Origin of the sequence: Roseobacter sp. N2S (genome assembly GCF_031454055.1) — a bacterium.
Classification (GTDB): domain Bacteria; phylum Pseudomonadota; class Alphaproteobacteria; order Rhodobacterales; family Rhodobacteraceae; genus Amylibacter.
Genome location: NZ_JAVDQB010000015.1, coordinates 1 through 56,157, shown reverse-complemented (window position 1 = coordinate 56,157; position 56,157 = coordinate 1). Strand labels below are relative to the sequence as shown.

Genomic DNA, 56,157 nt, shown 5'->3' with positions numbered 1-56,157 from the left:
AAAACGTCAGAATGGTAAGCATCTGCCCTGCCTGAAACACTGGCTGGGACAGCATATCCCCCATCAACCCGCCCATAGGCTCCGCCTCGGAGGTGACCATAGACACCAGTTCCCCCTGACTGGTCTGACGGAAATAGGGGCGGGGAAAGCGCATCATCCGCGTTAACAATTGAAAGCGGAACCGCCGCAACATCCGCTCGGCCAAAACGCCCTTCATGGTGTTGATCCGCATCTTCAGCAAACCATTGGCCAGCACAGCCAGCAGGAACCCCAAACACAGGGTCATCAAAAACTGCGTCTGTGTCAGCGTCACACCAAAATAGGTAATATCCGCGCCACTGCCCCCGATGGCGTCATTGATGATCCGTTTTGGCAGTTCCAAACTGACGTAGAGTATCGGAAATGTTAGCAACGTCACCGCCAACAAGATCAACTGGCTGCGTTTTGAATATTTCCAGATATATTGGAAGAGGGTTTTTTCCATACATGGGGTCCTTGTGCAGCACCAGCTGGCAGCACGGCGGGAATTGGTCCCACGCGCAAATTATGGTCTCAATCTAAGTCATCAAAGCCGTGGGACAAGCAAACAGTTGAAATCAGTTTGCGTCTTGTCCCCAATCCGCGCTCATCATCTCGCGCAGGCGGCTGGCGGTGCGTTCGAACTCAAACGCGCCTTCCCCTTCTTCATACAGCTTTTCCGGCTCGGCCGCGGCGCTGACAATCAGCTTTGTGCCTGCCTCGTACAGTGCATCCACCAGTGTCACAAACCGCTTCGCCTCATTGTTATTTGCGCGGCTGAGGCGGGGAATATCCTTTAGGATCAGCACACGGATCGCCCCGACAATGGCCAGATAATCGCCCGGTCCAAGCGGTTGACCACACAGATCCCGAAACGTGGCCATCGCGACGCCATTGTGAAACGCAGGCAGGCGGATTTCGCGGGATTTATGGTGCAAAATCAACGGCTGGGCCTTGCCCCCTGCCACATCGGTCCAGACCCGCTGAATCGCCATTTCCGCCGCATTGTCGATGGGGGTGAAATAGGTTTTATGGCCCTGCAAACGGTTCTGGCGGTGGTCGGTTTCACTGTCCAGATTATAGACATTCATGCGCTGTTTGATCAGCTCGATAAACGGCAGGAACAGATTGCGGTTCAACCCGTTTTTATACAGATCATCAGGGTGACGGTTGGACGTTGTGACAATAACAACTCCGGCTTCAAACAGCTTTTCAAACAGGCGCCCCACAATCATCGCATCGGTGATATCGGTTATCTGCATTTCATCAAAACACAGCACTTTTGCCGCAGAGATAACCTCCGCCGCCACAGGATCTATAGCATCTTCAACGCCCCGTTTACGGGCCTCATGCATCAGCCCGTGGATTTCCTGCATAAAGGCATGAAAATGCACGCGACGTTTTTTGGGCTCGGGGAGGGTTTCAAAGAACAGGTCCATCATCATGGATTTGCCCCGTCCGACACCGCCATACAGATACAACCCTTTCACAGGCGCGGGCGCTTTACCAAACAACCCCCGCAACCCCTTTTTAGGCGCAGCTTGCAAGCTGTCAGACACGGCTTCAAACAACTTGAGCACTGCCAACTGGGCTGGATCACGGTGTAAAACACCACTGGCGACACGCTGTTCATAAATATCTGTGATGCTGCTCATAACAATTCTGCCCTTGCGCAGGTGGCTCAATTTTGGTCTTCCCTCCCCTAACAAGCCATTGCAAGCTGCGCAACGCAGTACGGAATCCCATGAAACAACAGTCTCAGCCGCTTTTCACACCCATCCTGATCGCAGGATGCCTGATCCTGATGACCGGATTTTCCCTGCGCGCCAGCTTTGGCGTGTTTCAAATCCCTATTGCGTCAGAATTTGGCTGGCTGCGGTCTGAATTTTCCATGGCCATCGCCATCCAGAACCTTGCATGGGGCATCGGCCAACCGATCTTCGGCGCCATTGCGGAAAAATTCGGCGATCGGAGGGCGATTTTCCTTGGCGTTTTATGTTATGCGGCGGGGTTATTGCTTAGCAGTACCGCCACCACACCCGGCGCCCATCAACTTTATGAAATCATCGTCGGATTTGGCATTGCAGGCACCGGCTTTGGCGTGATCCTTGCCGTGATCGGACGCGCTGCCAGCGATGAGAACCGCTCGCTGACCCTTGGGATCGGCACCGCGGCTGGCTCCATGGGCCAAGTCATCGGCCCCCCCCTCGCCGCGATTTTGCTGGCCTATATGAACTGGTCGCAGGTGTTTATCGTCTTTGCGGGCATCATCATGCTGGTGCTGTTCCTGCTGCCTATGCTGCGCGCCCCCGTGGTCGCCAGTACCGACGAGCTGGAAGAAACCATGTCGCAAATCCTGCGCAAGGCCTTTAAAGATCCGTCTTACACGCTGATTTTCCTCGGGTTCTTTTCCTGCGGCTTTCAACTTGCCTTTATCACCGCCCATTTCCCCGCCTTCGTAACCGAAATGTGTGGCCCCATTGCCCAAGACAGCCTGCTGGCAGGAATGGGCATTTCATCCGCCTCGGCGCTTGGGGCGATTTCGATCGGCGTGATCGGTCTGGCCAATATCATCGGCACAATTACGGCGGGCCTGTTGGGTAAGAAGATGACCAAGAAATACCTTCTGACCTATATTTACATCGGCCGCACAGCCCTTGCCGCGTGGTTTATCCTGACCCCGATGACACCGCTGACAGTTCTTTTGTTCAGCTTTCTAATGGGGTTGATGTGGCTGGCCACTGTGCCCCTTACCTCTGGTCTGGTGGGGCATATTTACGGCATGCGCTATATGGGCACGCTTTATGGCATCATCTTCCTAAGCCACCAATTGGGCGGCTTTCTGGGGGTGTGGCTCGGTGGCGCATTGTATGACCTTTATGGCAATTACAATGTTGTATGGTGGGTCGGCGTCGGCGTCGGCGCGTTTTCTGCGATCGTCCACCTGCCAGTGAAAGAAATCCCGCTGGGCCAACGCACAGCGGCTTAAGGCAGAAATGAGTATTTAGGGAACATTGAAGCCTGACGGGACCGCGTGTCTTGTCGGGCTTTTTTTGTTTTTCAAATATCCAGTCTGTGCGCGCAGCACGCATAGGCGTTTCTGGGGGAATTACGACCCGATATGCTGCTTGCCGCGTTTTTCGGCCAGCGCCACTTGTTTCTGGCGTTCGCGGAAGCGGACTTTGCGGTCTTCGGAATGGCTGTCGATGCACTGATGACAGGACACGCCTTTTTCAAATTCCGGGCGGTCAAAATCTGCGGGGGCAAGGGGCATGCGGCAAGCGTAGCACAGTTCGTATTTGCCTTCTTCCAGTCCGTGTTTCACCGAGACACGGCTGTCAAAGACGAAACATTCGCCGTTCCATGTGCTCTCAGCCTCGGGCACATTTTCAAGGTATTTCAGGATGCCGCCCTTCAGGTGATAGACGTCCTCTACCCCTTCGCCCAGCAGGAAGTTGGTGGATTTTTCACAGCGGATGCCACCTGTGCAGAACATGGCGACTTTCTTATTGTGAAAACGGTCTTTGTTTTCATCCCACCACGCAGGAAATTCGCCGAAAGATTTGGTTTGCGGGTCAATTGCGCCGTCAAAGGTGCCGATGGCCACCTCATAATCATTGCGGGTGTCGATCACCACAACATCGTCGCGGGTGATCAGGTCGTTCCAATCTGCCGCTTCGACATAGTTGCCTACGTTGGCTGTCGGGTCCACATGGGGCTGGCCCATGGTGACAATCTCTTTCTTCAGCTTCACCTTCATGCGCAGGAACGGCATTTCAGCCGCGAAGCTTTCTTTGTGTTCAAAGTCGCTGCATCCCGGCATTGCGCGGATATGGGCCAAGGCTGCATCAATCCCAGCGCGCGGGCCGGCGATGGTGCCGTTGATGCCTTCAAAGGCCAGCAGAAGGGAGCCTTTGACCCCGCCTGCATCGCAGACAGCCTGAAGCGGCGCTTGCAAGGCGGTGTGATCCTCAAAGCGGGTGAAATGGTACAAGGCTGCGACAACAAAGTTTGACATGGCGCGCATATAAACCCGCGCAGGATAAAATTCCAGTGGCAAAGCAGCGCGGTTGACGCGGGCGGCGCGGCCCCACATAAATTCACCAACCAAGGAGTGCCCATGACCCACGCCACCAACACTGCGCTTATCATCATCGACGTCCAGAATGATTTCTGCCCGGGCGGAAATCTGGCCGTGGAAAACGGCGACCAGATCGTTGAACGTATAAACACGCTGCAAGACGACTATGCTATTACGGTTCTCACACAAGACTGGCATCCGTCGAACCACACGTCTTTTGCCGACAATCACGATGACGCAGAGCCGTTTTCGCAGGTGGATATGGCTTATGGCCCGCAGGTGCTGTGGCCGCGCCATTGTGTTATCGGCACGGCGGGGGCGGCGTTCAAAAGCGGCTTGAACACGGATCATGCGGATCTGATCATCCGCAAGGGGTACAACCCTGATATCGACAGCTATTCCGCGTTTTTTGAAAACGACCACAAGACCCAAACCGGGCTAGAGGGGTATCTGCGCGAACGGGGTGTCACCAAACTGGTGATGGTCGGTCTGGCCACTGATTTCTGTGTACGGTTTTCAGCGGTGGATGCGATCAAACTGGGCTTTCAGGTTACCGTGATCCAAGACGCCTGCCGTGCCATTGATCTGGACGGTTCACTGGCTGCCGCCTTGGAAGAGATGTCCAGCCTTGGGGTTCTGTTGAAGTAACGCCATTGACCGCTGTGCCCTACTGGACAAGCTGGCAAACCCCTGTTCTAACAGCATTTGCACAACCGGAGCCCTGATCATGGTCGATATCGCCACCCGAGTTTATAACCACAAATGGAAGATCGACCCGATTGTGCGGTCTTTGATCGACACGGATTTTTACAAACTGCTGATGTGCCAGTCGGTGTTTCGGAACAAACCCGATGCACAAGTGACGTTTAGCCTGATCAATCGCACCAAATCCTTTCGGCTGGCCGATATTGTGGACGAAGGCGTGCTGCGCGAGCAATTGGACCATGTGCGCTCGTTAAGTTTGTCACGGGGCGAAAGCACCTGGCTGCGGGGCAATATGTTTTACGGCAAACGCCAGATGTTCCGCTCTGATTTTATGGAGTGGTTCGAAAAGCTGCGCCTGCCCGCCTATCATCTGGAAAAAATAGACGGCCAGTATGAACTGACCTTTGAAGGCTCTTGGCCCGAGGTGATGTTGTGGGAGATTTCCGCCCTGTCGATCCTGATGGAACTGCGCTCTCGGGCGGTGCTAAAGGGCATGGGCAAGTTCGAATTGCAGGTACTTTATGCCCGCGCCATGACGAAACTTTGGGAAAAAATCGGTCGCTTGCGCGAAGTGGAAAACCTGAACGTGGCGGATTTCGGCACGCGGCGGCGGCACTCCTTCATGTGGCAGGACTGGTGTGTGCAGGCCATGCACGAAGGGCTGGGCGACCGGTTCAACGGCACATCAAACTGCCTGATCGCCATGCGCCGCGAGGTCGAGGCCATCGGCACCAACGCCCATGAACTGCCCATGGTCTATTCCGCGCTGGCCGACAGCGACGCGGAACTGGCCAAAGCCCCCTATCAAGTGCTGGAGGACTGGCAGGAAGAACACGACAGCAACCTGTTGATCATGCTGCCTGACACTTATGGCACCAAAGGCTTCCTTGAGCGTGCCCCTGAATGGCTGGACAAATGGACCGGCATCCGCATCGACAGCGGTGATCCGGCGGCGGGTGCGGAAATTGCCATCAACTGGTGGAAATCCCGTGGCCAAGACCCGCGCAAAAAGCTGGTGATCTTTTCGGACGGGCTGGATGATCGCAAAATTATCGAACTGGCCAACCAGTTCAATGGCCGGGTGCGGATCGGTTTTGGCTGGGGCACCATGCTGACCAATGATTTCCGCGGGCTGGTTCCAAATGACGCTTTAGCCCCGTTTTCATTGGTGTGCAAAGCCGTATCAGCCAACGGGCGCCCGACGGTTAAACTGTCAGACAACCCGCGCAAGGCGATGGGGCCAGCGGATGAAATCGAACGCTACAAGCGGGTGTTTGAAGTGGGTGAACAGAAACCGATCGAAGTGGTTGTTTAGGGGTTTTGACCTGAAGCAGCGTTGTTTTTCAGGTATTTTACCGACAAAGAAAACTGGGGTGCTGCGTTAAACCACCTTGGGTGGGACGGACTAGTCTTCGACCTTGCCGCGTAGTTTCTTGACTTCTCCCCGTTGTTTCTTACCTTCTAGCCTACGGCGTTTGCTGCCCAATGTGGGGCGGGTTTTGATACGGCGCTTAGGAACCTCCAGCGCTTTTTTGATCAGCTCCACGAGTTTTTCGCGGGCGTTTTCGCGGTTCATCAACTGGCTGCGGTGGGATTCTGCGGTGATGATAACCGCGCCGTCTTTGGTCCAGCGCCGCCCTGCAAGGCGTTTCAGGCGGGATTTTACGGCGGGAGGCAGGTTCGGGGATCGCTCTGCTTCAAAGCGCAACTCAACGGCGGAAGACACTTTGTTGACGTGCTGACCACCCGGACCAGAAGAGCGATGAAAGCTCTCGGTCAGCTCCCAATCTTCTATTTCGATGGTGTCACTGATGCGCATCTGATGTCTGACCTCTTATAAGTGCTACGCATGAGCGCCGCTTTGGTTCCATGAACTCCTATCACCTTATTGATAATAAGCGTGTTTTGTCACAACCGCAAACAGACCCTAAGTGTAAGGCATCGCAATACGGAAACGAAAGGAACGAGATATGAAACTGTTAATCTCAACAACAGCAGCAACCGCACTTATGGCATCTATGGCAATGGCGCAGGTCGCTGATAACCAACGCTATGACGCAGTTACCCCTGAGACCACGTTGAACGATAACGGTATGAAACTGGACGACAACGCCCGTTACGATTCAGTTACGCCAGATGAAAAACTGAATGACAATGCAATGACTGCGGATTCAAACGCACGCTACGAAGCCTTGACCGAAGACAAGACGGACAGGCAGAATGTGTCGCGCAATTCGGGCACAGAATATGAAAACCTGAAAAGCCGCACCGGCGAAAACATGACGCGGTCTGAATATCTAAGAGACACTTTGCGCTAAAGCAAAGACACTAAAAACTTAAGGGCCGGTCTTTCCAGACCGGCCCTTTTTTATTCGCTATTGGTTTTTCACCCAAACTTAATCAGCTGCAAGCACACCGCCATCTTCAGTAGCAGTTGCGTATTCAGCTGGATCGATCAGGCCGTCTTCGTTGGCGTCGATTTCTGTGAATACGGCTGGATCAACTTCAGCATGGCCCGCTGTGAACTCTTCTACGCTTAGAACGCCATCGGCATTTGTGTCCATTTCGGACATTTCAGAGGCGTGCGCAAAAGATGCAGTTGCAAGGATTGCGGCGAAAGTCAGTGTCAGGTTACGCATTGTAAACTCCTGTTCGAGTGTATCGAGGGACGCAGATTGCGCCCTCTGTCTACAAAGACGAAATCGGGGGTGATTTTATTCCAAGGCCGGTTTTCCAGCGGCAGTTTCCCGCCATAAGAAAGAGGCGGAAATTGGCCATACGCAACTTCCCACCTAACGCTCGTTCAGAAAATAAGCATAGGTTCCGTGCTGTAACCAATCAATCGGAGCCTTCGCATGAACCGCGATAAACTATTCGACCATCTGGAAGATCTTTTGATCTATGCCCACCATCTGACCCGCAATCGGGATCAGGCAGAGGATTTGGTGCAAGACGTTGTTATTCATGTCCTAAGCCGTGACACCTGCCTGTCCGAAGTGGAACATCCGCGCCGCTATATGGCGGTGATCCTGCGCAATCTGTTTCTGGATCAAACCCGCAAGAAAGGCCGCGCACCTGCTGTTGTCCCGTTGGATGACCATGATCCAGAGGATGAAAATGCCGATGCATTTTCATCTTTGGCCTGCGCGCAAACCCTGGCGGCCATCGGACGATTGCCCGAGGAATACCGCACCGTAATGCGGCTGCGGGTGGACGCAGGCCTGTCCTATTCGGATATGGCGGATCAGCTGAATTTGCCCATCGGCACCGTCATGTCCCGCATGAGCCGCGCACGGTCCAGACTGCGGGAATACTTGTAAGCAAAACCACAGGATTTGGGGGTCAGACTTTGAAGCTGGCGAAAAAAATCCGCCTTTAAAAATGGAAAGAGCCCTGCCGAAGCACGGGCAGGGCTCTCCTCGAGAGTTGGAGGTGGCAAGCAAGATTGGAAAATCTTGAAACCAGATGTGTGGATAGAAGGGCTGCCCTCTAAACGCTCACCTCGCTTTTAACCTTAACCAGTTGCTCCTGTTTCCCAATAATCATTGGCACCTCCTTTCTGATTGTTTCACGTCAGGGTAGATTTACCCCACACCAGAAAGGTGGCACGACTTTTCTAAAACACAAAGCGTTTTTTTGCCGTTTACCCCAGATTTTGTGGTTAACAGGTTAGAGCCTGCCTAAATCTTGGCCTGACTGCGCCCTAACATGGCAACAATGTAACGGAATGGTATCAATGCAATCAACGCAAGTGCCAGTTTGACCATCCAATCCGCAAAACCCAGACTCACCCAAAGCGGAAAGATCGGCCCGACACCAAGCATCGGCAGCAAATCACCGGCCCAAGACACATCATTGGACGGCTCGATAAAGCTTAGACGCGCGGAAAAGGCGATGCTGAAGAACAGGATCGTATCCAGAGATGAGCCGATCAGGGTAGAAGCCAGCGGCGCACGCCACCAGGCGCCGTCGCGCAGTTTGTTAAATACAAACACATCCACCAGTTGGGCCACCAGAAAGGCGATGCCCGATCCGATTGCGATGCGCAGCGTCACCAAAGGGCCGAACTCCCCGATGATCTGGGTGCCAATAAAGGAACACAGCAGACCAACCGCAAACCCTGCCAGAACCACTTTGCGGGCCGCTTTGACCCCATAGATGCGGTTTGTCAGGTCGGTGACCAGAAACGCCAATGGATAGGTGAATGCCCCCCAGGTCAGCCAGTTGCCAAACAGGAATTGCACAAGAATATTAGAAGCGACAACAACTGCCGCCATGGCGATTACGCCAAGGATAAGACCACGAGACACATTTTTCTCCGTTTTGAAAAGGTAGCGGACACTTTTGCCCCTTTATTGGGGCTGGCGGGGGATACCGCTTTGAAGGCGACTTGGCAAGCAGACTATTGGGAAAGGAATTAAGGCAATTTTGGGGCAGCCCGCCCTTGGCAGAGTCGCTGTATCCGTTATGATGGGGCCAGTAACACAAGGTTAAGGACATAAGGTGGGCAATTGGACCTTACATTGGCTGGATGCCACGGGCGATCTCAGCGCGTGGAAAGACCGGATCACCGGACAGATCAATGACGCCTATCACGCCATGTCCCCTTTTGTGCGCCCTTCGGAAATGGATGTCCTGATTGAGCGGGGCAATGAAACCGTGGTGCCGGAAACGGGCATGTCTGCAAATGTGACGCGCGCCAACCTCGCCACGTTGATTTTCGACCCTTATAACGAAAATTTCACACGGACCCTGACCTCAGGTCTGGTGCAGCGCCAGATGGTCAACACCGCCCACCGCGCCATGCGCGCTGCGGGGCCGGGCTATGGGTTTACTCTTGGCGGCGCCATGGTCAGCGAGGGTCTGGCTGGGCAATTTGTGCGGCTGGTGTTTGACAGCCCGCTTGAACCCTGGGACTGCGCCTTTGACGATGACCAATTGTCCGCACAATGGCCCGACCAGCGTTCGATGATGTCCCCGAAATTCGACCACGGCGAATGGTTTTCCGGCTCGGGCACCCGCCCGCGTTGGCTCGGGTATACAATGGGCACGCGCATTGTGGAAAACTGGCTGCTAAGCGGTGCCGACCTTAGCCCCGAACGGTTGATCAGCGTGCCCGCTCCGAAAGTGTTGAACGCGGTCGCGGTTCAATCCTTGGTATCATAAAGCGCCAACGTGATCGGGATCATAGCCAGTAAACACACCAGCATCCGCACTGTGTTCAGCGGCGTCCAGTCGCGGGAATAGGTCTGCCAGACCTGATCGGCCCCCTGCCCCAACGCACGGGCATCCACCAGCGCCAGGGCCTCGTTCATCGGAATATGATAGCCGACCGTCAGGGCAAAACCGCCCACTAGATAGATCAGCGCCGCCGCCCCAAGATAAATCGCGGATCGTTTGGCCCCCACCCAAAACCCAAGCGCTGCAAAACCCACGGCAAAGACCGGCGTCAGGAAGAACGGCACAAAGAACACCGCATTGCGCACCGCGCGGTTGATACCCTGCATGGACTCAATCGCGGCAATTGCGTTGGTCTGATCCAAGCCCGGCATGGTGACAAAAGAAAACGAGAAAAAGAACCCCGCCAATGTGCCCATCAACAGCAGCACAAACAGAATGCCTGCGCGTAACAACATGATCATCCCAAATCCTTTCTGTACAAAACTTTACGGATTGCCTAATTTCGTACATTTCTTTACGATACCTGTCAAGCGCAGGAGCATTTTATGGAAACCGACAAGCAAAAACACCGCCGCGAACGGATCGAAGACGCGGCCTATGCCGTATTGCAAGAAAAGGGATATAAAGGGGCGTCCATGCTTGATATTGCCAAGCGGGCGGGATGCTCCAATGAAACTTTGTATCGCTGGTATGGCAATAAACAAACCCTGTTCGCCAGCCTTGTGACCGCAAATGCGGCCGCCGTTAAAGCACAAATAGAACAATCAATTCAAACAGATGGCGACACGATCGAAGAACTTCGCCTGCTGGGGCCGCAACTGCTGGATCTGGTCACCAGTCGCAGGGCCATTGCCCTGAACCGCGCAGCGGCGGGGGATGTCTATCACACAGGCACCCTTGGTCCTGCAATCGCGCAAGGGGGCAAAGACACCATCGCACCCTTGGTCGGAAAGCTGATTGCCAGCGGGATGGAACGGCAAATGCTGCAACGCAGCGATCCTGCGGAAATCGCAGCAATTTTCATTGCGCTGCTTATCGGAGACACCCAAATCCAGCGCGTCATCGGTGTGATTCCCGAATTAACCGACGCCCAAAAAGAAGACCGCGCAGACAGGGCCTGCGCGGTCATTCAAAAACTTTATGGCGTCTAGGTTCAGCCGCCCACAGCAACAATCGCCTTGGCAAGGATCGGGATCACTTTATCCGACAGTCCCGCCACGTTGAACCGGCTGTCCCCAATCATATAGATCGCGTGATCCTCGCGCAGTTTGGCAACCTGTTCTTCGGACAGCCCCAAACGGGAAAACATGCCGCGGTGTTCCGCGATAAACCCGTAACGATCCGATCCGGTTTCCGTCCGCAACGCATCAGCCAGCTTTTGACGCAGGCCCAACATGCTGTTGCGCACCTCTTCCAGTTCCGCTTCCCAATCGGCCCGCAATTCAGGATCGTTCAGAACCATCGTCACCAGCCGCGCCCCGTGATCGGGTGGAAAGCTAAAATTCAGACGGTTCAGGCTCGACAACATGCCTTGGGTCAGCGCACTGCCTGCGGCATCTTTGGACACTGCAATCACCAGACCGCAGCGTTCACGGTAGATACCAAAATTCTTGGAGCAACTGGCCGAAATCAACAGTTCGGGGAATTTTTGCGCCAGCAGACGCACGCCGTAGGCATCCGCAACCAGACCATCACCAAAGCCCTGATAGGCGATATCCACAAACGGGATCGCACCCCGTTCCAGCAACAGATCCGCAACCTGCTGCCATTGGGTCTGGTTCAGGTTAGCGCCCGTCGGGTTGTGACAGCAACCATGCAGAATAACCACATCGCCCGCATTCACCTGACCCAAATCCGCCATCATACCCGCGAAATCCACAGTACGGGTTTCGTCATCCAGATAAGCATAGGTTTTCATCGGAATCCCCACACCTTTGACCATCGCAGGGTGGTTTGGCCAAGTCGGATCAGACATCCAGATCGTCGCGTGGGGCGAAGCCACTTTGATCAGCTCCAGAATCTGACGAATAGCCCCTGTTCCCCCCGGCGCATGGGCAAAAGACAGACGTTCGGCCGCAACAGTATCACCCAGAACCAGATCGGCCATCACCTTGTGAAAGCCCCCATCACCGATCAGCGCGGTGTAGCTTTTGGTGGTCTCGGCGTCCCACAACAGTTGTTCAGCCTTTTTCACCGCCCGCATGATCGGCGTGTTGCCGTTTGCGTCTTTATAAACGCCAACGCCAAGGTCGATCTTTTCAGGCCGCTCATCCGCGCGGAACATGCCGCTAAGCATGATGATTTTGTCAGGCGGTTGTTGTGTCAGGTTCTCTAGCATCTGCTGTCCTTAAGTGGGCCTTAGCCCTGTTCTACTTTCAAATCGTCGTAACTGCCCCATTCGGCCCATGATCCGTCATAAAGCGAATGGTCACGGTGGCCGATGATCTCTAGCGCCAGCGACAAAACCGCCGCTGTCACGCCAGACCCGCAAGTGGTGATCACAGGCCGTTTCAGGTCAACGCCCGCGTCTTCAAAGGTCGCGCGCAGGGCATCAGGGGTTTTCAGGGTATGATCCGCGTTCAACAGGGTTTTGAACGGAACGTTTTTGGAATTCGGGATATGGCCAGCCCGCAGGCCCTTGCGCGGCTCGGCAACCTCACCCCGAAAACGCTCGGCGGCGCGGGCGTCAACGATTTCTGCTTGATCCAATTTAGAGGCCAAAGCCACTTGTGTCACATCGCGCACCAATGTGGCGTTGCGCCGTGCAGTCATGTGGCGATCACGGATAAACGGCGGCAGGTCCTCGATCGGACGCCCCTCGGCCAGCCATTTCGGCAAGCCCCCATCCAGCACAGCCACATCCATCTGACCCATGTGGCGGAACAACCACCAGACGCGGGCCGCCGAAAACAGGCCTTCGCTGTCATACACAACCACGCGGTGCCCATCGCCAACCCCCAAAGCCCGCATACGAGACATGAATTTTTCAGTGGGCGGTGCCATATGGGGCAGGTCAGAATTGCTGTCGGACACATCGTCGATATCAAAGAACCGCGCACCTGGAATATGCGCCGCTTCATAGTTCGCCTTGGCGTCCCGAGGATCACCCGGCAAATAGGTCGTTGCATCCAGAATCCGCAAATCAGGCGCATCCAGATGCTGCGCCAGCCAATCGGTTGATACGATGGTTGATTGATCACTATGGGCCATAAAGTTACCTTTGCGCTGTTATCTTGGGATTATCGTTGCCTGCGGCAGGTTTCAAGTGTTGGCTTTGCATAAGAAAACAGTCCCCCGCATTTGCCAAGCGCTGTTTTGCGGCACAAGTGCATAAAATGACCACAGCGCAGTAAGCCGGATTGTGAACGCACGCCGTATTTATCGCAAGGTTTGAGCTGCTTGGATGATGTTTGTGTGGAAAATTTCAAACAATAATAGAATTATGCGGGAAATTTTTCCCACAAAACCCAAAAACTCATAAAACTTGGGACAACAGCCCGCACCCCAGCCGCTATCCTGATAAAAAAGGAGCCGACCCCATGATCGCAAAAATCTTCACCGACCATCCTGCCGCCGTAGACGAAACCTACACAGAGCATTTTGCCTTTGCCCTGCGGTTTTCCGCAACTTTGTTCGTCGCAGCAGGCGCGGCACTGGTGCATGCGATCATCCCGTGCCTGTGCGAAAAAACCGCCAGCACAAAGGTCGCCAAATTATACGCAAAAACCCACAATCGGGGCAGCTAGGGTCGCGCCCTAGCCATTGTCCCGCAACAGGCGGGACTTCTGCTTTTGCCAATCGCGTTTCTTTTCAGTCTCGCGCTTGTCAGCCTGACGTTTGCCCTTGGCGATGCCAATCAACAGCTTTGCCATGCCCTTATCGTTGAAATACAGCTTCAACGGCACAAGGGTCATACCCTGACGCCCGATGTTCTGCCACATCTTCGCCAGTTCGCGCTTTGACGCCAGCAATTTGCGGCGGCGGCGTTCTTCGTGGTTAAAGGTCTTGGCCTGCGCATAGGGCTGGATAGCGCTGTTCACCAGCCACAATTCCCCGTCTTCCACCGTGGCATAGCTTTCGGCGATATTGGCCGCGCCCAGCCGCAGGGATTTCACCTCTGATCCAAGCAGGATCATACCGCATTCGACAGTATCTTCGACGGCATAATCATAGCGCGCGCGGCGGTTTTCCGCGACGACTTTGTTATTTGGATCGGCTTTCTTCTTGGCGGCCATTACTCTGTTATCCTGACACCGTGAAGCCGGTGCATTTCTTCTGCGCTGGGGGGCTCCCACATGGCGTTTATGCCATCGAACATTTCACGGGTGACTTCGAATTGAAAGGTTTCAGCCTGTTCGGCGTTGCGCCGTAGCACCCGCTGCCAGCGTATTTCGGTTGGAACATCAACATAGTGTAATTGCGTGGAAAAACCATGCTCTTGCGCCCAGTTTTCAAAAATTCCCCGCTCATAACTGTTGGTCAGGCCACAGTCAAAGATCACAGGCACCCCAAGGGGCACCAGCTGTTCCGCCATCTTGCGCATTTGCAAACAATTGCGTTGGACCCGCTCATAGAACCATTCAAACCGCAACTCGGCCGGTTTGTCGGCATTGTGCAAACGCTGCATCCATTCATCAATGGCAAAACGCACCGCACGCAGGTCTTCGGCCAGACGGAAAGAATAAGTGGATTTGCCCGCGCCAGTGCACCCACATACAAGGTGTATGTCATATGTGGGTGTCTGCATGGTTTAGCTGATCAGCCCGGCGAACCGCATGGCTGCATCCATCTTTGCCTTGGTTTCATCCAGCAAAGGCGTCAGCGGCAGGCGCACATCCGGCGTGCAATGCCCCAGCCGGGACGTGCCGTATTTCGCGCCCACAAGGCCCGGCTCGGTAAAGACCGCATTGTGCAGCGGCATCAGTTTGTCCTGAATCTGCAAAGCAGTGGCGTAATCACCAGCCAGTGTCGCTTCTTGCAGTTGCGCACATAGTTTCGGGGCCACATTGGCTGTGACCGAAATACAGCCAACCCCGCCTTGGGCGTTGAACCCGTGGGCGGTGCCGTCTTCGCCTGACATCTGGATGAAATCCGTGCCGCAATGAATCCGCTGCGCACAAACCCGAGACAGATCGGCAGTGGCGTCTTTGACACCCACGATGAATTCCAGCTTAGCCAGTTGGCCCATGGTTTCAGGCACCATGTCAATCACACTGCGCGGCGGGATGTTATAGATGATGATCGGCAGGCCGACTTCATTCACCGCTTCGAAATGGGCGATCAACCCGCGTTGCGTGGGCTTGTTGTAATAGGGCGTCACCACCAGCGCACCATCCGCGCCGATGTCTTTGGCGTATTGGGTAAAACGCAGGGCCTCGGCGGTGTTGTTCGATCCCGCACCTGCAATCACAGGCACACGACCCGCCGCGGTTTCCACCACAACTTTGATCACATGTTCATGCTCTATATGGGTCAGGGTCGGGCTTTCGCCTGTTGTGCCCACAGGAACCAGCCCGTGCGTGCCCTCGGCAATGTGCCATTCGACCAGGTTTTTCAGCGCCTTATCGTCCACCTTACCGTCAATAAACGGGGTGATAAGCGCGACATAGGAACCTTTAAACATGGCTTGGCCTCCGGTAGGGGTTGGTTTGAGTCGGGTCCAATTAGCAGGGAAACCAGCGAAACGGAACGACGAAAAATTGAATTGCAACGCCGAGTGATTGAAATACTGTATCTGTGCGCTAAGTTTGTCGCAAAATTGGGGTTGTTTGATGCGGGTTTTGTTTGTTTTGGCGGTAACGTCTTGGGTTTGGGCGGCGTCACAGCCTGCTGTGGCACAAGACCAGACTGACAGCGACCGGATTGCGGCGGCTTTTGTGGCCATCACCGCCCGTGACTGGGAGGCAACAGACCAATACATCCGTGACATTACCGATCCCGCAGGCCGCGATCTGGTGACATGGCAGCGGCTGCGGCGCGGCAATGGCGACTGGACGGATTACGTCAGCTTCATCAACAGCCATCTGGACTGGCCCGGCCTGCAAAGCCTGCGTGAACAGGGCGAGGATACTATCCCCACAGACGCAAAACCATCCGACGTATTCGCCTATTTCGCACCACAGCCCCCCCAAACCGGAACCGGTTCCCTGCGGCTTGCAGCGGCCCTGTCCCAACTTGGCCAACCCAAAAATGCCCAGGCTGAAGCCGCCCGCGCATGGACAACAATGACCCTGTCCGAAGCCGAAGAAACCGCTCTGCTGAACCAGTACAAAGACAGCCTATCCGCCCATCACCCAGCCCGACTGGACATGCTGTTGTGGAACGGCAGCACAACAGCAGCCGCGCGGATGATTCCGCTGGTGTCCGGCGATTTGCAGAAACTGGCCAAGGCCCGTATCGCCCTGCAAAACTCTGAAAACGGCGTGGATGCGGCGATCAATGGAGTGCCTGCCAAACTGCGTATGGATGGCGGGCTGGCCTATGACCGCTTTATCTGGCGGGTCAAAAAATCCCGCTGGGACGACGCCCAAGCCCTGTTGGCCGAACAATCTGCTGATGTGAAAAATCTGGGTCGCCCCGAAAAATGGGCCAACCGCCGCCGCACCTATGCGCGGCGCGCCATGCGAATGGGCGACTTTGATCAGGCTTACTGGCTGGCCAGCCAGCACGGATTAACCGAGGGCGCAGATTACGCCGATCTGGAATGGGTCGCGGGGTATATCGCACTGGCAAAGCTGGATGCGCCCGAACAGGCCGCGATCCATTTCAAGAACCACTTTGATGCGGTGCAAACCCCCGTCAGTCTGGGGCGTGCGGGCTATTGGCAGGGCCGCGCAGCCGAGGCGATGAAAGACTTCGACGCCGCTGCGGATTTCTTTCGTCAGGGTGCCCAGAACCAGACCAGCTTTTACGGCCAATTGTCGGCAGAACGGATCGGCGCGGAACCTGACATGCAATTGGTTGGCCTGACCCCCGCCCCCGATTGGCGCGGCAGCGCATTGGCACAAACTGGCCCCGTGCGGGCAGGCATTTTGCTACACCAAGCGGATTCCCAATATCTGATGCGCTGGTTCCTGTCCCATGTGGCGGAAACCACCACTGAAACGGAAAGCGCCCAACTGGCGCAGCTGGCGCTGGATCTGGACCGCCCCTATGTGGCAATTGCCATCGCAAAAGAGGCCGCCGCCCGTGGCATCATCCTGCCTAGCGCCTATTTCCCCGTCACCGATCTGGCCGCGTTTTCAGGCCCCGTCGCCCCCGAGGTCGCCATGGCCATCGCGCGACGCGAAAGCGAGCTGAACCCCGAGGCTGTGTCCCCGGTAGGCGCTCGTGGTTTGATGCAGGTCATGCCCGCAACCGCACAACAAGTGGCCAAAGAAATCGACGTAGACTATTCCAAAAACCGCCTGACATCCGACTGGCAGTATAACGCCCAGCTTGGCACTGCTTATCTGGCTGGCTTGCTGGATCGGTATGACGGGTCGTTCATTCTGGCCTTTGCGGCCTATAACGCTGGCCCGAACCGCGCGGATCGTTGGATCAAAGACTACGGCGATCCCCGTGACGGCAGCATCGACCAGATCGACTGGATCGAACAAATCCCCTATCGCGAAACCCGCGATTACGTGATGCGGGTCAGTGAATCCCTGTTCGTCTATCGCATGCGCCTTAGTGGCACGGTCAAACCCCTGCGCCTGAGCAAAGACCTTATTGGCGGCTAGCTTTCAGCGCCGCACGGCGGGCTTTTTGTTCCCGCCACAAGGTGAATATCCCCGCAGACACAATCACAACCGCGCCAATGGCGGTGGATGCAGGCAGGCTTTCGTGAAAAATCAAAACCCCGATGAATGAAATAAACACCAGTTGCAAAAATGCGAACGGCTGCACCACACTGGCCTGCGCCATTTCATAGGCTTTGATCAGCAAATAATGCCCCAAAGCCCCCGTCACACACAGCACCGCCATCCAGATTTGATCGGTGGGGATCATCGGCTCCCAAAAGAACGGACCAATGGCCGTCATCACCACAAAACCGCCGATGGCCGTCCAGAAAAAGCTGGTCTCGGCACTGTCTTTGGCCGCGGCCATGCGGGTCATCAGGTGATAGATCGCAAATAGAAACGCCCCGAACAATGACACCAGCGACTGGATCGAGAACACTTTGAAGCCGGGTTGCAGAATGATCAGCATACCGACAAATCCAATGCCAATCGCCGCCCAACGCCGCCAGCCCACTTGCTCTTTCAGGAAGGGGCCTGACATGGCGGCGATCAACAGCGGATAGACCGCGAAAATGGCATGTGCCTCGATCAGACCCAGCAGGGTGAAGGACAGGATCGTCACCAGAATTTCAAACGCCAGCAACACACCGCGCATAAACTGGAATACAGGCTGTTCGGTGCGGGCGACCTCTAGCAGGCTGCCTGTGCGCATGCGCGACAGGGCCAGAACAAACAGCAAAAAGAACCAATAGCGGATCATGACGATCAGGAAAATATTATAGCTTTCGGCCAGATGGCGCGAAATGCCGTCCTGTGCGGCAAACACAAAAGTTGCCGCCACCATCAGCCAAATACCCGCGCGCGGATTGTCTTTTGTCATGGTCTTATCCGATTTCAAGGAACCCGCGGGACATATGCCGCTTGCGGCCGAACCCCGCGCCCCTTGTGACCTGAAATCCTGCCGATGCCAAGGCCCGACGCACATGGCCCGCGGCGGTATAAGTGGCAAAGCTGCCGCCATTTGCAGTATGGCTTGCCACTTGCGCCATTAAATCCGCCCCCCACATCTCGGGGTTTTTGGCAGGGGAAAACCCGTCCAGAAACCACGCATCCGCCTGCCCTGCCCAATTTGGCAAAGTCTGCCGTGCATCACCATAGATCACCCGCACTGACAGGGTCGGCGCATCCAGAATCCCCGCTGCCCCGTGCCAAAGCTGTGCAAACCGCGCGGCGTAGTCCTGTAATTCTGGCCATGCGGATTGGGCTTTGGTGATGTCTTCGGGGGCCATGGGAAACGCTTCAAAGCTGGTGAACTGCAAGGGGGTTGTCTGTCCTGCCTCCTCCCATGCCTTCCAAGCGCACAGCAGGTTCAATCCCGTCCCGAACCCCAGTTCCGCAATCCGAAAACCCGCCGCAAACCGCGTCGGCAGATCGTTGCCCGCCAGAAACACATGCCCCGTTTCGGCAATCCCGTCATCAAGTGAAAAATACGGGTCGTCAAACCGCCGCGCCACGGGGATTTTACCGTCCCGCCAGTCCAGCTGTGCATATTCATTCTGGTCGCTCATAACGGATTGCTTTAGGTCAGGCGCGTAACGAAAGGAAGCCGCAATGCAGGTAATCGTGGTCGGGGCTGGAATATGGGGATTGGCCAGCGCCTATGCTTGCGCTGCGCGCGGCGACAGTGTCACGGTCTATGACGCGGGCCTTGTGGGGTGCGGGGCCAGCGGCGGCATCGTCGGCGCACTTGCCCCTTTGGTGCCAGACCTTTGGACCCCGAAAAAGCAGTTCCAACTGGACTCACTGGACAGTGCAGCAGGCTTTTGGGGCGATGTGGATCGCCTGTCTGGGCAGACTTCGGGTTATGGCCGCATCGGGCGGCTGCAACCCATACAAACCGAACGGGCACTGGAACTAGCCCAAGCCCGCGCAGCGGAATCCAAAGACCTTTGGGGTAGAAAATACCACTGGACCTTGCAACCCCGCCCTGATGTGATTGCAGCAGATGCAGCCCCGTTTGGCGTGGTACACGATACTTTATCCGCGCGGATCTTCCCCGCCCAGGCCGCCGCGTCGCTGGCCAAAGCCTGCACAGCGCTTGGCGTAACAATCCACGAAAACCACCCCGTTGACGCGGTGCAATCCCGCCGGATCAGCGGCCCGTGGGGGCAAGCCAGCGCCGATGCCGTTATTATGTCCGCAGGTGCCGCAGGCTTTGCCCTGATCGACCCTTATGTGCCGCTGCACCCCGTCACTGGCGTAAAGGGTCAGGCTGCGCTGTTGGATGCCGATCTGACAGGACAGCCGCAAATCTATGCGGGCGGGGTCTATGTGATCCCTCATGCCAACGGCACTGTGGCAGTGGGGTCAACATCGGAAACCACATGGGCTGATCTGCAAACCGACGGGCAACTGGACACAGTAATCAGCCAAGCCCGCCACTTGGTGCCAGCCCTGCAAGACGCCCCCGTTTTACAACGCTGGGCGGGCTTGCGCCCCAAGGCCCGACGGCGCGATCCGATGGTGGGGGCCATCCCCGAACTGGATGGGGTTTATGCGGTGATGGGCGCGTTCAAGATCGGCTTTAGCCTTGCCCATAGTCTGGGGGATGTGATGGCGCGGATGATCCGTGACGAACCCTTCGACATTCCCGAAAGCTTCACCGTGGGGTGGCATATGGATGGGGGTTAGCGCCCCGTCTAACTGGCCTCTGCCGACATGCACATGCGCCCGTCCGGTCCACGTGCCCAAAGTTTCAACCCCTCCCCGTCAGGGCGGGCGCAGAAAGTAGCCTCTTCAAAGTCAAACAGCGGGGATGTGGCGCGAAACGAAAACGTTTTCAGCTCTCCCAACAGGCTTTGGCCCAGATTAACCAACATTTGCGCAAGGATCGGGCCGTGGACGATCAAACCCGCGTAGCCTTCGACCTGCATGGCATAATCGCGGTCATAATGAATGCGGTGGCCGTTGAAGGTCAGCGCCGAATAGCGGAACAAATCGGTGGCGGAAAAGCTGCGGCTTTGCCTGACCGTTTCATCCGTGGGCGCGGTGGGTGGCACGGGTTTTGGCGCATCGGCAGTGGCTTCTTCGCGGTAAAGCAACGACTGATCCTCGCTTAAACACACCTGACCGCTTTGCAGGACTTGATGCTGCAAGGTCACAACCGCCAGCCGCCCGCTGCGCGCCTGTTTTTCCGAAACATCAATGATTTTAGTAACTTTGGTCGCGGATGTACCCAGCAGGATCGGCGCATGAAATTGCAACGCACCGCCCGCCCACATGCGGCGTGGCAGACCCAGATTGGGAATGAAATCCCCCGTACGCGGATGCCCGTCACGGCCCAATCCCGCAGGGCGCAGCGCATCCCAGAAATAGATGTAATGCCAGAACGGGGGCAACGGATCGCCCGCGCCAAGGGCTGGCCCTGACAAATCAAGCGTGGCCTGCATTGCCACCGCACGTGCGGGGTCAAGCAGATCGGAAATTTCAGCGGTTCTACCAAGTGCGTTCATGGCCTATTCTTCGCCCGTTTCAATAGGTATAGGCAAGAGGGGGATTAACGAAAACGCGGGGGATCATGCCAAAACCAAGCCTGACAGGACTGGACCATCTGGTTCTGACTGTTCAAAATATCGACGCAAGTGTTGGTTTTTATACCCGCGCCCTTGGCATGACGGATGACCCGTTTATTGTGGCCGACGGATCAACCCGCCGCGCGCTGAAATTCGGCCCCCATAAGATCAACCTGCACCCTGCGGATGGTCCTTACCGCCCCCATGCAATGACACCGCTGCCCGGCACTGCCGACCTGTGTCTGCTGACCCAATCTCCGTTGACAGAGTGGGTGGCGCATCTGGATCGTGAAGGGATTGAAATTGAACAAGGCCCTGTACCCCGCACAGGCGCGCGCGGAAAAATCACCTCGCTGTATCTGCGCGATCCTGACCAAAACCTGATTGAGATTTCCACCTATGACTGACCTGTTTGCCTCGCTTGATATCAGCCTTGCCACCTGGTTCGCCTGTTTTTGCGCCGTCACTTTATCGTCTGGCGTGCAACGCCTGTCGGGACAAGCCTTTGGCATTGTCGCGGCCCCGTTGATCGCGCTGGTGGCCCCGCAATTCCTGCCCGCTGGCCTGCTACTGCTGGGGATTTCCGTGGGCTTGACCTCTACCGCGGTGGATATTTCGGCCATCGACAAAGCCGAGATTATCCCCGGTTTCTTTGGCCGCGCCCTTGGGGCCGTTTTGGCGGCTATGGTTGCGGCGCGAATTACGGATGTTTCCCTGATTGCGGGGCTGACGGGGTTGGTGGTGCTGGCAGGAATCGCGTTAAGCCTGTCTGGCCTTCGGGTTAAAATCCGCCCCCTGTCCCTGCTGCTGGCAGGCATCACGGCAGGGTTGATGGGCACAATCACCGCAGTTGGTGCGCCGCCTATGGCGCTGCTGTATCAACACGAACCCGCCAAACGCGCCCGTGCCATGCAGAACGCGTTTTTCTTTTGGGGGATGTGTGTGTCTGTGCTGGCGCTGGCGTGGCAAGGGCTGGTGACAGGGCGGCATCTGATCTTTGCCCTTTCGCTTATTCCTGCCATTGTACTGGGACTGTCCATATCCATGCCGCTGGCCAAACATATGGAACGGCGAACCTTGCGGCCTTATGCGTTGGGCCTGTCTGCCATTGCTGCCACCACGTTGATATTGCGGCTGGTTTTAACCGAATAGATGTCAGAAGCGCTCCGCGCGGGAGGTATTTAAGCTCTAAAGAAGCCGCGCGTAGGTGTTATCTTTTGCGCTTCCGGCTTTTGACAAATTTGCGTTTCTTGGTCGAGGTACGCCGCCCGCTATCGCCTTTGGGCATGGGTTTTCCGCCCACTTCGATCAGTTCCAGCAACAGCCCACCCGTGATCGGCGTGGCTTCGGCCAGACGCACGGTTGCCGGCATCCCAAGGGTGATGACGCGGCCTGAACGATCCCCGGTCAGGGATTTAGACTCGTCATTATAAACCCAATATTCCCGCCCGAGTGACGACAGCGGGATCATCCCGTCCGCCCCGCTTTCGTCCAGTTTCACAAACAGGCCAAAGCGGGCGATGCCAGACACACGGCCTGAAAATTCATTGCCCACCCGTTCGGACAGGAAAGCCGCCAGATAGCGATCTGTTGTGTCCCGTTCGGCCAGCATCGAACGCCGTTCGGTCTGGGAAATCCACTCGCCCGTGTCTTTCAGCGCGTCCATATCCTCAACCCGCAGCCCATCATCACCCCAGCCATGGGCCGAGATCAACGCGCGGTGTACGATCAGGTCGGCGTAGCGGCGAATGGGCGAGGTGAAATGGGCGTAGCGTTTCAGGTTTAGCCCGAAATGCCCGAAATTAACCGTGCCGTAATAGGCCTGCGTCATGGACCGCAGCACGGTCAGGTTGATGACCTCGGCGTCCTCGGTGCCAGCTGCGGCATTCAGCAATTTGTTCAGATGGGCGGTTTTCAACACCTGCCCTTTGGCCAGTTGCAAGCCGACACTATCTGCGGTTTCGCGCAGGGCTTCCAGCTTTTCGGGCGAGGGTTCTTCGTGGACGCGGTACAGAAACGGGCGCTGTTTCTGTTCCAGCGTTTCGGCCGCGCAAACATTGGCTGTGACCATGAATTCTTCGACCAGTTTATGGGCGTCGAAACGATCACGGAACGCCACGCTGGTGACGACACCTTCATCCGACAACACGATCTGGCGTTCTGGCAGGTCGAGGTTCAGGGGTTGGCGTTCATTACGTGCCTTGCTGGCGCTGGCATAGGCCGCAAACAGGTCTTTGATCGGACCTGCAAGCGGTTCGGTCGCGCTGTCATAGCGCCCCTCATGGGCGGCTTGCGCCTGTTCATACGACAAAGACGCAGGCGAGCGCATCAGCCCACGATGGAATTCATGGTGCAGCCGTTTACCTGCGGAGTTCAGCACGATGCGCACCGCCAGACAGGCGCGATCCACGCCTTCGTGCAGGGAACACAGATCGCCGGACAAAGCATCGGGCAGCATCGGCACAACACGGTCAGGGAAATAGCTGGAGTTGCCCCGCTTGCGTGCCTCGCGGTCCAGTTCAGAGCCGGAGCGCACGTAATGGGCCACATCTGCGATGGCGACCCAGACAATGTGGCCGCCTTCATTTTTGGGGTCTTCATCGGGAATCGCACAGATAGCGTCATCGTGGTCGCGGGCATCTGACGGGTCGATGGTGAACAGCGGCAGATCGCGCAGATCGGTGCGTGTGCCCAACGCCACAGGCTTGGCAGATTCAGCCTCCAGCACCACATCGTCAGGGAAATGATCGGGAATTCCGTGTTGATGAATTGCGATCAGGGAAATCGACTTTGGCGCCATCGGATCGCCCAGCCGTTCCACAATCCGCGCCTTGGCCAGCCCCGCGTGACGCTGTTTGCCGATCTGTTCGGCCTCGACCAATTCGCCGTCTTTGGCACCGCCAGCTTCCCCGCTAGGGACGATAAATTCGCGATCGGCTTTCTTGTCCACAGGCACCAAGCGGCCCCCTTCAGAGCCGATACGGTAAATCCCCAGCACCCGTTGCGGGCCAGACCCGATACGGCGGATCAGCCGTGCTTCGTATTTGAAATCAGGGTCACTTGACGGGGACAGCCGCAGCAAAACCTGATCGTTTGCACCAAGGGCCGGATCGCCTTTTTTGGGCAGGATCAGGGCACGCGGGCCTTCGCCCTCGCCGCTCCATTCCAGCGGTTTGGCCATCAGATCGCCGTTGGCGTCGGGGGGCAGAACCATCATCACCGACACAGGGGGCAATTCGCCCGCACCTGTGTAGCTGCGTTTCTTCTTTTCCAGATGACCCTCGGCGGTCAATTCTTTCAGAATCCGCTTCAGCTCGATCCGGTCGCTGCCTTTGATGCCAAAAGCCCGCGCCACGTCCCGCTTGGCCGATTTGCCGGGGTTGTCTTTGATCCAGTCAAGGACCTGTTCTTTGGTTGGTAATTGTTTCATGCCCCCCGATACCACGGGCCGCGGGAAAGGTCATTGGCAAAAAATCAAGGCAGATAAGCTATGTTTTAAAGGTCTGCGGCGGTGTCTACATCACGCAGATTTTGCAACAAGGCGCAGGACAGGCCACCCAATGTGTTTAACGTATCAGCGCGGGCAAATTCACTGCTCCACCGCACGTTATCAAACAACTGGCGCGGCACGGCGCAGGTGTTTTTCAGCCCGATCAGCCAATAGCCCCCGTCCGGTGCAGGGCCAATCACCGCGTCATGATTGCCCAGCGCCTTAAAGGCCTGCGCGATATGTTGGGGGCGAATGTCTGGAATATCCGCACCGATAATCAGCACCGGACCTTTGGGCGCATTGCGCAAGATCCGCGCCATGCGATCCCCCAGATCACCCCGCCCCTGCGCCTGTCGCGGCACATTTTCTGGCCAGATACGGCTGTTCAAACCTTCATGATCTGGCGCCACCGCCAACACCGTATGCCAGCGCGGATCAGCCGACAGCCGACGGATCAGGCGGCGGGTTTGATGGCGAAACCACCATGCGGCGCGGGTGTGGCCGATGTCTGCGCCAAGGCGGGTTTTCACACGCCCCGGATGGGGTTCTTTTACCATGATGTACAGTTGCGGCGTCACAGGCCCCGCTCCATCATGCGGTGGGGAATGCCTGCATCGTCAAACACATCGCCGTATGCCGCATAGCCCAAACGTTCGTAAAACGACACAGCCTGCGTCTGCGCCCCAAGGATCACCCGCGTGGCCCCTGTGGCGCGCGCCGCGTCATGACAGGCGTCGAGTATGGCGACGCCCACCGCCTTGCCGCGAAATTCAGGCAGCACACAGACGCGGCCGATTTTGGCCGTGGTGCCAAAGCCGATCACCCGTGCGCAGCCCACAGGGGTTTTGCCTTGGCGGGCAAGGATATGGACCGCTTCGGCGTCTTTGCCGTCTATTTCCTCGGCCTCGGGGACGTTTTGTTCCTCGATAAACACGGTGCGGCGCAGGGACAGGCAGGTGGCGAGGTCTTGGCTGGTTTCAACGATCAGCATCAGGCGAAATAATCCGTCAGGATGCGGGTGTAGATGGATTTCAACTGGCCGATTTGCGCCACGTCTACCCGTTCATCCACTTGGTGCATGGTTTTGCCCACAAGGCCGAATTCCACCACAGGGCAGTGGCTTTTGACAAACCGCGCGTCTGATGTGCCCCCCGATGTGGACAGTTCAGGTTCCACCCCTGTTTCCGCCTTTACCGATTTGGCGATCAAGGCCGACAACTCGCCCGGCGGGGTGAAAAAGCTTTCGCCCGAGACTTGGGTTTTCATATCAAATTCGATGTCGAACAGGCTGGAAACGCCTTCCATCTCGCGCGTTAACCAGTTGGTCAGGGCGGTTGACGTCCACGTATCATTAAAGCGGATATTCACCGTGGCGCGGCATTGGGCGGGGATCACGTTATTGGCGGGATTGCCCGTATCAATCGTAGTCACCGCAAGAGTCGTGGGGTCGAAATGTTCGGTGCCTTCATCCAACGAATGGGCCGCCAAAGTCGCCATCAGTTGCGCCATCGCGGGCAGCGGATTTTTGGCGCGGTGCGGATAGGCGGAATGGCCCTGCACGCCCGTTGCGGTGAAAAACGCAGACATGGACCCGCGCCGCCCGATTTTCATCATCTCGCCCATTTCATTCGGGCAGGTTGGTTCACCCACCAGACAGTGATCCATCCGCTCGCCCTGTGCGTCCATCCAGTCCAGCAGGGCCACGGTTCCGTCATGGGCCACGCCTTCTTCATCGCCGGTGATCGCCAGCACGATTGACCCGTCAGGGGGTGTTTCACGCACAAAATCAATCGCTGCCGCCGCAAAGGCCGCAACGCCAGATTTCATATCCGTTGCCCCCCGCCCGTACAGATACCCGTCCTTGATTTCCGCGCCGAACGGATCAACCGTCCAAGCAGCCACATCCCCCACAGGCACCACATCTGTATGGCCGTTAAACCCGAAGGTGCGCCCGTTTGCACCCTGCCCCCAGCGGGCGAACAGGTTTGAAACCTCGCCGCGATCCACCCGTGTGCAGGTAAATCCTGCCTCTGTTAGTACAGACTCCAGCAGCACCAAAGCGCCGCCTTCTATCGGGGTGACCGAGGCGCATTTTATCAGGTCTGCGGTCAGTTTTACGGGATCAATCGGGGCGTGGCTCATGGGGTGGTCTCCTTTGGCAACAGACCTACCCCCGCCGCCCGCTGGCATCAAGTCAGGGGGCGATAAAATCGCAAGGCGCTGTGACCGTCAACGGCTGTTGCGTTTCAGGATGTACACAGGTCAGTTCGGCGGCGTGCAGGTGCAGGCGATCCGACAGGCCCGCAACCGCCGCATCGGCGTAGAACAAATCGCCGACAATGGCATGGCCGATCCCCGCCATATGCACCCGCAACTGGTGACTGCGCCCCGTGATCGGGGTCAGTTCCACAAAACTGGTCTCTGCCGCACGGCGGATCACCCGCCAGTCGGTCTGCGAAGGCTTGCCCGCCGCGTCGATCTTTTGCAGCGGACGGTTCGGCCAGTCCCGCATCAAAGGGGCCGTGACCGTGCCGCTGTTACAGGCGGGGTGGCCCGTCACCTCGGCCAGATAGGTCTTGCGGGTGCTGCGCTGTTCAAACTGCCAGTTCAACGTCTTTTGTGCCGCTGGCGTTCTGGCAAATACCATCACACCCGATGTGTCCATATCCAACCGATGCACCAGCAGCACGGCGGGGTCGTCACCTTGCAAACGGGTCAGCAGGCAATCGCGGTGTTCCAGCAGGCGGCCCGGCACAGACAGCAGCCCTGCGGGTTTATCCACAAACAGCAGATCATCGTCGCGGTATAGAACCGCAATCGGGGCTGTGGGCGGGGCATATGTAAAAGGCGGGCGCATGCCCCGCCTTACAACCTGCCGCGCAAAAGGGAAAGTTGCGCAAGGTCAGTCTTGCCCGAACCCAATTATCCCCCCAAGCTGCCCCAAACGGAGGAGATCACCATGCACCCGACCATCGAAACGTTCAAAAAAGTCGCCAGCAAAGGGGATGAAGCAGGGCTGCTGACCATTCTGGCCGACACCGTCGAATTCCGCCCGCCCACCTATTTCGCCACATGGACCGGCAAAGAACCCGTTGCCGCTGTTCTGGGCCATGTGGGGCAGGTGTTTCAGGATTTCAAATACCGCCGCGTCATGGGCGAGGGCAAGGACTGGGCATTGGAATTTCAATGCAAGATCGGCGATCTGGACGCTGTAGGCGTCGATCTGCTGACGCTGGACGATGACGGACTGATTGCCAATTTTGAGGTGGTCATGCGCCCCTATAAATCCATCGGCGCGCTGAAAGATGCCATGATGCAGCGGGTCCAGACCGACGCCCGTTTTCTGGAATTCCGCAAAGCCCTAAGCTGACCGCTGCACCCTTTGTTACCCCATAAAACGGTTGATTCACAGGCATGGCCCCATTAGCTTTTGCCCGTTGTTTATCGTTTTATGGGGAAATTATGAACATTTCAGACGAAGTTCTTGCCTTGCTCGGCACAGATATCACCAACCGTTGGAATCTAGAGGCACCGCTTGGGACTTCGGTCGTCGTGACCTATAGTTTTCCCAGCAAACAAAACAGCTATGACACCCCTGACAAACCCGGTTTCGCAGGGTTCTCGGACAGCCATATCACCTATATCGAACAGGCGCTGACCACTTGGGGCAATGCCTCGGGGATAGATTTTGTGCGGGTGCCGGAAAAGATCGGCGGCGACATTCAACTGGCGATGTTCGATATGACGGGCTATGAGAATTCGGTCGGCAATCAAGTGTCCGGCTGGGGCTATTATCCGCAATACCGATACACTGAATTTGTCGATGACGCTTGGCTGCTGGAAAACACCCATCGCAATATTGGCGGCGATATTTTCCTGAACGCCAACTTTTATCAAGCGGATGCAAATTCCATGGCACCTGGTATTCGGGGGTATTCAATCCTGATCCACGAGATCGGCCATGCCATCGGATTGAAACACCCGTTTGAGGGCGATCCGGTCATTGATGATATCTATGACAGCGGTATTTACACTGTGATGTCCTACGACCGTTCCCGCTCGACCACCACCCTGGGCACCTTTGATATCGAAGCCACCCAGATCCTTTATGGAACCACGGATTTGCAGGCCCGTTGGGTCGGCCAATACCGCGCGGTAGAGCAGACCGGCACAAACAGCGGCGAGTGGCTTTTAGGGCGGGACATCAACGACATCGTCATCGCCAAAGGCGGCAATGATGTGATCCGCACGAAGGAAGGCAACGACCGTATCTACGACGGCTTTGGCAATGACACAGTGGATGCAGGGGCTGGCAAGGATTTCGTCTTTGCGGGCGCTGGCAAAGACAGCTTTGATGGCGGTGACGGGGTAGATACCCTGTCATATGAAACCGCCCGTGGCGTGACAGTGAACCTGACAACAGGGAATACAGGGCGCGGGGCAAAAGGGGATAGTGTCACCGGATTCGAAAAGCTGGAAGGCTCTGCCAAGGGCAAGGACAAACTGACCGGCACGGATGGTAAAAATACGCTGAAAGGCAATGGCGCCGATGACAGGCTGTTCGGGCTTGGTGGCCGCGATCAACTTGACGGCGGCAATGGCGCGGACCGTCTGTTTGGCGGCGCAGGTCACGACAAGCTGATTGGCGGGGCTGGCAAAGACAGGCTGTCCGGTGACGGCGGCAAGGATAAGCTTGAAGGGGGGAATGGCGCGGATGCCTTTGTCTTTGCACCCGATTTCGGCCGCGACACGATTCTGGATTTCGAAGATGACAAAGACAGCATCGACCTGTCCGGCTTCGGTTTCGGCTCGGTTCAAGAAGCCCTAGACCGTGCTATACAGAACGGCGATGATGTGGTCCTGAAATTCCCCGCCCGCACTGCGCTGACAATCCGCGACACGACGATTGATGCGCTGGCTGACGACCTGATCGTATAGCAGATCCGCAGGCACCCCGATTGCAGGATGCCCGTTTTGATACGGTTACGCTTTGGCCCGCTCCCCTTTGGGATCATACCAAGGCCGCGTGCTGGCCTCGGCGGCGAAACGTACGCCTGCGACTTCGATTTCATAGGCTGAGGCCAAAACCTGATCCAGCGTTTCGCCTTTGCACGGCACATAACCCATGCCGATGGCCGCCCCCAAGGTGTGACCATAGCTGCCCGACGACAGGAATCCGACGATTTCACCATCACGGATCACGGGTTCATTGTGATAGAGCAGCGGTTCGGGGTCTTGCAGGTGGAATTGCACCATGCGCCGGTCCAGCCCCGCCTCTTTCTTGCGCAACACTGCATCGCGGCCGATGAAATCAGGCTTGGCGGTTTTAACGGCAAACCCAAGCCCCGCTTCCAGCACGTGGTCTTCACAGGTGATGTCATGACCGAAATGGCGAAAGCCTTTTTCAAGGCGGCAACTGTCCATCATATGCATGCCGCACAGCTTTAGCCCCATGTCCTGCCCTGCCGCGTGTAGGGTTTCAAAGGCATGACCCGCCATATCGGAAGACACGTAAATCTCCCAGCCCAACTCGCCCACATAGGTCACGCGGTGCACCCGCGCCAGCCCCATGCCCAACTCAATATCTTGCGCCGTGCCAAAGGGGTTCACAGCATTGGAAAAATCATTGGGCGAGACTTTTTCCAGCAGCGCGCGGCTGTTTGGCCCCATCACCGCCAGCACGCCTTCGCCTGCTGTCACATCGGTGATCACCACGCGGAATTCACCGCGGTTGCGTTCCATCCATGTCTGATCTGCCAGCCGCGTGGCCGCAGGGGTGACCACCAGATAGACGGTTTCCGACAGGCGCGTGACTGTTACGTCAGCTTCGATCCCAGCGCTTTGGTTCAGGAATTGCGTGTAGACAATTTTGCCCACCGGAACAGAATAATCCCCGCCGCCAATATAGTTCAAAAACGCCTCGGCATCCGGCCCTTCGACGCGAATTTTGCCGAAAGAAGACATGTCATACATGCCGACGTTTTCGCGTACTGCCCGATGTTCCGCTGCGGAACATTCAAACCAGTTCTGCCGTTTCCACGAATACTCGTATTCCGCTTTCTGGCCTTCATTGGCGAACCAGTTGGCCCGTTCCCACCCTGCCAATTCTCCCATAACAGCGCCTTGTTCTAACAGGTGATGATGGAACGGCGTGCGCCGCACACCCCGTGCTGTGGCCTTTTGGCGAAAGGGGAAATGATCTGCATAGAGCAGCCCCAGCGTTTCTTTGGACCGTTCAAACAGATAGGTTTTATTGCCTTGAAACGGCTGCATCCGGCTGATGTCTACATCGCCCAGATCAAAGGGTTTTTGCCCCGCATCCATCCACTGGGCCAGCGCCATGCCCGCCCCGCCAGCGGATTGAATCCCGATAGAATTGAACCCCGCCGCGACCCAGACGTTATCCATTTCAGGGGCCAGACCCAAGTGATAGGCGTCATCGGGTGTAAAGGATTCAGGGCCGTTAAAGAACGTGTGAATCCCTGCCTCTGCCAGCAGGGGAACCCGCGCACAGGCGGCCTCTAGAATTGGTTCAAAATGATCGAAATCCTCGGGCAGTTGATCAAATTCAAAACTGTCAGGGATGCCTTTCATCCCCCAAGGCTTTGAATTCGGCTCAAACGCGCCCAGCAGATATTTTCCGGCATCTTCCTTGTAATAGGCGCATTCATCGGGCACCCGCAGCACGGGCATTTGGGTCAGACCCGCAATCGGCTCGGTCACAATGTAGAAATGTTCACAGGCGTGTAGCGGCACGTTGACCCCCGCCATTCGGCCGATTTCATGACCCCACATACCGCCGCAATTCACCACCATATCCGCTTTGATATGACCGCTGTCGCCGTCCTCGGCCACCCAATCAACACCCGTCACCCTGCGGCCCTGTTTGGATAGTCCCGTGACTTTGGTGCGTTCAATTACCTTGGCCCCGCCGTTGCGCGCACCTTTGGCCAGCGCCAGCGCGATATTGGCCGGATCGCCCTGCCCGTCCAGCGGCAACCAAACACCCGCTGTCACATCGCCCACGTTCAAATGTTCGTATTTTGCCTTTACCTCGGCGGGGGAAATTTCCTCGACCTCCACCCCGAAGGCCCGCGCCATACTGGCCTGACGAAAGATTTCCTCGCGGCGTTCCTCGGTCAGGGCCACGGTGATCGACCCCACCCGTTTGAACCCCGTGGCAACGCCTGTTTCGGCTTCCAGATTGCCATAAAGCTCCTGTGAATATTTCGCCAAACGGGTCATATTTGCCGTGGCCCGCAACTGCGCGATCAACCCCGCCGCGTGCCAAGTGGTGCCGCTGGTCAACTGCTTGCGTTCCAGCAGAACCACGTCTTTCCAGCCCAGTTTTGTCAGGTGATAGGCCACCGAACAGCCGATCACCCCCCCGCCGACAATCACCACACGGGCGTGTTCTGGTACGTTGCTCATGGGTAAAACTCCGCGAATTTGGTTTTATAGGTGGCGATCATTTCGGCTTCGGTTGCCCCGTCGTCATAAGGCGGCGTGGTCAGGGGTTTTGCCTCGCTCACAGGGATTTTTACGATCACATTGATCCGCGCAGCCAAGTCGCCCCACAGGGTTTCCCAATGGCCGATCAATGCTGCAAATTCATCCGTGCCACGGCGCACCATTTGCGCCTCGCCCCGGATGCGCACGCCTTTGCGGGTGAATTGATCGACAAAGTTCACCTCTAATTCAGGCATATTCGCCAGATTTGTGATGGTCTGGGGCGAGCGGATTTCACCAAAGGCGATGGTCTGGTCGTCCAGTACCACAAACGTCCCCTTGGGCGAGACATTGGGCCGCCCGCCCGCCGTGACCGTGGCGACAAATCCCAGACGCCACATTTCAATGGTTTTAATGGCAGATTTTGGCAGTTTCATCGGGCAAACCTCTGGCTGAGTTCGGCAATATGGGCGGGGCCAACTTCGCAGCAGCCCCCTATGATGGTGGCACCTTGGTCGACCCAAACGCTGGCGAAATCGGCGTATTCCTGTGGGCCAAGATCGGTTCGGGCGCTTAAACCATCTACAGTTCCGCCCGGTTGCAGGGCTGTGATTGAAGTGAACCCATTGGCATAAGCGCCAAATCGCAGGCCGGTTTGCGCGACCACTGGCAGGGCGGCGCTGATCGCCTCTGGAGCCGAGCAGTTCAGCAAAATAGCCGCCGCACCCAAATCTTTGACCGCCTCAAGCACCTGCTCCAACGGCTCGCCGGAACGCAGGGTGTTGCTGGCATCATCCGCCACAGACAGGCCCAACCAAACAGGCAAACCACTTTCCACCGAAGCCACACAGGCCGCCGTGGCTTCTGCGATAGAGGACATGGTTTCGCATTGCATCAGATCCACGTGGTCCTTTTGCACCGCTACAATCGCGCGGTAACGGCGCAGGTTATCGTCAAAATGCGGCGATAGATCGGGGCGGTAGGAAGCGCGCAGCGGCGGCAGACACCCGCCAATTTTGACGAAAGGATCAACGCTGTCCCGCGCTGCCTTGGCCAATGCAATCGCCTTGGCCTGTAAGGGTTCGAACCAGTCGGACTTGCCATCCCGCGCCAGCCGTTCAGGCGTCGCTGAATAATTGTTCAACGTGATAACCTGCGCCCCGGCCCTGATGAAATCTTCATGCACCGCTTGCACGATTTCAGGTTCATCCATCAGGACTTTGGCCGACCACATCGGATGCGCCGGAAAAGCCGAGCGGCGCAGCAATTCCTGACCCATGCCGCCGTCCAGAATGGTGAGTGTCATGGTTCTACCCCCGTCTTATGCCCGCAAACGTTCGTTCTGCGGATCCCACAGCGGCTGGTCCTCTTGCACCACCGCGCGGTGGCGCTGGCCATAGATTTCCACCTCTACCTCAGTCCCTGCAACCGCCAGTTCAACCCGCACCATGCCGAGCGCAATCGAGGCATTCACGCGGTACCCCCAAGCACCCGAGGTGGTTTCCCCAACAACCACACCGTCGTGCCAAATGCTTGACATATAAGGCGCATCCGCATCGCCCGCGTCCACGATCAGCGTGACGAAGGCTTTTTTGCGACCCTGTTGCTTTTCGTTCTGGATCGCGGACTTGCCGACAAAATCAAACGGCTTATCCAACTTGACGAACCGCTCCAGCCCGCCTTCCAACAAGGAATAGTCCGTGGACAGGTCGCCTTTCCACGCACGGTAGCCTTTTTCGATCCGCAGGGAATTCAGCGCATACATACCAAAGGGTTTCGCGCCCGCGTCCAGAACCGCCTGATAAATCGGCGGCATATCGGCGTTTTCGGCGTGGATTTCCCAGCCCAATTCCCCCGCAAAGGACACACGGATCAGGAAAGCTTTCTGCCCCGCCACGGTTGCCCATTGATGGGTCAGCCAGCCCTGTTCCAAGTTGGCATCGGTGATGCCAGACAGCACCGCGCGGGATTTCGGGCCTGTGACGATCAGCGTGTCCCGCTCTGTGGTGGTTTCGCGCACCGTGACGGACTCTGGCACCGAATTTCGGATCAGTTCCCCGTCATGCCACTGTGCGGTGGCGGCGGTGATCAGAACGAAGTTATCCGCGCCCAGACGCAGGCAAGACAGTTCGGTCAGGATACGCCCGCGGCTGTCGGACACATAAATCAGGTTCATCCGTCCCGCCTTGGGGATGCCGCCCGTACAGAACCCCCGCAGCCAGTCATCGGCCCCTTCGCCCTGTATCCAGAACCGAGAGAACCCCGGCAGATCAAGAACACCACAGCCATCGCGCACCGCTTCGCATTCCTCTTTCACGCGCTGGGTCCACGGGCCCTGACGGTTCCATGTGTGGGTGGACGCCTCGGAGGTATCATCGCCGTCTTTGGCAAACCAGTTTGCCCGCTCCCAACCGTTATAGGCCCCCATAACGCCGCCCAGTTCCACCACTTTGGCATGGTTCGGCGACAGTTTTTTATCCCGACCCGCTGGCCATTCGTGGTGGGGGAAATGCATGGCGTATTCGTGGCCGTAGACCTCCATCCCTTTTTGAATGCAGTAATCTTCATCGGTGTAATCGGTATAGCGGCGCGGATCGACCGCCCACATATCCCACTCGGTTTCGCCTTCGGTGATCCATTCGGCCAGCACTTTGCCAGCGCCGCCAGCTTGGGCGATGCCAAAGGTAAAGACACAAGCCTCAAACGCGTTTTTCACGCCGGGCATAGGCCCGATCAGCGGCAATCCGTCCGGTGCATAGGGGATCGGGCCGTTGATGACTTTGTTGATGCCGGTTTTGCCCAACAACGGCACGCGGGCCATGGCGTCTTCCATGTACCATTCCAGCCGTTCCAGATCGTCGGGATAAAGCTGAAAGCTGAAATCCTGCGGCATCGGATCGTCGGGCGTGACCCAATGGGCCTTGCAATTGCGTTCATAGGGGCCAAGGTTCAGGCCGGTTTTTTCCTGCCGCAGATAATAGGACGTATCCACATCGCGCAGCAGCGGCAGTTTGCCGTTTTCCTTGGTGTAAGCTTCAATTTCGGGGATTTCTTCGGTCAGCATATACTGATGGCTCATCACCATCATCGGCACGGTGCGCCCGCCGTAGGGTTTGAACCACTCGCCCACGCGCTGCGCATAGTAGCCCGCCGCATTCACCACAAATTCGCAGCGGATTTCGCCCTTTTCGGTTTCGACAATCCAGTCATCTCCGTCACGGCGCACACCCGTTGCAGGGGTAAAGCGCAGGATTTGCGCCCCCATATCCCGCGCGCCTTTGGCCAGCGCTTGGGTCAGTTGCGAGGGGTCCATATCGCCGTCATATGGGTCATACAGCCCGCCTGCCAGATCATGGGTTTCCATAAACGGATAGCGATCTTTAAAGTCGGACACCTGCATCATTTCGATATCCATACCCTGATAGCGCCCCATCCCTGCGGCCCGTTCAAATTCTTGCATCCGTTCTTTGGAATGGGCCAGACGGATCGAGCCTGTGACGTTATAATTCATCGGGTAATCCACCTCTGCGCCCAGACGGCGGTACAGTTCGGTGGAATAGCGCTGCATGTTCATGATCGACCAGCTGGTTGAAAACGTGGGGATATTCCCCGCCGCGTGCCATGTAGAGCCCGCTGTCAGTTCATTCTTTTCCAGCAGAACACAGTCGGTCCAGCCCGCTTTGCCCAGATGATACAGCGCAGAGGCGCCGACCGCGCCGCCGCCAATAATGACCACCCGTGCAGTGGTTGGAAAATCAGCCATTTGGAACTCCTTAGTCGATCACAAGTTTGGCCGCGAGGCTGCCAAACAGAATTGCAGTTACTTTATTGAGGATTCGAACCCGCGCCTTCAGCGCCTGTGAAAACACGCCCGCCGCCGCACCAAGGCACAGGCAAAAGGCACAGCCGAACAGTTGGAACACCGCGCCAAGGATCAGGATTTGCATCCAGACAGGGCCGATGGCGGGGTCGGTGAATTGCGGAATAAACGCAAAGATGAAGAGCGCGGTTTTGGGGTTCAGCACATTGGTGATAAAGCCGCGCCGGATCGCGCCATAGGCGCTTTGGGCGGCGCGGCCCTGCCCGATTTCACCAGTGGATCGCCAGGCCTGAACCGCCAGAAACAACAGATAGGCCGCGCCCAGATAGCGGATCGCCGAATAGGCGGCGGGATTGGCCAGCAACAGCGCGGAAACCCCTGCTGCGGCCATCAGGATATGCACCGTGATGCCGAAATTCACCCCGACTGCCGCCGCCATACCAATGCGCGGCCCACCCGAAATCCCCGAGGCCGACACAAAGATAAAATCCGCGCCGGGTGTCAGGTTCAACAGCAGCCCTGCCCCGATAAACGCCAACATCATCGCAGGGTCAAACCCCGTTAAAACCTGCCACATCAGCCTTGCTCCTTTTGGGGGGACCCATCCGAAATGTCATAATAATCGCCTTTTCCCGCCAGATGAATATGGCCGGTCAGCCGTTGCCCTGTGGGGCCGTCAATCGCCCCTGCTTCGACCGACAGCACGCCCTGTGCATCGGCGAAAATCAGGCTGGACCCGCAGGCGTTGCAAAATCCGCGTTTGGCGCCAGACGGATGGGCAAACCAATGCAGGGTCGCATCCGACGCAAACGTCACATCCGCCACGTCAAAAGACGCAGCGAAATGCCCTGAATATTTCCGGCACTGCCCGCAATGACATGCGGTCACTGGCCCTGCGTCCCCTTCAACGGTGAACCGCACGCTGCCACACAGACAAGAGCCAAGCAGCGCCATCAGTATGTGTCCAATTGCGGTAGCCCATCGGCAATGTCGTAATAGTCACCTTTGTCTTTCACAAAGATATGTTTAGAGGTGTGCAGCCCCGTGGCCCCGTCCAGCGTGCCCGTGCCAATGGAGGTAGCCCCTTCACCGTCCATCTGCCAGAACAACGCGGATCCGCAGTGCCGACAAAACCCGCGCCGTGCGGATTTTGACGATTGATACCAGGTCAAACCTTCGTCTTTGGTCAGGTTAAACTGCGCGTCCGGAACCTGTGTCGCACTCCAGTAATGGCCGCTGGTTTTGCGGCACTGGGTGCAGTGACAGGCCACAGAGGGGCGCAATTCACCCGTGATTTCAAAAGCAACAGCGCCGCAAAGGCATGATCCTGTTTTCATCTCATCCTCCGTTAACAGACACGTTAATAAACTGGCGGGGCGATGGCCCAGACGGCCACCGCATCCTGCGCCCACGGGTTGGCCCAACGATAGGACTCCCCGCGAATTCGAAAACTGTCGCCCGGTTCCAGATCGAACTGGCGCGCACCCACCCACAGGCGCAGCTTGCCTGAAATCAGGTAGCCGACCTCTTGGGTCGGGCGGGATTCAAAATGGGTCATTTCGGCGCCGGCTTCAAACGTGGAATGGAACATTTCAAAGTCGTCGGTCAGATCGGGTGAGAGCAATTCCTCGACCAACCCGTTTTTGCCTGTGCCCACCTTGCGGCGGGCCTGTTTGCGCACCACATAACCCTCTTCGCCGGGCACCGCGGCGGCCTGCCCGAAAAAGATCGAAACTGAAACCCCCAGCGCCTGCGCCAGTGTTTTAAGTTCCTCGATCGACGGGTGGGAAATGTCCCGCTCCACCTGACTGAGCCAGCCCACCGACTTGCCCGAGGATTCTGCCAGCGCCACAAGGGTCACATTGCGCAGCTTGCGCAAGGCCCGCAGATCGGCCCCAAGGGAGGCGGAGAGATGTGGTGCTGTATCTGGCATGATTCCCCTGTCGTGAAATTATACATGAAAATTTCACCAATATTTTCACACACGCAAGTCTAAATGCGACATTAATCAGTTTTTTACCCGATTTTTGGCATTTCTACGCTGTTCCCTCCGTCCAAGCCGCGCCATACTGGCACCAATATTGGGGAGAACAATGCAGCGAAACGAGCTGACTTTTCCAAGCACCTCTTTTTTGGGCCGCTTAAATGATGACTCTTGGCACGAACTTTCGTCCTTGTGGTCCGTCAAGATGTACCCTGCGCGCCACTTCCTGATTTCGGCTGACGATAAAGAAAGCCACGACGTTTTCTTTGTGATCGACGGATCTATTCGCGCCACCATCTACACGGATGCGGGGCGCGAGGTTTCGTTGCTGACCTTTTCCAATGGGGATTGCATTGGGGAGTTCTCTGCTCTGGATGAGGCCCCCCGTTCCAGCGATGCCATCGCCGAGCGCGAAAGCATCGTCGCCCGCCTGTCCCCCGAACAGTTCCGCAAATTGGTGAAAACCAACCCTGATCTAAGCTATACTTTGTTGATGCTGATGGTGGGCCACCTGCGCCGCCTGTCCAAACGGGTGATTGATTTCAATGCCAAATCCGCCGATGAACGTCTGCGCGATGCGATTCTGGATCTGGCAGAAAAACGCGCAGGCAAAGGCGATACGGTTCTGATCGAACGTCCGCCGACCCAATCCGAACTGGCCTCCGTGGTGTTTTCGTCGCGCGAAAGTGTGGCGCGGGAAATGGGGCGGATGCGCAATGCGGGCGTGGTGCTGCGGATCAAACGCAGCCTGCATATCCCCAGCGTCGCCAAGCTGCGCGACTATGTGGAAACCGCGACACCCTGATCCGCTCCCCCTGATCCAATTCGCCGCTTTTCGCAAAAAGAATCTCGACTCTTGCGGGGCAGATTTGATAAGAACAAATCAGGAACATATTTAGTGTTAGAACCATGCCAACCCGCCGAATCCTGTCGATCTGGTTTCCCCATCTGGCCGCCGAACGTGTGCTGCGCAGCCATCGGGGGGCCTTGCTGCACCCTTTTGCCATTGTCTCGCAAAGCGGCAATGTGCTGTCTTTGGCCTGTCTGTCACCCGAGGCCAGCGCTGAGGGGTTGAGCATCGGGCAATCCCTGTCTGATGCGCGGGCCTTTTGCCCCCAATTGCTGACCGCGCCCGAAAACCCGCTGCAAGAGGCTGCGTTTCTGGCGGGGCTGCGCCGTTGGGCAGGCAAATACTCCCCTTGGGTGGCCAGCGAAGCCCCCGCATCCCTGCTGTTGGACATCACCGGCTGCGCCCATCTGTTTGGCGGCGAACCGGAACTGGCTGAAAGCATTACGCAGGATCTGGCGCAGTTACGCTTAACCGGGATGTTGGGGATCGCTGATACACCGGGGGCGGCTTGGGCGCTGGCGCGGTTTGCGGGGCAATCGGCCAAGGCGCACCGCTCAGGTGATGCCATCGAGCAAGAGGCCCGCGCCACCCGTTCGCGCGCGGCCAAAAGGCGCAACTGGGAACGGGGCGGGCCTGCGCCAAACCCGCAACCCACAGATGCAGGCGCCCCCAGCATCGCCGCCCCCGGACTGACCCGCGCCGCAATTTCCCGCCTGCCCGTCGCCGCCCTGCGCCTGTCCAAAGCGGATTGTGTGAACCTGAACCGGCTGGGGGTGCGCATTGTGGCCGACCTGATTGGCCTGCCCCGCGCCGCCCTTGTGCGGCGCTTCGGGCGCGATGTGGTGATGCGGCTGGATCAGGCCTTGGGGGCGGACCCCGAGCCGGTCTCTCCGGTGCGGCGCACCCATCATTTTGCCACCCGCCTGTCCCTGCCCGACCCCATCGGCCTGCAAGATGACATTGTTGCGGGGCTGGATCGCATCCTGCCGCCGCTGTGTGACAAGCTGCGCAAGGCGGGGCGCGGGGCGCGGCAACTGCGGTTGTGGTGTTTTCGTACCGATCACACCGTCCAGATTATCGAGGTCGGGCTGGCCCGCCCCAATCATGATCCCGACCGCATCCGCCCGCTGCTGACCCTGCGCCTGCCCGATATCGAAGCGGGGTTTGGCATCGAAACCCTGCGCCTAGAGGCTTTTGTCACCGAACCTTTGTCACAGGTACAACACAAGGGCCACGCCGATGCGGTGGCCGTGGCGCGCAAACTGCGCGACGGCAGTGATGGGATGGCCGATCTGATGGGGCGGCTGGGCGCGCGGATCGGGCTGGACAATCTGATCCGCCTGCACCCCGCCGACAGCCACATCCCCGAGAAAACCGCCACCCGTATGGCCGCCGCCTATTGCGCGCCCGCCACCGATTGGCCCGGTATCCACCAGCACCGCCCTGTCACCCTGTTCCCGCCGGAAATCGTCACGCCAATGCCAGCAAACACAGCCGATAGCCCGCCGCTTCCCCAGATGCAGCCGCCACCCTGTTTTCGCTGGCGCAGACGGGAATTTCACACCCAGACTGCCAGCGGACCAGAGCGGATTTCACCGGAATGGTGGCTGGATGATCCCAACTGGCGCGGTGGCACGCGGGATTACTGGCGGGTGGAAACCAAAACCGGAGAACGGTTGTGGCTGTTCGAAACCAAAACGCGCACCCGTTCCGGCGATTGGTTTTGTCAGGGTGATTTCGGTTAAAGCCGCAAGCGCAGCAGACCATAAGCCGCCAGCAATACAGCGATGCAACTGGCCAGCGCATAAGGGGTACGCAAGGCCAGCTCGCGGCCCAATTGCGGCTCTGCCATGGACACCACATAACCTGCAAGCAAAGCCCCCACAGGCATCATGCCCCAGCCGAAAAACCGATAAATACTGTTCACACGTCCCAGCAACCCGTCAGGAATCAACCGCTGGCGATAAGACACCGTCACCACGTTCCACAGCAGGGCTGCGAACATTTCGATAAACAGCGCAAAGGCAACCACCCAGACATTCGAGGTTAGGAAAATCACGATAAACATAACGGGGAACAGACATAAAACCACCTGCAAGCTGCGCTCTGGCCCTAAACGCGCCGCGATATTGGGGCACGCCAACCCGCCAACAACGCCGCCCGCAGCGCCCGCTGTCAGCAGCAATCCGTGGCCCACGCCCGTCATTCCCAGAATTTCCTGCGAAAACAGCACAAGGATCGTCAGCGCCATCACCGTCAGCATATTGGACACCCCCAGCATGATCGCAAGGCGCATCAACTTGGGGTGTTGCACCAGCCATTTGAACCCCTCTTTGGTTTCAACCCACATACTGCGCCGCAACGGGGCACTGCGCGGGGGTACCACGATCAACCAAACCACCCAGGCCGCCACCGCAAACGTCACAGCGTCCAGCGCAAACGGGGCGGGCACGGCATAGGCAATCAACAGCCCCGCCAGCGGCGGGCCGATGAAACTGCCCATAATCTGCTCAATGCTCCAGATTTGGCCATTGGCCCGTTCCAGATCCCCCGCAGCAACCACCGAAGGCAGGGCGGTTTGTGCCGCATTGTCCCGCACCACTTCGGCCGAGCCAAGCAGGAACGCCAGCCCGCAGAGTGCCAGAATATACCAGTTCACACTGTGATCGGGGGGCAAATCGGGCAGAATGGAAATCAACGCAATCACCCCCGCGGTCAGCAAAAGCCGCAGCAAATCAGCCATCACCATAAGTCGCTGGCGATCCCCACGATCGGTAATCACCCCCGCAGGCAGCGAGAACAACAACCACGGCAGTCGGGTGGCAAAGGCGACAAAAGCGATCAACGTCGGGTCCCGCGTGATCAGCGTTGCCAGCCACGGGAAGGCCAGGGCAGAAACGCCGTCCCCCAAATTTGAAATGGCAGAAGCTGAAAAAAGAAGCCGATAATTACGATTAGAAGAAAGTAATGACATACACGAATCTGTCCGGCCTTTTGGGGGGAAAGTCAACTACCACAAGTAGAACACAACCCTAGGGGTCGATTAATCTTTGAAACCGTGCGAATATTGACGACGCAAGCCCAGCAGCGATACTTTGGGCCTGATCCCACCCCTTAACATTCGCGCTATAGGCGAGACTGCAATCCCTTGCGCGGGCATCAAGCGATGGTCAAATTCTATGAAACCACCCTTGGTCTAGAACAATTTTCAGGCAGCTATGGCCACGGCATTCGTTTCCTAAAAAATCGCCGCAGGCTTTGCAGGGCACACCATGGTACTGGCCCTATTTCAAGCGAAACAGGGCGCTGCTACAGACGCGGCCTCATCCTTGCACCACATCCCGTGAACCGTACGCTTCCAAGGCCAAAACACCACGATGGAATGGTATCTTGCGCGGGACACCCCTTCACCATCGAACAATTCGGCTGGCGTGACTGTTCGTGGAAAACCCCGAGGGCAACGCCGTCAAGTTGGCCCCCTCTGATGACCGCCTGAAAACCGCGCCCGACAGGGCGGGCCGTTAGGCCGCGTTGCGGGTAAAGCTGAGCGTTTTATCATCCGACAGGCTGGGCTGGAATTTATACCCGTCCAGATCGAAATCTTTCAATCCCTCAACCGTTTTCACACGGTTTTTCACGATATAACGCGCCATCGCACCTCGGGCTTGTTTGGCAAAAAAGCCAATCATTTTAAGCTCTCCGTTGCGATCTTCTTTAAACGAGGGGGTCACGACCGGGGATGCCATCGCCTTTTCGTTGGCGGCCTTAAAATACTCTGCGCTGGCCAGATTAACCACCACATTGCCTTGGGATGCATCGTCCAAAGCCTTGGTTAATTTCTTATCCCAATAAGCGTAAAGCGTCGGGCCGGATTTATTCGCAAGCCGACTGCCCATTTCCAAGCGATATGGCTGTATCCGGTCCATCGGACGCAGCAGCCCGTAAAGCCCGCTTAGAATACGCAGATGGCCCTGCGCATAGTCACAATCCGCCGCATCAAAACTGGCCGAATCCAAACCGGTGTAAGTGTCCCCTGCAAAAGCAAACATCGCCTGTTTGGAGTTTTCAGGCGTGGATTCCTTGCTAAACCCGTCGAACCGCGCTTTGTTCAGCTTGGCCAAATCCTCACTGATATGCATCAAGCCGCGCAGGTCACTGACGCTTAGCTTTTTGGCGATTTGCGCCAGACGGTTTGCGTCTGACTGGAAATCAGGCAAGGTTTCAATAAGGTCATTTTCAGGCTGATCGAAATTCAATTTCTTTGCAGGTGACAGCACGGCCAACATTTTGTGTCTCCAAAATAAACGTGCCTGCTGATACCGTATTGAGCATAGAAAGACCAACCCCGATTGTGCCAAAAAACGCAAAAATCAGCCAGATAGCCCCACGTCAATTAAACCTATGGTGGCAAATTTGCGATCAGTCGCAATCTGACGATATTTCGCTCAAAAACACCGTCCCGAACCTGTCTGCCTTGGCCGTTCCCACCCCCGAAATCCGCGCCAAAGCGTCCAGATCAGATGGACGGCTCTGCGCGATTTTTGACAACGTAGAGTTGCTGCAATTCAAATAAGTGTCCATGCCGCTTTCGCCCCGCGCCAACTGCAATTGCGCCGCCTGCAAGCGATCAAACAATTCCGCCGCATCCCGTCCCGCAAGTTTGCGACGCGCAGGATGAACCTCTTCCTGTGTCCCGTTGATCACCTCTAGAAAGGCGGCCCCATAGCGTTCCAGCTTCACCGCCCCGACACCCGCCAACTTCGCAAATTCGTCGAGATTTTTTGGCCGCGCCTCTGCCATCCCGATCAGCGTAGCATCGGGAAAAACCACATAGGCGGGCGCTTGGATCGCTTCTGCCAATGCCCGTCTTTTGGCCTTAAGCGCCGACAACAGCGGTTCATCTTCTTCGGCAACCATGGCTTTCACGCGGCTCGTTTTAGAGCGTTGGCGCACAATGGTGTCACGCCGCAATTCGATGCTTTCTTCGCCCTTCAGAATCGGCCGCGCCCGATCCGTCATCCTAAAGGCGCCGTGGCGGTCCATATCAGGACGGATCAGATCATAACCCATCATCTGACGGAAAATTGCCTGCCACTGGGATTTGTCAAACTCTTTGCCGACCCCGAATGTCGGCAGGGATTCATGCCCGCGTTGGCGAATTTTGTCGGTGATCACACCGCGCAAAATGTCAATCAGATGCCCCGCGCCAAAAGACTCCCCCGTGCGCAACACCGCAGACAGGGCCTTGCGCACCGCATCAGTGCCGTCAAAAATCTCTGGCGGACTGGCGCAGAGATCGCAATTGCCACAGCCGTCGATTTCATCGCCAAAATAGCGCAACAAAACCCGCCGCCGACAGCGCCGCGCCTCTGCCAACCCCAGCAATGCATTCAATCTGCCATGATCCGCCTCTTTGCGATCTGGCGGGGCAAGGCCCTCGTCGATTTGGGCACGGCGCAAGCGCACATCATCCGCGCCATATAGCGTCAAAGTATCCGCAGGCGCCCCGTCCCGCCCCGCGCGACCGATTTCCTGATAATAGGATTCCATCGATTTGGGCAAATCCGCGTGGGCCACCCAGCGGATATCCGGCTTGTCGATCCCCATACCAAAAGCCACGGTGGCCACAACAATCAGCCCATCCTCGCGCTGGAAACGGGTTTCAGCCAAGCGCCGGTCGTCGCGATCCATCCCTGCATGATAGTGCAGCGCGGAATGCCCCTCAGCCCGCAGCGCCGTGGCCAGCGTTTCGCATTTATTACGGGACGAACAGTAGACAATGCCCGACTGACCTTTTCGCGTGCTGATAAAATCCAGCAACTGCTTGCGCGGGCTGTTTTTTGGCTGAAACGCCAGATTGATATTGGGCCGATCAAAACCGCGCAGAAAGATCGACGGATCGACCCCATCAAACAACCGCGTGACAATTTCGGCCCGCGATTGCGCATCCGCCGTCGCTGTGAATGCCGCCAAAGGCACACCCAGTTCTTGGCGCAACGCCCCGATCCGCAGGTAATCGGGGCGAAAATCATGGCCCCACTGACTGACACAATGGGCTTCATCCACGGCAATCAAGCGTGTGTTAATCTTGCGCAGCAGGATCGCTGTGCCTGGATTAGCCAGACGTTCCGGCGCGATATACAGTAATTTCAGCGCGCCATCCTCCAGCGCTTGAAAGACCTCCTCGGTTTCTTCCTCACTGTTGCCAGAGGTCAGCGAGCCTGCGCCAACACCCACAGCATTCAACGCCCGCACCTGATCGCGCATCAAAGCAATCAGCGGCGAGATCACCACCGTCACCCCGTCCGAACACAGGGCAGGCAATTGAAAACACAGGGATTTACCACCCCCTGTTGGCATGATCGCCAGTACGTTTTCCCCCGCGAGGACGGCTTCAACAACCTCTTGCTGGCCATCGCGGTATGCGGAAAAGCCGAATACCTCGGCCAGTAAATCCTTGGCTTTTGCCTGTTGGTCTAACATCATTATTTTTTCATTTGCCCGTTTAGCTATAGTTTTGACAGGTTGCTAAACGCTTAACAAGCCAGAAGCCCCTTTGATGAATCGCCATTTCCAAGGGCGGCGTCATGCTCTAAAACCCGCGGTATCATGGCATCCGAAAAATCAAAATCCCTGTTCTATCTGCTGCAATACCTGCCCGTCGCGGCCTTGCTGGCAATTTCAAAGGTGCTCCCTTTTGATGCACGCGGCATTCTGGCGGGTCACGTTGTCGGCTTCGCCGTACGCTGGCTGCCGCCGTTTCGCAAGCGCGTCGAAGAGGGGTTGCAACGGGTCTATCCAGAGATGCCCCTTGCCGAGCGGACCCGCATCGCTGCCCAAGTCGGGCGGAACATGGGACGGACTTTGACAGAAATCCTGCACAATAAAGAATTTGCCACCAAAACCGACCGTTTCATCGCCAAAGGCCCCGGACTGGCCGCCCTTCATGCAGCCAAGGCTGAGGGGAAAGGCGCGCTCATCGTATCTGGGCATTTCGGTCAATGGGAGGCCATCCGCCACTTTCTGAAAGCCGAGGGACTGGAAACCGGTGCCGTGTATCGCCCGAATTCAAACCCTTGGTACGAGCCCCATTTTCTGGGTGGCATTCGCGAGGGCGGCGCGCCGATTGTGCCGCGCAGCAATGCAGGCACCCTGCAAATGGTCCGCCACATTCGCAAGGGCGGGTTTTTTGCAATTCTGGCGGATCAGTATGTGCAATGGGCCGAAAAAATTCCATTTCTGGGGCATATGACCTCCACCACAACTTCACCCGCCGATCTGGCCTTGAAATACGACCTGCCGCTGGTTCCCGCTTTCGGGCTGCGCGACCCGAACGGGCGCACCATCCACATCACCTTTGAAACGCCCATCCCTCACAGTGACGCGGCTACAATGATGACCGAATTCAACGCACGGATTGCTGCGCGGATACACGCCAATCCCGGGCAGTGGTATTGGTTGCATCGCCGTTGGAAAAACCTGTAACAGCTTTATATTCAAGGCCTGAACCGTTCAGTCAAAACCCTTTCTGGAATAACTGGTGTCTGTTTTCGTGATAAACCTGTTCACAATAATCGCCACGATCCCCGCCCTGCTTTGGATCGCTTTTCAGGTCTTACTTGGAAAATCATCAATCCAGACCGGGAAAAACCGCATTGGGATCGCGACGGAAACCGCCAATGGGCACCCTGTCATTTGGTTGCACGCTGCATCCTTAGGGGAACTCACCTCAATTAAGCCATTCCTACTGTATCTGGCGCAAACACGCCCGGATCACAGGCTATTAATCACCACAAACAACCCGGCGGCCCTAACTGCGGCAGAGGCATGGACCGACTTGCCGACACTTTTGCAATCTGCCCCTATCGACCTTCCTTTTGTGCTGCGCCGTTTCCTGAACTATTGGCAGCCCGTGGCCTTTATCAACATAGAGTCCGAGATCTGGCCAAACAGGTTTAAGGCCCTAAAACAAAACAACATCCCTTCCATCATGCTAAACGCCAGAGTATCAGACAAATCCACAAAGCGGCTTGGTTCGTTTGGCGTAAAGGCTTTAGGCCTTGACCTTTTTTCGCATATCTATGCGCAAAATTCGGCTTCGGCTGAAAACTTTAAAGCTATCGGAATCTTGGAAAAGCGGGTCGAAACCATCCCGAACTTCAAGTCTTTGGTAACATTGGCACCCCCTGATCCGAAAATGTTAGAGCGATATGATAGGGCAAATACCTTTCTTGCTGCTTCAACCCATGAAGGTGAAGAAACCCTAATTTTGAACGCATTTGCAACACTCTGGCATCAGAACCCTAATTTAAGATTAATATTGGTGCCTCGCCATCCAAACCGCGTGAAAGCTGTTGAAGCTATGTGCCAAAATATCGGATTAAATGTGTCTATTTACGGTGACGAGCAAAAGCCCGAAGCCGTCTCTCTTGTGGATTCTCTTGGCAGTTTACAACGGATTTATCCGCTCGCCGCTGTAACCTTTGTTGGCGGTTCGTTGGTGCCTGATATCGGGGGACACACCCCGTACGAGCCTATCCGTGCTGGCAGCGCCATCGTTAGCGGCCCGTTCCATCACAATTTCATTGAGGAATATGCGGCTCTCTGCGCATCTGGGGGCTGTTTGATTACTCCCGTTGCGGCGCTGGCAAAAAGCCTCAGTGATGCCGCCGAAAATACAGATAATTTGTCGCAAGCTGCCCAAAACACCTATCCTGCCGCGGCCAATCCAATGGATTTATTTGCAGCGGTTGCAGAGAAAGTGGGGCTATAATCATGGATGAGCTTCTATTTTCAATAAAACGCATTCTGAAGGGCGAGCCTTTTCTGAACACGTTTTCTACTGACATGGAAACACTGACAGCAGAGCTTTCTGGAAAAACTGTGGCCATTGTAGGAAATGCTCGCAGCCTATCAGAACAGTCATTGGGCCCAAAAATCGACGCATGTGATGTCATTTTACGTATGCATGCGGCCCCTTTGCCCTCCCCTGAAAGCCATGGATCACGTACCAGCTGGCTGGCGCTTGGGATGCCCGTTGCGCAAAACGTCATTAACTCCCGCGCGCCAAAGCGGCTGCTTTGGATGGCCAAAAAACGCAAACGCCTACGGGCGCGATTTGCCCAGCGCAGTGGATTCTACCTACATCCAACGGCGGAATGGGACAGGATGGCGGCAACACTGACCGCCCCGCCAACAACTGGCATCATGCTGATTGACTTGGTCTCTGGCTCAACAGCGTCAGAAATTCATCTATTCGGCTTTGACTTTTTCACAAGCCTTTCCTTGTCAGGTCGGCGCACGGCTGCGCAGGTCCCTCATGATTTCGCAGCGGAAAAGCGGTTTACCGAGGCTTTGATCGCCCGTGACCCAAGGGTTGTACACCACAAGCAGAAGCACTAACCACAGTTTAACGAGACAGATCAGGTGACCCGATGGACAAAGCCGCATCAATCAAAGACGCGATCCAGACAAATTTAGTTGGATTGCAAGAACTGGACAGCCAGTTAACCACACCAGAGCTGTCCGCGGCACTCGACACTGCGCTTGATCTTATTTCGGCAATGAAAGGGCGGTTGATCGTTGCCGGTGTTGGCAAAAGCGGGCTTATCGGGCGCAAGCTTGCAGCCACGTTTTCTTCTACGGGAACACCCGCTTATTTTGTCCATCCGGTTGAAGCAAGCCACGGTGATCTTGGAATGATCCAGTCCGATGATGTGGTAATGTTGCTTAGCTGGTCCGGTGAAACCCGCGAGTTGTCTGATCTATTGGCCTACACCCGTCGCTTTGGCGTGCCGGTGATCGCGATAACGGGCAGCACTGGCAGCACTTTAGCGCGATCAGCGGATGCAGCTTTGGTTCTGCCCAAAGCCCCCGAGGCCTGCCCCCATAATCTGGCCCCGACCACCTCAACTTTGTTGCAGCTTGCCATCGGCGATGCTTTGGCTGTTACCGTTCTGAAAATGAAGGGCTTTTCAGAGGAAAGCTTTCGCGATTTTCATCCAGGCGGGAAACTGGGCGCTGCATTGACGCCTGTTCAGGACATTATGTTCAAAGGGCAAGATCTTCCGATCGTTCAGGAAGATGCCCCAATCATTGAGGTGCTCGGGGAAATCTCGCGCAAAACGCTCGGCATCGTTGGTGTGACGGGGCAAGATGGCAAATTGCAGGGGGTTATCACAGACGGGGATATCCGCCGCTATCTGGAGGCAAATTCCGCGGGTTCTATGAAAGAGGCGATGTGGGACAAACTGGCCGCATCTTTGATGACACCTGGGTCAGTGTATCTGGAGCCCAACCGCTCCTGCGCGCGCGCGTTGCACGTTCTGCAAAGCAACAAGATTTCTGCTGCATTTGTCATTCAGGACAATAAGCCGGTTGGCGTTGTGACCTTGATCCAGCTTTTGTCCCTTGGGGTTGCCTGACACACTGTTTTACAGACTATTTTGAGGCTGTAAGATCAACTTCTTTTGGGTCGAAACGGCTTCCGGTCGAAATCGATCCAGGGCTATAACTGCTGTTTCTTGCAAGAAGGCCTTTAACGTTTTGCCGGGTGTTTCAACTTGTATGGTTGAAGCCGTTGTTTGGCCTCTCAGCGCAACTCCTCGCGCTGGGTCGGCCAAAACGGCCTGGCTTTCTGGGCTCAATTCGATCTCTGCTAGGATGTGACGCTCTCCCAGAACATTTTGCCCCTGTAAAAGCCCAGACACTTGCCCTTCCAGATTTGGCCCGTTCTCCCTGAAGCCAGCCAAGCGGATCATAACCTTGGTCCCTGGCCGCAGGTTTGCATGATCCGAGTAGGGTATGCGCATCTGAGCCCGAAATAATTCAGCATTTTCGCCACGTAATTCTATGAAACTTTCATCGCCTACATATGATTTCCCAACCATTATTGGGCGAATTCGGTTAACGATTCCATTTTCAGGCGCCAACAATCGAGGAGCCGCGAGATAATGAGTGAGCATCGCTTGCAGCGTTAACTTGGTCGCTACATCCTCTGACAACTGTTGGATTCTATCTAACCGGTTTCGATTCTGGTCAATCGTCAACGCTTGTAATTCGGTCTGAAGGGTTTGAAATCGCCCGACGATTTGATTTTTTTCAAGCGCTATCGAAACACTTGCATGCGCACGAACAACGGGATCCACACGCGTCTTATGGGTGGATTTTTTTGAAACCCCCAGAACCATTGCAAGCTTCTGATCAACCAATCCAATTTGCGATTGCATCAAATTCAATGCTTGTTGCAGTCGCGTTTGCTGCAAAATATCGGCTTCTTGGCTTGTTCGACAATCCTCAAGCGCTGCGCGCATCAAAATTCCAGTTTCAGAGTCGTATTCCGCAAAAGGGGAATCTTGTGAAGGCGCGGACTCTGCAACAAAGCCAAAAGGCATTTCCTGTTCCAAAGGATCAAATTCGGTTCCCAACAAACATTCCCGCAGAATACTCGCAACAAGGATTTCACGGCCGATTTGTTTCAGGCGCGCAGCCATCGCCGCTGTGTCTAGCAGGGCAACCGTTTGGCCCGCCTTTACCTGTTCCCCCGGTTCGACCAGAATCGAATCCAGTGGCAGGCCATGTGGCAAGGCGATGACCGTAGGGTCTTGATCTGGCGTCAAAGTTCCAGCGTATTGGTGGGAAGAGGGAACCTTAATCTTGTCTGCCAACGTATACCCGCCCGCAGCAATAGCCAACACCGACAGGACAGCCCACACGGCCCAGATCACACGAACCAGCTGCACCGAAGTGCGGGGCGTCGGATCATGAGGTTGTGGCATGCGTTGCCCCTCCACCGCCAACTTCTGCATTCAAAACCGCTGTTGGTGGCTTTCCACCCGACTTTCGCGGATCGTAGGTGTCCAGTCGCGCTTCTAAAACGCGCTGATCCTGCTCAACTGTCGCATGTACCTTCGAACATGTTTCAAAAACCTTTGCCAAAGGCGAAAGGCGTGTCGTACCGTCATTTTGCCTCGCCTCATCCTCGGCCCGTTGCAGCACGCCGGATGATACGGGTATATCCCGATCCATCAGTTTGATTTCACAATGGCCTTCAAAGTGTTTGAATTCGAAGCAGACCGATTGGTGGGACAGAGGGGCGACATTTTGACAAGAAAATGCCAACAGCTCTGCGCAGACAATACAAGCCTTTCGACGATTGATTTCATCTCCATCCCGACGGAAGTGGGAGCGAATCCATGCTTCTAAATTCTCTTCGGTTTCGAGACTTCGTGCCCCCACGAACCGTTGCCAGCCCGAAGATTGACGCGCGCGTATTTCCAGGGCCGGACCAAAGTCAATGACGCGGCCTTCTTGAAGAATTAACAATTTGTCGCAAATATCCAATAAAGCCCGGTTTTCGGTTACCACAACAAAGCTACGCCCAGCGCGACACTCTTGCCGGATCCGCGCAACCAATGCCCCCACCATTTTTTCCGACCCGTTATCTTCGGGCCGATCTATGAGGTATAAAGGCGGCGAAACTAAAAAACTGCGGGCAAAAGCCAAGGCTTTTTGCTCGGCTCCGGACAGCGTCGTTGCATCTGGTGTGTCACAAATCTTGTCAACTAGATCGCTTGCAAATACCATCTGTTCCAAGATTCGTTTGCCTTGATCCAACGCCGAACCTGTTTGAAAAAACGACAAATTATTCCGGCCAGAGGTTGGCAGAATCAGCGGAACAGAGGGGAGTAAGTAGGCGGGAACGCTGGAATGCACTGCACGTCTTTCCCAGAGGTCTGTCTCACCCAATCTTACCAGCCCACGCACATTCAAACCTGACAGATCATGTGGACTTACCAGAGATTTCAATAAAGTCGATTTTCCCGCCCCTGGCGGACCAATCAACCCGAGAACCTGCCCGGGCGCCACTTGGAACGTAACGTCCGACAGAATCGGGGCCTTATTCGGCACAACGACAGTCAACCCTTCGACTCTCAAGCCGCCAGTAGTAGGGCCGGCTTCTGGATCTGGTGGCATGCGCAGCTGTTGGACCGATGCAGCAAGCCCCAAATTCAAAGGGTTCGGCTGCCCGCGCTGTCGCATGTACCTCGCGCTGGCCTCTACCGCCCAAAAAGTCATCAGACCCACCGCAGCAATGGCCGAGGGGCTTAGAATTTCTTGCGCGGCCATCCAGCTGCCAATTCCGAAACTGACAATCACAGAAAACCATAAAGATGCATTCAGGAATCCTTGAACCAAAGTATGATCTTGTGGCTTTCCTTCGATCAGATTACGCCCAATTTCATCGCGTCCAGCCAGTACGGAAACAGCCTCTTGTGGCAGAAAATCCCACATTGGCTCACGCAATTGCATACGTCGAAAACAGAACATTATCAGCATGTTAATCCCCACACCCATAGGAATCGCAAGCCCGAGCAATGGGTGCACCATTTCCAAAAGAACAAAGACAACTACCGCAACAAAAGCCTGTGCAACGATTGTGTTACGCTCGCGAAAGACCCGATAGCCGGCCAGTGCTTTTGCGTGTGCAAATTCGAATATCAATAATCCAACAATGGGAATCACACCAACCCCGACGAGAATCACCGCCATGAATGGTTCGCGCGCCAGTGCTGCTTGACCGGTCAAGAATATCGTTAGAACGAAAATCCCCATCAAGCAAACTGTGATGCCAATCGAAAACGTCCACGACAAAGGCCCTGCCCATCCGGGGGATGACCGGTCCAACATTGGCATCGGAGATAGCGTATCCGACTTAGGCCCGAACAAGTCCTCGCTCGTGTCTAAAACCGATTCCGATCCAGCCTTCACCTTTGCAGTATGGGACATGTTTTCAACTTTCTTAGCTGCGTCATACCCTTACTCCTAAGGCCGTTCGGTTAATAAATGATTGTGGAGGTTAATTTCGTCAGATTCGCTCTTTGTTAACCCTGATGGGATTAACTACAGGCAACGAGAGGACGGCATTCCGATGCAAAAAACCACATCAGAAACGGGCGATTCGCGGCGCACAGGCGGCTTTGGAACCGCTGTATTGTTCGGCGCAATGGCTTTGCTTGCCGGAACAATCTATTCAATCAGCACGACTGCGCGCACCATATTCCTAGCGCAAGAAGAAGAAGTGATTCCCATCATCGCGGGTGGTGACCTAGATCAGATCCCTGCCTTGATGCGTGGCAATCTTGCGTCTGCAACAACCAGTAGCAAATACGGAACTCAGCGGCGGGAAAAGCCGCCCCGTATGTGTGAAATGAAGCCTAATTATTTTGCGAATCTTGATCGTGGGATGGATCAACCGGCAGGGTATACTGTGCGAAATGAGTATGTGCGCAAATACCGGGACAGACGCGGTTTTTTAAATGAACGAGAACTGCGCACAGCGAAAGTTGCCTGGCATTATTTTGAAAAATTCACCCAAGAAACCACCGGCCTCGCCAATTCGGTTGGCAATTATCCTTCTACCACCCTGTGGGATACCGCGTCATATATGGCCGCTGCGGTCGCTGCCTATGAACTTTGCTTAATAGAGAAACCCGATTTCGACAGCCGCATGACAAAGCTGTTAACCACAATTAAAACTTTGGAGTTGTTTCGCAAGGAACTGCCAAACAAAGTGTATCACACCAAGACAGGCGAAAAAGTAGATTATACCAACAAAGCTGGCGAAATCGGCTTTTCAGCGCTGGATATCGGACGGTTTCTGGTGTGGATGCGGATCCTCAAAAACCGCTACCCCCATTTAGCAAACACCGTTGATTCGGTCCTGTTGAAATGGGATTTTTCCCGCGCGATTGACCCTGAAGGCCTGTTGTTCGGTGCATATGTAGACAAAGAAACAGGCGAAACTGTTTACGCCCAAGAAGGCCGTCTGGGGTACGAAGAATATGCCGCAAAGGGCTTTGCTTTATGGGGCTTCCAGCCAAAATTGGCGCATCGTGCGGAACCCTTCCTAACTGCCTCCATTTTTGGCGTTCAAGTTCCCTATGACGGGCGCGATCCCCGAATTTTTCACAGCCAAAACTACGTCGTCACAGAATCTTACCTGCAAGACGGATTAGAGCTCGGCTTCGATCTTCCGCAAGATGACAGTACCCCTGACTGGTTACACTCTGACGGCTGGCGTGCTGAATTTGCCGACCGTATTTACCAAGTTCAAGAAAATCGCTGGCGCCAAACAGGGTTTATGACGGCGCGATCAGAACATAACGTCAAAGGGCCACCGTATTTCACCTACGATACAATATTTTCAGATGGATACCCCTGGAACACCGTTACACCGCGCGGGGATTACGTTCCAGATCATGCAGCGGTTGCCTCCAAGGCTGCGCTAGGGCTTTGGGCACTTTGGGACACCGAGTACACCAATGTGCTCTATGAAGCGATCATCGAGCTGTACGACCCGGAAAACGGCATGTTCGAAGGGCTTTATGAACAAGGTCAGGGGCGCGTTGAGATTTTCACGGCGAATAATAATGGCATCATCCTGACCTCTTTGTTGCACAAGGTTCAAGGCACTATTCTCACACCCTATACTGGCCAAACCGAGGTCTGGTACACAGCTTACCGCGATCAAGACCTGCGTGTTAAACGCCAGTATCCCGACCCACCACAAGAAGACGATTGGTTGCCCGCGCTGCGGCACTCAATCCAAGCACAGGCGGACTTCTGATGACAGCTAAATTTCCTTTCCAATCCCTCAGCCTTACTTGCGTGATTCTAGCAAGCCTCGGCCTGCCCGGAAACACGCAGCAATTGGACCCGAACCAGAACTTAGAAACCCCCTTCGCCTCCGAAAATGCGATTCTGGATACAGCGATACCTTTTGCAATTGGCGCACGCGAGGCGCAACAATCCTTACGCGGCTCCTTCGGATGGCCAACATTCCAAGAGGGCCTTGTTGAAGGCGTCTACTTCCGCTTTGACCCTGACGGCTATGCACGATTTGCACCGACCCCCCGGCTCGACACGGATGTGTTTGAAGTTATATGCCGACCGCGCACCTACTCTTGTATGGGGCGAAAGGGCACACTTTCCGCCATGTTGAACAGTCGCGGCCAGTTACAATTGAAAATTGACGATGTCCTTTCCGGAGACCGCTTTTTTGTCTCAGAGGGTGTCTCTGAAATAGAAGTCCCAGAAAGGATTTTACAGCCGCTGGATTCCCAAATGGAATTGCTTTTATCTACAGGCGGTGACTTGATTGTTCGAAGGGGGGACAGCGAAAAAGATCGCATCTCACTTACTGGCTTTTTCGCTGTAAGCGCCTATTTACGTTGGGTTGCCGCCCATCAGGATTACACAATTCTCCCTCGGAATTGGCCGGTACCCAATGCAAAAGGGGCGGATGATGGTATGACGCGGGTTTCAAATTGGCAATCGCCTATGCCGCAACCCCAAAATTTCCCGACAGCCCAATCCGGCCTTACTGCATATCAAGCGCAACCACTGACGCAACAACAACCCATGATTCAGCCCGTTGCACAGAATACGACCCAAAACGATGTTGCCGAGGTAAAAGGCGAGCTGCGAATTCTGCGTGAACTTCTTCTAGAGCGCAATCAGATGTCTGCAACAGACGCAAACGCACCGTCCTCCCAGCCGGTCCTTGCGCAGCCATTTGATACTGGCTTAACTACAGTGGCATCCATGGATCAACCTGTTTCAAATCAGATCGCTGCTTTACAACAGGCTGCTGATCGCATCCAAAATGACATCGCCCGACTTAGCAATACGACGGTACTACAAGATACTTCACTCGGAAGCGTGCAACTGACACAGCCCAAACCGCAACCGATGATGCCTACACAAACTTCATCAAATGCTGATGATAAGGCAACCGAAACAGCCGCGCGATTACATTACTTGATGACGGAAATTGGGCTTGATGCGAAAACCGCCATCATGTTGATTCAGCTTGGCGACAACAACAGCCAAACTGAAAATAACACGTCTTTCAACTCAAACTCTGCTAATTCGACACTAAGTAATTCCCCAAACCCATTGTATCAAGATACAGTCGTTGCCCGTATTCTAAGTGAGTTAGAACGTGATCTGGTACAAGACGTTTCGCCAATGGACGGAGTCAACACACGCCCCGAGCGTATGACGCAAAACGAATATCAACTTTTGTCAGAATACTTCAGATCAGTTGCTCTTCCCGCTCAATAAGAAGCAGATGACTAACATTCTAGCGAAGTCGTTAATTTGGTTAGCACTATCCAAATATTGAACTTTGAATAGCCCCTAGTATTGTAGACGCTTTCTTCCCTAATTTTGAGGCAAGGAGGCCGTTATGGGGAAGCCAAATTTCAGTGAAGATTTCAAGCG

At 56.0% G+C, this 56,157-nt stretch carries 55 protein-coding genes (1 of these 55 only partly in view); 22 read left to right on the top strand and 33 right to left on the bottom strand.

The genetic code is table 11. From position 1 onward, the window contains the following. Both GGE09_RS21810 and zapE read right to left on the bottom strand, forming a co-directional pair. Positions 1-484: the start of an ABC transporter transmembrane domain-containing protein gene (locus GGE09_RS21810; RefSeq protein ID WP_309748239.1), read on the bottom strand. The gene continues 2,615 nt to the left of window position 1, outside the view; the window shows 484 of its 3,099 coding nt (coding positions 1-484); its start codon is at positions 482-484; the stop codon falls past the left edge of the window. Positions 485-596: 112 nt separating this feature from the next. After that, a complete protein-coding gene (zapE, locus tag GGE09_RS21805) occupies positions 597-1,673 on the bottom strand; it encodes a cell division protein ZapE (protein ID WP_309748237.1) in 1,077 nt (358 codons plus the stop codon). Positions 1,674-1,762: 89 nt separating this feature from the next. Here zapE and GGE09_RS21800 point away from each other — a divergent pair, with 89 nt between their 5' ends. Then, positions 1,763-3,007 (top strand): MFS transporter, encoded by a 1,245-nt coding sequence (locus tag GGE09_RS21800; protein WP_309748236.1) that lies wholly within the window; start codon positions 1,763-1,765, stop codon positions 3,005-3,007. A gap of 120 nt (positions 3,008-3,127) precedes the next feature. Here GGE09_RS21800 and GGE09_RS21795 read toward each other — a convergent pair whose 3' ends face one another. Beyond that, the gene (locus GGE09_RS21795) at positions 3,128-4,036 is read right to left on the bottom strand and encodes a rhodanese-related sulfurtransferase (protein WP_309748278.1); all 909 of its coding nucleotides are present in this window, start codon (positions 4,034-4,036) and stop codon (positions 3,128-3,130) included. Positions 4,037-4,138: 102 nt separating this feature from the next. Between GGE09_RS21795 and pncA the strand changes: the two genes are divergently transcribed. Continuing rightward, positions 4,139-4,747 carry a bifunctional nicotinamidase/pyrazinamidase gene (pncA, locus tag GGE09_RS21790; RefSeq protein WP_309748235.1) on the top strand — a complete coding sequence of 203 codons (609 nt, stop codon included), beginning with the start codon at positions 4,139-4,141 and terminating at the stop codon, positions 4,745-4,747. Between the two features lie 79 nt (positions 4,748-4,826). Continuing rightward, the gene (gene pncB / locus GGE09_RS21785) at positions 4,827-6,119 is read left to right on the top strand and encodes a nicotinate phosphoribosyltransferase (RefSeq protein WP_309748234.1); all 1,293 of its coding nucleotides are present in this window, start codon (positions 4,827-4,829) and stop codon (positions 6,117-6,119) included. A 90-nt stretch (positions 6,120-6,209) separates the two neighbouring features. On the opposite strand, the gene arfB is transcribed toward pncB, so the two are convergent. Next, positions 6,210-6,623: an alternative ribosome rescue aminoacyl-tRNA hydrolase ArfB gene (gene arfB / locus GGE09_RS21780; RefSeq protein WP_309748233.1), complete on the bottom strand. Its 414-nt coding sequence runs from the start codon at positions 6,621-6,623 to the stop codon at positions 6,210-6,212. Between the two features lie 151 nt (positions 6,624-6,774). On the opposite strand from arfB, the gene GGE09_RS21775 reads away from it, so the two are divergent. Then, entirely contained in the window at positions 6,775-7,122 is a 348-nt protein-coding gene (locus GGE09_RS21775; protein ID WP_309748232.1) for a hypothetical protein, read from the top strand. 78 nt (positions 7,123-7,200) lie between these two features. Here the strand turns inward: GGE09_RS21775 and GGE09_RS21770 are convergent, their stop codons facing one another. Further along, complete coding sequence (locus GGE09_RS21770; protein WP_309748230.1) at positions 7,201-7,443, bottom strand: hypothetical protein; 243 nt, start codon at positions 7,441-7,443, stop codon at positions 7,201-7,203. Positions 7,444-7,659: 216 nt separating this feature from the next. Between GGE09_RS21770 and GGE09_RS21765 the strand changes: the two genes are divergently transcribed. Continuing rightward, the gene (locus GGE09_RS21765; RefSeq protein WP_309748229.1) at positions 7,660-8,124 is read left to right on the top strand and encodes a sigma-70 family RNA polymerase sigma factor; all 465 of its coding nucleotides are present in this window, start codon (positions 7,660-7,662) and stop codon (positions 8,122-8,124) included. A 360-nt stretch (positions 8,125-8,484) separates the two neighbouring features. Here the strand turns inward: GGE09_RS21765 and GGE09_RS21760 are convergent, their stop codons facing one another. Continuing rightward, positions 8,485-9,081, bottom strand: a complete 597-nt coding sequence (locus GGE09_RS21760) for a queuosine precursor transporter (RefSeq protein WP_405048574.1) — start codon at positions 9,079-9,081, stop codon at positions 8,485-8,487. Between the two features lie 226 nt (positions 9,082-9,307). On the opposite strand from GGE09_RS21760, the gene GGE09_RS21755 reads away from it, so the two are divergent. After that, a complete protein-coding gene (locus GGE09_RS21755) occupies positions 9,308-9,970 on the top strand; it encodes a DUF2268 domain-containing putative Zn-dependent protease (RefSeq protein ID WP_309748226.1) in 663 nt (220 codons plus the stop codon). Here the strand turns inward: GGE09_RS21755 and GGE09_RS21750 are convergent. After that, positions 9,952-10,446, bottom strand: a complete 495-nt coding sequence (locus GGE09_RS21750; RefSeq protein ID WP_309748225.1) for an anthrone oxygenase family protein — start codon at positions 10,444-10,446, stop codon at positions 9,952-9,954. The two genes, GGE09_RS21755 and GGE09_RS21750, sit on opposite strands and share 19 nt — an antisense overlap. A gap of 84 nt (positions 10,447-10,530) precedes the next feature. Between GGE09_RS21750 and GGE09_RS21745 the strand changes: the two genes are divergently transcribed. Beyond that, entirely contained in the window at positions 10,531-11,136 is a 606-nt protein-coding gene (locus GGE09_RS21745) for a TetR/AcrR family transcriptional regulator (protein WP_309748223.1), read from the top strand. 2 nt (positions 11,137-11,138) lie between these two features. Here GGE09_RS21745 and GGE09_RS21740 read toward each other — a convergent pair whose 3' ends face one another. Further along, entirely contained in the window at positions 11,139-12,323 is a 1,185-nt protein-coding gene (locus GGE09_RS21740; protein WP_309748222.1) for an amino acid aminotransferase, read from the bottom strand. 20 nt (positions 12,324-12,343) lie between these two features. Beyond that, positions 12,344-13,195 carry a 3-mercaptopyruvate sulfurtransferase gene (sseA, locus tag GGE09_RS21735; RefSeq protein WP_309748221.1) on the bottom strand — a complete coding sequence of 284 codons (852 nt, stop codon included), beginning with the start codon at positions 13,193-13,195 and terminating at the stop codon, positions 12,344-12,346. Positions 13,196-13,524: 329 nt separating this feature from the next. Here sseA and GGE09_RS21730 point away from each other — a divergent pair, with 329 nt between their 5' ends. After that, a complete protein-coding gene (locus GGE09_RS21730) occupies positions 13,525-13,731 on the top strand; it encodes a DUF6356 family protein (RefSeq protein WP_309748220.1) in 207 nt (68 codons plus the stop codon). Positions 13,732-13,740: 9 nt separating this feature from the next. Here GGE09_RS21730 and smpB read toward each other — a convergent pair whose 3' ends face one another. The 3 genes from smpB to dapA are packed head-to-tail and all read right to left on the bottom strand — an operon-like array spanning position 13,741 to position 15,608. Continuing rightward, entirely contained in the window at positions 13,741-14,220 is a 480-nt protein-coding gene (gene smpB / locus GGE09_RS21725; RefSeq protein ID WP_309748219.1) for an SsrA-binding protein SmpB, read from the bottom strand. After that, positions 14,220-14,732, bottom strand: coding sequence for an ATP-binding protein (locus GGE09_RS21720; protein ID WP_309748218.1), 513 nt, complete (start codon positions 14,730-14,732; stop codon positions 14,220-14,222). Before GGE09_RS21720 ends, smpB begins: the two co-directional genes overlap by 1 nt. Before the next feature lie 3 nt (positions 14,733-14,735). Next, complete coding sequence (dapA, locus tag GGE09_RS21715; protein WP_309748217.1) at positions 14,736-15,608, bottom strand: 4-hydroxy-tetrahydrodipicolinate synthase; 873 nt, start codon at positions 15,606-15,608, stop codon at positions 14,736-14,738. A gap of 148 nt (positions 15,609-15,756) precedes the next feature. Between dapA and GGE09_RS21710 the strand changes: the two genes are divergently transcribed. Then, positions 15,757-17,706 (top strand): lytic transglycosylase domain-containing protein, encoded by a 1,950-nt coding sequence (locus tag GGE09_RS21710; protein ID WP_309748216.1) that lies wholly within the window; start codon positions 15,757-15,759, stop codon positions 17,704-17,706. On the opposite strand, the gene GGE09_RS21705 is transcribed toward GGE09_RS21710, so the two are convergent. Continuing rightward, on the bottom strand, positions 17,693-18,586 hold the full coding sequence (locus GGE09_RS21705) for a DMT family transporter (protein WP_309748215.1): 894 nt from the start codon (positions 18,584-18,586) through the stop codon (positions 17,693-17,695). The two genes, GGE09_RS21710 and GGE09_RS21705, sit on opposite strands and share 14 nt — an antisense overlap. A gap of 4 nt (positions 18,587-18,590) precedes the next feature. Beyond that, the gene (gene mnmD, locus GGE09_RS21700) at positions 18,591-19,274 is read right to left on the bottom strand and encodes a tRNA (5-methylaminomethyl-2-thiouridine)(34)-methyltransferase MnmD (RefSeq protein WP_309748214.1); all 684 of its coding nucleotides are present in this window, start codon (positions 19,272-19,274) and stop codon (positions 18,591-18,593) included. A 43-nt stretch (positions 19,275-19,317) separates the two neighbouring features. Between mnmD and GGE09_RS21695 the strand changes: the two genes are divergently transcribed. Then, positions 19,318-20,397, top strand: coding sequence for an FAD-dependent oxidoreductase (locus GGE09_RS21695; protein ID WP_309748212.1), 1,080 nt, complete (start codon positions 19,318-19,320; stop codon positions 20,395-20,397). Between the two features lie 8 nt (positions 20,398-20,405). Here the strand turns inward: GGE09_RS21695 and GGE09_RS21690 are convergent, their stop codons facing one another. Further along, positions 20,406-21,218: an acyl dehydratase gene (locus GGE09_RS21690; RefSeq protein ID WP_309748211.1), complete on the bottom strand. Its 813-nt coding sequence runs from the start codon at positions 21,216-21,218 to the stop codon at positions 20,406-20,408. A gap of 65 nt (positions 21,219-21,283) precedes the next feature. On the opposite strand from GGE09_RS21690, the gene GGE09_RS21685 reads away from it, so the two are divergent. Both GGE09_RS21685 and GGE09_RS21680 read left to right on the top strand, forming a co-directional pair. Then, positions 21,284-21,685 carry a VOC family protein gene (locus tag GGE09_RS21685; protein ID WP_309748210.1) on the top strand — a complete coding sequence of 134 codons (402 nt, stop codon included), beginning with the start codon at positions 21,284-21,286 and terminating at the stop codon, positions 21,683-21,685. Beyond that, on the top strand, positions 21,678-22,430 hold the full coding sequence (locus tag GGE09_RS21680; protein WP_309748209.1) for a sulfite exporter TauE/SafE family protein: 753 nt from the start codon (positions 21,678-21,680) through the stop codon (positions 22,428-22,430). Before GGE09_RS21685 ends, GGE09_RS21680 begins: the two co-directional genes overlap by 8 nt. A 58-nt stretch (positions 22,431-22,488) precedes the next feature. On the opposite strand, the gene rnr is transcribed toward GGE09_RS21680, so the two are convergent. From rnr to GGE09_RS21655, 5 genes are all read right to left on the bottom strand, one after another. Further along, positions 22,489-24,708, bottom strand: coding sequence for a ribonuclease R (rnr, locus tag GGE09_RS21675; RefSeq protein WP_309748208.1), 2,220 nt, complete (start codon positions 24,706-24,708; stop codon positions 22,489-22,491). A 65-nt stretch (positions 24,709-24,773) separates the two neighbouring features. Continuing rightward, entirely contained in the window at positions 24,774-25,346 is a 573-nt protein-coding gene (locus tag GGE09_RS21670; protein WP_309748207.1) for a TIGR04282 family arsenosugar biosynthesis glycosyltransferase, read from the bottom strand. Continuing rightward, entirely contained in the window at positions 25,343-25,759 is a 417-nt protein-coding gene (locus tag GGE09_RS21665) for a GNAT family N-acetyltransferase (RefSeq protein ID WP_309748206.1), read from the bottom strand. Before GGE09_RS21665 ends, GGE09_RS21670 begins: the two co-directional genes overlap by 4 nt. Continuing rightward, positions 25,759-26,910 (bottom strand): succinyl-diaminopimelate desuccinylase, encoded by a 1,152-nt coding sequence (dapE, locus tag GGE09_RS21660; RefSeq protein ID WP_309748205.1) that lies wholly within the window; start codon positions 26,908-26,910, stop codon positions 25,759-25,761. Before dapE ends, GGE09_RS21665 begins: the two co-directional genes overlap by 1 nt. A 52-nt stretch (positions 26,911-26,962) precedes the next feature. Further along, a complete protein-coding gene (locus GGE09_RS21655) occupies positions 26,963-27,625 on the bottom strand; it encodes an RluA family pseudouridine synthase (protein WP_309748204.1) in 663 nt (220 codons plus the stop codon). 102 nt (positions 27,626-27,727) lie between these two features. On the opposite strand from GGE09_RS21655, the gene GGE09_RS21650 reads away from it, so the two are divergent. Both GGE09_RS21650 and GGE09_RS21645 read left to right on the top strand, forming a co-directional pair. Then, positions 27,728-28,138 (top strand): nuclear transport factor 2 family protein, encoded by a 411-nt coding sequence (locus tag GGE09_RS21650; protein ID WP_309748203.1) that lies wholly within the window; start codon positions 27,728-27,730, stop codon positions 28,136-28,138. A gap of 92 nt (positions 28,139-28,230) precedes the next feature. Then, on the top strand, positions 28,231-29,706 hold the full coding sequence (locus GGE09_RS21645) for a matrixin family metalloprotease (RefSeq protein ID WP_309748202.1): 1,476 nt from the start codon (positions 28,231-28,233) through the stop codon (positions 29,704-29,706). 45 nt (positions 29,707-29,751) lie between these two features. Here the strand turns inward: GGE09_RS21645 and GGE09_RS21640 are convergent, their stop codons facing one another. Genes GGE09_RS21640 through GGE09_RS21605 form a run of 8 tightly spaced genes read right to left on the bottom strand, consistent with a single transcriptional unit; the run spans position 29,752 to position 37,970 of the window. Next, positions 29,752-32,199 carry an FAD-dependent oxidoreductase gene (locus GGE09_RS21640; protein WP_309748201.1) on the bottom strand — a complete coding sequence of 816 codons (2,448 nt, stop codon included), beginning with the start codon at positions 32,197-32,199 and terminating at the stop codon, positions 29,752-29,754. Continuing rightward, positions 32,196-32,654, bottom strand: coding sequence for a pyridoxamine 5'-phosphate oxidase family protein (locus GGE09_RS21635; RefSeq protein WP_309748200.1), 459 nt, complete (start codon positions 32,652-32,654; stop codon positions 32,196-32,198). Before GGE09_RS21635 ends, GGE09_RS21640 begins: the two co-directional genes overlap by 4 nt. Then, the gene (locus GGE09_RS21630) at positions 32,651-33,523 is read right to left on the bottom strand and encodes a homocysteine S-methyltransferase family protein (protein ID WP_309748199.1); all 873 of its coding nucleotides are present in this window, start codon (positions 33,521-33,523) and stop codon (positions 32,651-32,653) included. The genes GGE09_RS21635 and GGE09_RS21630 overlap by 4 nt, the downstream gene beginning before the upstream one ends. A gap of 15 nt (positions 33,524-33,538) precedes the next feature. Continuing rightward, a complete protein-coding gene (locus tag GGE09_RS21625; protein ID WP_309748198.1) occupies positions 33,539-35,980 on the bottom strand; it encodes an FAD-dependent oxidoreductase in 2,442 nt (813 codons plus the stop codon). A 10-nt stretch (positions 35,981-35,990) separates the two neighbouring features. Continuing rightward, on the bottom strand, positions 35,991-36,614 hold the full coding sequence (locus GGE09_RS21620) for a LysE family translocator (RefSeq protein WP_309748197.1): 624 nt from the start codon (positions 36,612-36,614) through the stop codon (positions 35,991-35,993). Next, on the bottom strand, positions 36,614-36,991 hold the full coding sequence (locus GGE09_RS21615) for a GFA family protein (protein ID WP_309748196.1): 378 nt from the start codon (positions 36,989-36,991) through the stop codon (positions 36,614-36,616). Before GGE09_RS21615 ends, GGE09_RS21620 begins: the two co-directional genes overlap by 1 nt. Next, positions 36,991-37,374, bottom strand: coding sequence for a GFA family protein (locus tag GGE09_RS21610; RefSeq protein ID WP_309748195.1), 384 nt, complete (start codon positions 37,372-37,374; stop codon positions 36,991-36,993). The genes GGE09_RS21615 and GGE09_RS21610 overlap by 1 nt, the downstream gene beginning before the upstream one ends. Before the next feature lie 23 nt (positions 37,375-37,397). After that, positions 37,398-37,970: an XRE family transcriptional regulator gene (locus GGE09_RS21605; RefSeq protein WP_309748194.1), complete on the bottom strand. Its 573-nt coding sequence runs from the start codon at positions 37,968-37,970 to the stop codon at positions 37,398-37,400. Positions 37,971-38,226: 256 nt separating this feature from the next. Here GGE09_RS21605 and GGE09_RS21600 point away from each other — a divergent pair, with 256 nt between their 5' ends. Both GGE09_RS21600 and GGE09_RS21595 read left to right on the top strand, forming a co-directional pair. Next, positions 38,227-38,826, top strand: a complete 600-nt coding sequence (locus tag GGE09_RS21600) for a Crp/Fnr family transcriptional regulator (protein ID WP_309748193.1) — start codon at positions 38,227-38,229, stop codon at positions 38,824-38,826. A gap of 104 nt (positions 38,827-38,930) precedes the next feature. Continuing rightward, entirely contained in the window at positions 38,931-40,616 is a 1,686-nt protein-coding gene (locus GGE09_RS21595; protein WP_309748192.1) for a DNA polymerase Y family protein, read from the top strand. Here GGE09_RS21595 and GGE09_RS21590 read toward each other — a convergent pair. The 3 genes from GGE09_RS21590 to recQ all read right to left on the bottom strand — a co-directional run bounded on the left by GGE09_RS21590 (position 40,613) and on the right by recQ (position 45,354). Then, the gene (locus GGE09_RS21590) at positions 40,613-41,845 is read right to left on the bottom strand and encodes an MFS transporter (RefSeq protein WP_309748191.1); all 1,233 of its coding nucleotides are present in this window, start codon (positions 41,843-41,845) and stop codon (positions 40,613-40,615) included. The two genes, GGE09_RS21595 and GGE09_RS21590, sit on opposite strands and share 4 nt — an antisense overlap. Positions 41,846-42,392: 547 nt before the next feature. Then, the gene (gene yaaA, locus GGE09_RS21585; protein WP_309748190.1) at positions 42,393-43,157 is read right to left on the bottom strand and encodes a peroxide stress protein YaaA; all 765 of its coding nucleotides are present in this window, start codon (positions 43,155-43,157) and stop codon (positions 42,393-42,395) included. A gap of 133 nt (positions 43,158-43,290) precedes the next feature. After that, the gene (recQ, locus tag GGE09_RS21580; RefSeq protein WP_309748277.1) at positions 43,291-45,354 is read right to left on the bottom strand and encodes a DNA helicase RecQ; all 2,064 of its coding nucleotides are present in this window, start codon (positions 45,352-45,354) and stop codon (positions 43,291-43,293) included. Between the two features lie 126 nt (positions 45,355-45,480). On the opposite strand from recQ, the gene GGE09_RS21575 reads away from it, so the two are divergent. The 4 genes from GGE09_RS21575 to GGE09_RS21560 are packed head-to-tail and all read left to right on the top strand — an operon-like array spanning position 45,481 to position 49,295. Further along, a complete protein-coding gene (locus GGE09_RS21575; protein WP_309748189.1) occupies positions 45,481-46,356 on the top strand; it encodes a lysophospholipid acyltransferase family protein in 876 nt (291 codons plus the stop codon). 55 nt (positions 46,357-46,411) lie between these two features. Continuing rightward, the gene (locus GGE09_RS21570) at positions 46,412-47,644 is read left to right on the top strand and encodes a glycosyltransferase N-terminal domain-containing protein (protein WP_309748188.1); all 1,233 of its coding nucleotides are present in this window, start codon (positions 46,412-46,414) and stop codon (positions 47,642-47,644) included. Between the two features lie 2 nt (positions 47,645-47,646). Continuing rightward, entirely contained in the window at positions 47,647-48,273 is a 627-nt protein-coding gene (locus GGE09_RS21565) for a glycosyltransferase family 29 protein (RefSeq protein WP_309748187.1), read from the top strand. Positions 48,274-48,305: 32 nt separating this feature from the next. Beyond that, positions 48,306-49,295, top strand: coding sequence for a KpsF/GutQ family sugar-phosphate isomerase (locus GGE09_RS21560; RefSeq protein ID WP_309748186.1), 990 nt, complete (start codon positions 48,306-48,308; stop codon positions 49,293-49,295). A gap of 9 nt (positions 49,296-49,304) precedes the next feature. Here the strand turns inward: GGE09_RS21560 and GGE09_RS21555 are convergent, their stop codons facing one another. After that, positions 49,305-50,648, bottom strand: a complete 1,344-nt coding sequence (locus GGE09_RS21555; RefSeq protein WP_309748185.1) for a hypothetical protein — start codon at positions 50,646-50,648, stop codon at positions 49,305-49,307. Then, entirely contained in the window at positions 50,632-52,659 is a 2,028-nt protein-coding gene (locus GGE09_RS21550) for an ATP-binding cassette domain-containing protein (RefSeq protein WP_309748183.1), read from the bottom strand. The genes GGE09_RS21555 and GGE09_RS21550 overlap by 17 nt, the downstream gene beginning before the upstream one ends. A gap of 142 nt (positions 52,660-52,801) precedes the next feature. Here GGE09_RS21550 and GGE09_RS21545 point away from each other — a divergent pair, with 142 nt between their 5' ends. Continuing rightward, on the top strand, positions 52,802-54,499 hold the full coding sequence (locus tag GGE09_RS21545) for a DUF3131 domain-containing protein (RefSeq protein ID WP_309748182.1): 1,698 nt from the start codon (positions 52,802-52,804) through the stop codon (positions 54,497-54,499). Further along, positions 54,499-55,998, top strand: coding sequence for a hypothetical protein (locus GGE09_RS21540; RefSeq protein ID WP_309748181.1), 1,500 nt, complete (start codon positions 54,499-54,501; stop codon positions 55,996-55,998). Before GGE09_RS21545 ends, GGE09_RS21540 begins: the two co-directional genes overlap by 1 nt. Positions 55,999-56,157: the final 159 nt, after the last annotated feature.

Excerpts from the sequence above, each read along its gene's own strand:
- zapE (WP_309748237.1), bottom strand. The coding sequence starts at position 1,673 with ATGAGCAGCATCACAGATATTTATGAACAGCGTGTCGCCAGTGGTGTT.
- GGE09_RS21800 (WP_309748236.1), top strand. The coding sequence starts at position 1,763 with ATGAAACAACAGTCTCAGCCGCTTTTCACACCCATCCTGATCGCAGGA.
- GGE09_RS21795 (WP_309748278.1), bottom strand. The coding sequence starts at position 4,036 with ATGTCAAACTTTGTTGTCGCAGCCTTGTACCATTTCACCCGCTTTGAG.
- pncA (WP_309748235.1), top strand. The coding sequence starts at position 4,139 with ATGACCCACGCCACCAACACTGCGCTTATCATCATCGACGTCCAGAAT.
- pncB (WP_309748234.1), top strand. The coding sequence starts at position 4,827 with ATGGTCGATATCGCCACCCGAGTTTATAACCACAAATGGAAGATCGAC.
- arfB (WP_309748233.1), bottom strand. The coding sequence starts at position 6,623 with ATGCGCATCAGTGACACCATCGAAATAGAAGATTGGGAGCTGACCGAG.
- GGE09_RS21775 (WP_309748232.1), top strand. The coding sequence starts at position 6,775 with ATGAAACTGTTAATCTCAACAACAGCAGCAACCGCACTTATGGCATCT.
- GGE09_RS21770 (WP_309748230.1), bottom strand. The coding sequence starts at position 7,443 with ATGCGTAACCTGACACTGACTTTCGCCGCAATCCTTGCAACTGCATCT.
- GGE09_RS21765 (WP_309748229.1), top strand. The coding sequence starts at position 7,660 with ATGAACCGCGATAAACTATTCGACCATCTGGAAGATCTTTTGATCTAT.
- GGE09_RS21760 (WP_405048574.1), bottom strand. The coding sequence starts at position 9,081 with ATGGCGGCAGTTGTTGTCGCTTCTAATATTCTTGTGCAATTCCTGTTT.
- GGE09_RS21750 (WP_309748225.1), bottom strand. The coding sequence starts at position 10,446 with ATGATCATGTTGTTACGCGCAGGCATTCTGTTTGTGCTGCTGTTGATG.
- GGE09_RS21745 (WP_309748223.1), top strand. The coding sequence starts at position 10,531 with ATGGAAACCGACAAGCAAAAACACCGCCGCGAACGGATCGAAGACGCG.
- GGE09_RS21740 (WP_309748222.1), bottom strand. The coding sequence starts at position 12,323 with ATGCTAGAGAACCTGACACAACAACCGCCTGACAAAATCATCATGCTT.
- sseA (WP_309748221.1), bottom strand. The coding sequence starts at position 13,195 with ATGGCCCATAGTGATCAATCAACCATCGTATCAACCGATTGGCTGGCG.
- GGE09_RS21730 (WP_309748220.1), top strand. The coding sequence starts at position 13,525 with ATGATCGCAAAAATCTTCACCGACCATCCTGCCGCCGTAGACGAAACC.
- smpB (WP_309748219.1), bottom strand. The coding sequence starts at position 14,220 with ATGGCCGCCAAGAAGAAAGCCGATCCAAATAACAAAGTCGTCGCGGAA.
- GGE09_RS21720 (WP_309748218.1), bottom strand. The coding sequence starts at position 14,732 with ATGCAGACACCCACATATGACATACACCTTGTATGTGGGTGCACTGGC.
- dapA (WP_309748217.1), bottom strand. The coding sequence starts at position 15,608 with ATGTTTAAAGGTTCCTATGTCGCGCTTATCACCCCGTTTATTGACGGT.
- GGE09_RS21710 (WP_309748216.1), top strand. The coding sequence starts at position 15,757 with ATGCGGGTTTTGTTTGTTTTGGCGGTAACGTCTTGGGTTTGGGCGGCG.
- GGE09_RS21705 (WP_309748215.1), bottom strand. The coding sequence starts at position 18,586 with ATGACAAAAGACAATCCGCGCGCGGGTATTTGGCTGATGGTGGCGGCA.
- mnmD (WP_309748214.1), bottom strand. The coding sequence starts at position 19,274 with ATGAGCGACCAGAATGAATATGCACAGCTGGACTGGCGGGACGGTAAA.
- GGE09_RS21695 (WP_309748212.1), top strand. The coding sequence starts at position 19,318 with ATGCAGGTAATCGTGGTCGGGGCTGGAATATGGGGATTGGCCAGCGCC.
- GGE09_RS21690 (WP_309748211.1), bottom strand. The coding sequence starts at position 21,218 with ATGAACGCACTTGGTAGAACCGCTGAAATTTCCGATCTGCTTGACCCC.
- GGE09_RS21685 (WP_309748210.1), top strand. The coding sequence starts at position 21,284 with ATGCCAAAACCAAGCCTGACAGGACTGGACCATCTGGTTCTGACTGTT.
- GGE09_RS21680 (WP_309748209.1), top strand. The coding sequence starts at position 21,678 with ATGACTGACCTGTTTGCCTCGCTTGATATCAGCCTTGCCACCTGGTTC.
- rnr (WP_309748208.1), bottom strand. The coding sequence starts at position 24,708 with ATGAAACAATTACCAACCAAAGAACAGGTCCTTGACTGGATCAAAGAC.
- GGE09_RS21665 (WP_309748206.1), bottom strand. The coding sequence starts at position 25,759 with ATGCTGATCGTTGAAACCAGCCAAGACCTCGCCACCTGCCTGTCCCTG.
- dapE (WP_309748205.1), bottom strand. The coding sequence starts at position 26,910 with ATGAGCCACGCCCCGATTGATCCCGTAAAACTGACCGCAGACCTGATA.
- GGE09_RS21655 (WP_309748204.1), bottom strand. The coding sequence starts at position 27,625 with ATGCGCCCGCCTTTTACATATGCCCCGCCCACAGCCCCGATTGCGGTT.
- GGE09_RS21650 (WP_309748203.1), top strand. The coding sequence starts at position 27,728 with ATGCACCCGACCATCGAAACGTTCAAAAAAGTCGCCAGCAAAGGGGAT.
- GGE09_RS21645 (WP_309748202.1), top strand. The coding sequence starts at position 28,231 with ATGAACATTTCAGACGAAGTTCTTGCCTTGCTCGGCACAGATATCACC.
- GGE09_RS21640 (WP_309748201.1), bottom strand. The coding sequence starts at position 32,199 with ATGAGCAACGTACCAGAACACGCCCGTGTGGTGATTGTCGGCGGGGGG.
- GGE09_RS21635 (WP_309748200.1), bottom strand. The coding sequence starts at position 32,654 with ATGAAACTGCCAAAATCTGCCATTAAAACCATTGAAATGTGGCGTCTG.
- GGE09_RS21630 (WP_309748199.1), bottom strand. The coding sequence starts at position 33,523 with ATGACACTCACCATTCTGGACGGCGGCATGGGTCAGGAATTGCTGCGC.
- GGE09_RS21625 (WP_309748198.1), bottom strand. The coding sequence starts at position 35,980 with ATGGCTGATTTTCCAACCACTGCACGGGTGGTCATTATTGGCGGCGGC.
- GGE09_RS21620 (WP_309748197.1), bottom strand. The coding sequence starts at position 36,614 with ATGTGGCAGGTTTTAACGGGGTTTGACCCTGCGATGATGTTGGCGTTT.
- GGE09_RS21615 (WP_309748196.1), bottom strand. The coding sequence starts at position 36,991 with ATGGCGCTGCTTGGCTCTTGTCTGTGTGGCAGCGTGCGGTTCACCGTT.
- GGE09_RS21610 (WP_309748195.1), bottom strand. The coding sequence starts at position 37,374 with ATGAAAACAGGATCATGCCTTTGCGGCGCTGTTGCTTTTGAAATCACG.
- GGE09_RS21605 (WP_309748194.1), bottom strand. The coding sequence starts at position 37,970 with ATGCCAGATACAGCACCACATCTCTCCGCCTCCCTTGGGGCCGATCTG.
- GGE09_RS21600 (WP_309748193.1), top strand. The coding sequence starts at position 38,227 with ATGTACCCTGCGCGCCACTTCCTGATTTCGGCTGACGATAAAGAAAGC.
- GGE09_RS21595 (WP_309748192.1), top strand. The coding sequence starts at position 38,931 with ATGCCAACCCGCCGAATCCTGTCGATCTGGTTTCCCCATCTGGCCGCC.
- GGE09_RS21590 (WP_309748191.1), bottom strand. The coding sequence starts at position 41,845 with ATGTCATTACTTTCTTCTAATCGTAATTATCGGCTTCTTTTTTCAGCT.
- yaaA (WP_309748190.1), bottom strand. The coding sequence starts at position 43,157 with ATGTTGGCCGTGCTGTCACCTGCAAAGAAATTGAATTTCGATCAGCCT.
- recQ (WP_309748277.1), bottom strand. The coding sequence starts at position 45,354 with ATGTTAGACCAACAGGCAAAAGCCAAGGATTTACTGGCCGAGGTATTC.
- GGE09_RS21575 (WP_309748189.1), top strand. The coding sequence starts at position 45,481 with ATGGCATCCGAAAAATCAAAATCCCTGTTCTATCTGCTGCAATACCTG.
- GGE09_RS21565 (WP_309748187.1), top strand. The coding sequence starts at position 47,647 with ATGGATGAGCTTCTATTTTCAATAAAACGCATTCTGAAGGGCGAGCCT.
- GGE09_RS21560 (WP_309748186.1), top strand. The coding sequence starts at position 48,306 with ATGGACAAAGCCGCATCAATCAAAGACGCGATCCAGACAAATTTAGTT.
- GGE09_RS21555 (WP_309748185.1), bottom strand. The coding sequence starts at position 50,648 with ATGCCACAACCTCATGATCCGACGCCCCGCACTTCGGTGCAGCTGGTT.
- GGE09_RS21550 (WP_309748183.1), bottom strand. The coding sequence starts at position 52,659 with ATGTCCCATACTGCAAAGGTGAAGGCTGGATCGGAATCGGTTTTAGAC.
- GGE09_RS21545 (WP_309748182.1), top strand. The coding sequence starts at position 52,802 with ATGCAAAAAACCACATCAGAAACGGGCGATTCGCGGCGCACAGGCGGC.
- GGE09_RS21540 (WP_309748181.1), top strand. The coding sequence starts at position 54,499 with ATGACAGCTAAATTTCCTTTCCAATCCCTCAGCCTTACTTGCGTGATT.